The organism is Petroclostridium xylanilyticum (genome assembly GCF_002252565.1).
In the GTDB taxonomy this organism is placed as follows: Bacteria; Bacillota; Clostridia; order SK-Y3; family SK-Y3; genus Petroclostridium; species Petroclostridium xylanilyticum.
The window spans coordinates 57,672-115,342 of sequence record NZ_NPML01000029.1 but is presented as its reverse complement, the minus strand read 5'-3'; the positions used below and the strand labels follow the sequence as shown (position 1 = coordinate 115,342).

The 57,671-nt window shown below is 36.3% G+C and carries 51 protein-coding genes and 1 pseudogene (1 of these 52 only partly in view); 5 read left to right on the top strand and 47 right to left on the bottom strand.

All coding sequences use genetic code 11. The features are described from left to right. The first annotated feature begins 69 nt into the window (after window positions 1-69). Window positions 70-603 (top strand): hypothetical protein, encoded by a 534-nt coding sequence (locus tag CIB29_RS17100; RefSeq protein ID WP_094551745.1) that lies wholly within the window; start codon window positions 70-72, stop codon window positions 601-603. Window positions 604-765: 162 nt separating this feature from the next. Here CIB29_RS17100 and melA read toward each other — a convergent pair whose 3' ends face one another. From melA to CIB29_RS19340, 22 genes are all read right to left on the bottom strand, one after another. Further along, entirely contained in the window at window positions 766-2,073 is a 1,308-nt protein-coding gene (melA, locus tag CIB29_RS17095) for an alpha-glucosidase/alpha-galactosidase (protein WP_094551743.1), read from the bottom strand. A 145-nt stretch (window positions 2,074-2,218) separates the two neighbouring features. Then, complete coding sequence (locus CIB29_RS17090) at window positions 2,219-3,058, bottom strand: carbohydrate ABC transporter permease (RefSeq protein ID WP_094551741.1); 840 nt, start codon at window positions 3,056-3,058, stop codon at window positions 2,219-2,221. After that, on the bottom strand, window positions 3,059-3,949 hold the full coding sequence (locus CIB29_RS17085) for a carbohydrate ABC transporter permease (RefSeq protein WP_094551739.1): 891 nt from the start codon (window positions 3,947-3,949) through the stop codon (window positions 3,059-3,061). An 85-nt stretch (window positions 3,950-4,034) separates the two neighbouring features. Beyond that, window positions 4,035-5,339, bottom strand: coding sequence for an ABC transporter substrate-binding protein (locus CIB29_RS17080; protein WP_094551737.1), 1,305 nt, complete (start codon window positions 5,337-5,339; stop codon window positions 4,035-4,037). A gap of 105 nt (window positions 5,340-5,444) precedes the next feature. Continuing rightward, window positions 5,445-7,052 carry a response regulator transcription factor gene (locus CIB29_RS17075; protein ID WP_198543961.1) on the bottom strand — a complete coding sequence of 536 codons (1,608 nt, stop codon included), beginning with the start codon at window positions 7,050-7,052 and terminating at the stop codon, window positions 5,445-5,447. A 30-nt stretch (window positions 7,053-7,082) separates the two neighbouring features. Continuing rightward, window positions 7,083-8,915: a cache domain-containing sensor histidine kinase gene (locus CIB29_RS17070; protein ID WP_198543960.1), complete on the bottom strand. Its 1,833-nt coding sequence runs from the start codon at window positions 8,913-8,915 to the stop codon at window positions 7,083-7,085. A 322-nt stretch (window positions 8,916-9,237) separates the two neighbouring features. Further along, window positions 9,238-9,927, bottom strand: a complete 690-nt coding sequence (gene araD, locus CIB29_RS17065; RefSeq protein WP_094551731.1) for an L-ribulose-5-phosphate 4-epimerase — start codon at window positions 9,925-9,927, stop codon at window positions 9,238-9,240. 103 nt (window positions 9,928-10,030) lie between these two features. Further along, on the bottom strand, window positions 10,031-11,512 hold the full coding sequence (locus tag CIB29_RS17060; protein WP_094551729.1) for an L-fucose/L-arabinose isomerase family protein: 1,482 nt from the start codon (window positions 11,510-11,512) through the stop codon (window positions 10,031-10,033). Window positions 11,513-11,571: 59 nt separating this feature from the next. After that, entirely contained in the window at window positions 11,572-13,248 is a 1,677-nt protein-coding gene (araB, locus tag CIB29_RS17055; protein ID WP_094551727.1) for a ribulokinase, read from the bottom strand. Between the two features lie 179 nt (window positions 13,249-13,427). Beyond that, the gene (locus CIB29_RS17050; protein WP_094551725.1) at window positions 13,428-14,522 is read right to left on the bottom strand and encodes a GntR family transcriptional regulator; all 1,095 of its coding nucleotides are present in this window, start codon (window positions 14,520-14,522) and stop codon (window positions 13,428-13,430) included. Between the two features lie 244 nt (window positions 14,523-14,766). After that, window positions 14,767-15,285, bottom strand: a complete 519-nt coding sequence (locus CIB29_RS17045; RefSeq protein ID WP_094551723.1) for a hypothetical protein — start codon at window positions 15,283-15,285, stop codon at window positions 14,767-14,769. A gap of 69 nt (window positions 15,286-15,354) precedes the next feature. Next, a complete protein-coding gene (locus tag CIB29_RS17040; protein ID WP_094551721.1) occupies window positions 15,355-15,705 on the bottom strand; it encodes a type II toxin-antitoxin system PemK/MazF family toxin in 351 nt (116 codons plus the stop codon). Between the two features lies 1 nt (window position 15,706). Then, complete coding sequence (locus CIB29_RS17035; protein WP_094551719.1) at window positions 15,707-15,982, bottom strand: CopG family ribbon-helix-helix protein; 276 nt, start codon at window positions 15,980-15,982, stop codon at window positions 15,707-15,709. A 233-nt stretch (window positions 15,983-16,215) separates the two neighbouring features. After that, complete coding sequence (gene alr, locus CIB29_RS17030; RefSeq protein WP_094551717.1) at window positions 16,216-17,382, bottom strand: alanine racemase; 1,167 nt, start codon at window positions 17,380-17,382, stop codon at window positions 16,216-16,218. A gap of 13 nt (window positions 17,383-17,395) precedes the next feature. Next, a complete protein-coding gene (locus tag CIB29_RS17025) occupies window positions 17,396-18,022 on the bottom strand; it encodes a LolA family protein (protein ID WP_157910353.1) in 627 nt (208 codons plus the stop codon). Between the two features lie 250 nt (window positions 18,023-18,272). After that, complete coding sequence (locus tag CIB29_RS17020; RefSeq protein WP_094551713.1) at window positions 18,273-18,719, bottom strand: CBS domain-containing protein; 447 nt, start codon at window positions 18,717-18,719, stop codon at window positions 18,273-18,275. Between the two features lie 22 nt (window positions 18,720-18,741). Beyond that, window positions 18,742-20,298 carry an NAD(P)H-hydrate dehydratase gene (locus CIB29_RS17015; protein ID WP_094551711.1) on the bottom strand — a complete coding sequence of 519 codons (1,557 nt, stop codon included), beginning with the start codon at window positions 20,296-20,298 and terminating at the stop codon, window positions 18,742-18,744. Window positions 20,299-20,302: 4 nt separating this feature from the next. Further along, window positions 20,303-20,677 carry a holo-ACP synthase gene (acpS, locus tag CIB29_RS17010; protein ID WP_094551709.1) on the bottom strand — a complete coding sequence of 125 codons (375 nt, stop codon included), beginning with the start codon at window positions 20,675-20,677 and terminating at the stop codon, window positions 20,303-20,305. Window positions 20,678-20,697: 20 nt separating this feature from the next. After that, complete coding sequence (locus CIB29_RS17005) at window positions 20,698-21,324, bottom strand: coiled-coil domain-containing protein (RefSeq protein WP_242965320.1); 627 nt, start codon at window positions 21,322-21,324, stop codon at window positions 20,698-20,700. Window positions 21,325-21,765: 441 nt separating this feature from the next. Then, window positions 21,766-21,876 carry a putative holin-like toxin gene (locus CIB29_RS19700; RefSeq protein ID WP_278335879.1) on the bottom strand — a complete coding sequence of 37 codons (111 nt, stop codon included), beginning with the start codon at window positions 21,874-21,876 and terminating at the stop codon, window positions 21,766-21,768. A 488-nt stretch (window positions 21,877-22,364) separates the two neighbouring features. Further along, the gene (locus tag CIB29_RS19345; RefSeq protein WP_242965318.1) at window positions 22,365-22,886 is read right to left on the bottom strand and encodes an IS200/IS605 family accessory protein TnpB-related protein; all 522 of its coding nucleotides are present in this window, start codon (window positions 22,884-22,886) and stop codon (window positions 22,365-22,367) included. Window positions 22,887-22,946: 60 nt separating this feature from the next. After that, window positions 22,947-23,609 (bottom strand): hypothetical protein, encoded by a 663-nt coding sequence (locus CIB29_RS19340; protein WP_242965317.1) that lies wholly within the window; start codon window positions 23,607-23,609, stop codon window positions 22,947-22,949. A 108-nt stretch (window positions 23,610-23,717) separates the two neighbouring features. Here CIB29_RS19340 and CIB29_RS16995 point away from each other — a divergent pair, with 108 nt between their 5' ends. Continuing rightward, complete coding sequence (locus CIB29_RS16995) at window positions 23,718-23,870, top strand: ribbon-helix-helix domain-containing protein (RefSeq protein WP_094548563.1); 153 nt, start codon at window positions 23,718-23,720, stop codon at window positions 23,868-23,870. A gap of 80 nt (window positions 23,871-23,950) precedes the next feature. Here CIB29_RS16995 and CIB29_RS16990 read toward each other — a convergent pair whose 3' ends face one another. The 5 genes from CIB29_RS16990 to chvE all read right to left on the bottom strand — a co-directional run bounded on the left by CIB29_RS16990 (window position 23,951) and on the right by chvE (window position 32,001). Next, window positions 23,951-25,675 carry a glycosyl hydrolase family 18 protein gene (locus CIB29_RS16990; RefSeq protein WP_094551707.1) on the bottom strand — a complete coding sequence of 575 codons (1,725 nt, stop codon included), beginning with the start codon at window positions 25,673-25,675 and terminating at the stop codon, window positions 23,951-23,953. Between the two features lie 323 nt (window positions 25,676-25,998). Further along, the gene (locus tag CIB29_RS16985) at window positions 25,999-27,729 is read right to left on the bottom strand and encodes a methyl-accepting chemotaxis protein (RefSeq protein ID WP_094551705.1); all 1,731 of its coding nucleotides are present in this window, start codon (window positions 27,727-27,729) and stop codon (window positions 25,999-26,001) included. A gap of 353 nt (window positions 27,730-28,082) precedes the next feature. After that, the gene (gene mmsB, locus CIB29_RS16980; protein WP_094551703.1) at window positions 28,083-29,291 is read right to left on the bottom strand and encodes a multiple monosaccharide ABC transporter permease; all 1,209 of its coding nucleotides are present in this window, start codon (window positions 29,289-29,291) and stop codon (window positions 28,083-28,085) included. Further along, entirely contained in the window at window positions 29,292-30,830 is a 1,539-nt protein-coding gene (mmsA, locus tag CIB29_RS16975) for a multiple monosaccharide ABC transporter ATP-binding protein (protein ID WP_094551701.1), read from the bottom strand. 91 nt (window positions 30,831-30,921) lie between these two features. Next, window positions 30,922-32,001 (bottom strand): multiple monosaccharide ABC transporter substrate-binding protein, encoded by a 1,080-nt coding sequence (gene chvE, locus CIB29_RS16970; protein WP_094551699.1) that lies wholly within the window; start codon window positions 31,999-32,001, stop codon window positions 30,922-30,924. Window positions 32,002-32,420: 419 nt separating this feature from the next. On the opposite strand from chvE, the gene CIB29_RS16965 reads away from it, so the two are divergent. Both CIB29_RS16965 and CIB29_RS16960 read left to right on the top strand, forming a co-directional pair. Beyond that, entirely contained in the window at window positions 32,421-33,212 is a 792-nt protein-coding gene (locus tag CIB29_RS16965) for a DeoR/GlpR family DNA-binding transcription regulator (RefSeq protein ID WP_094551697.1), read from the top strand. Then, on the top strand, window positions 33,213-34,718 hold the full coding sequence (locus CIB29_RS16960; protein ID WP_094551695.1) for a sugar ABC transporter ATP-binding protein: 1,506 nt from the start codon (window positions 33,213-33,215) through the stop codon (window positions 34,716-34,718). It abuts the gene before it with no gap. 53 nt (window positions 34,719-34,771) lie between these two features. Here the strand turns inward: CIB29_RS16960 and CIB29_RS16955 are convergent, their stop codons facing one another. From CIB29_RS16955 to CIB29_RS16875, 20 genes and pseudogenes are all read right to left on the bottom strand, one after another. Further along, window positions 34,772-35,788: a substrate-binding domain-containing protein gene (locus CIB29_RS16955; RefSeq protein ID WP_198543959.1), complete on the bottom strand. Its 1,017-nt coding sequence runs from the start codon at window positions 35,786-35,788 to the stop codon at window positions 34,772-34,774. 36 nt (window positions 35,789-35,824) lie between these two features. Continuing rightward, a complete protein-coding gene (locus CIB29_RS16950; RefSeq protein WP_094551693.1) occupies window positions 35,825-36,844 on the bottom strand; it encodes an ABC transporter permease in 1,020 nt (339 codons plus the stop codon). A 130-nt stretch (window positions 36,845-36,974) separates the two neighbouring features. Then, a complete protein-coding gene (locus CIB29_RS16945) occupies window positions 36,975-37,475 on the bottom strand; it encodes a DUF6106 family protein (protein ID WP_094551691.1) in 501 nt (166 codons plus the stop codon). A gap of 226 nt (window positions 37,476-37,701) precedes the next feature. Continuing rightward, on the bottom strand, window positions 37,702-37,797 hold the full coding sequence (locus CIB29_RS18435) for a MetS family NSS transporter small subunit (RefSeq protein ID WP_117434617.1): 96 nt from the start codon (window positions 37,795-37,797) through the stop codon (window positions 37,702-37,704). A gap of 31 nt (window positions 37,798-37,828) precedes the next feature. Beyond that, window positions 37,829-39,276 (bottom strand): annotated as a pseudogene (locus CIB29_RS16940) (sodium-dependent transporter). A 124-nt stretch (window positions 39,277-39,400) separates the two neighbouring features. Next, window positions 39,401-40,912 (bottom strand): sodium-dependent transporter, encoded by a 1,512-nt coding sequence (locus CIB29_RS16935; protein WP_094551689.1) that lies wholly within the window; start codon window positions 40,910-40,912, stop codon window positions 39,401-39,403. 741 nt (window positions 40,913-41,653) lie between these two features. Beyond that, window positions 41,654-43,285, bottom strand: a complete 1,632-nt coding sequence (groL, locus tag CIB29_RS16930; RefSeq protein WP_094551688.1) for a chaperonin GroEL — start codon at window positions 43,283-43,285, stop codon at window positions 41,654-41,656. Between the two features lie 71 nt (window positions 43,286-43,356). After that, window positions 43,357-43,641: a co-chaperone GroES gene (locus tag CIB29_RS16925; protein ID WP_094551686.1), complete on the bottom strand. Its 285-nt coding sequence runs from the start codon at window positions 43,639-43,641 to the stop codon at window positions 43,357-43,359. Window positions 43,642-44,172: 531 nt separating this feature from the next. Further along, a complete protein-coding gene (gene gndA, locus CIB29_RS16920; RefSeq protein WP_094551684.1) occupies window positions 44,173-45,594 on the bottom strand; it encodes an NADP-dependent phosphogluconate dehydrogenase in 1,422 nt (473 codons plus the stop codon). A 468-nt stretch (window positions 45,595-46,062) separates the two neighbouring features. Beyond that, complete coding sequence (arfA, locus tag CIB29_RS16915) at window positions 46,063-47,565, bottom strand: arabinosylfuranosidase ArfA (RefSeq protein ID WP_094551682.1); 1,503 nt, start codon at window positions 47,563-47,565, stop codon at window positions 46,063-46,065. 61 nt (window positions 47,566-47,626) lie between these two features. Further along, window positions 47,627-48,481: a carbohydrate ABC transporter permease gene (locus tag CIB29_RS16910; RefSeq protein WP_278335878.1), complete on the bottom strand. Its 855-nt coding sequence runs from the start codon at window positions 48,479-48,481 to the stop codon at window positions 47,627-47,629. Between the two features lie 2 nt (window positions 48,482-48,483). Next, window positions 48,484-49,422, bottom strand: coding sequence for a carbohydrate ABC transporter permease (locus CIB29_RS16905; RefSeq protein ID WP_341444445.1), 939 nt, complete (start codon window positions 49,420-49,422; stop codon window positions 48,484-48,486). Window positions 49,423-49,508: 86 nt separating this feature from the next. Next, on the bottom strand, window positions 49,509-50,867 hold the full coding sequence (locus tag CIB29_RS16900) for an ABC transporter substrate-binding protein (protein WP_094551680.1): 1,359 nt from the start codon (window positions 50,865-50,867) through the stop codon (window positions 49,509-49,511). A 221-nt stretch (window positions 50,868-51,088) separates the two neighbouring features. Then, window positions 51,089-52,723: a response regulator transcription factor gene (locus CIB29_RS16895; RefSeq protein ID WP_094551678.1), complete on the bottom strand. Its 1,635-nt coding sequence runs from the start codon at window positions 52,721-52,723 to the stop codon at window positions 51,089-51,091. After that, window positions 52,701-54,638, bottom strand: a complete 1,938-nt coding sequence (locus CIB29_RS16890) for a cache domain-containing sensor histidine kinase (protein WP_242965315.1) — start codon at window positions 54,636-54,638, stop codon at window positions 52,701-52,703. Before CIB29_RS16890 ends, CIB29_RS16895 begins: the two co-directional genes overlap by 23 nt. 159 nt (window positions 54,639-54,797) lie before the next feature. After that, a complete protein-coding gene (locus tag CIB29_RS16885) occupies window positions 54,798-55,607 on the bottom strand; it encodes a TRAP transporter large permease subunit (RefSeq protein WP_278335877.1) in 810 nt (269 codons plus the stop codon). 46 nt (window positions 55,608-55,653) lie between these two features. Further along, window positions 55,654-55,821 carry a TRAP transporter large permease subunit gene (locus tag CIB29_RS19545; protein WP_278335876.1) on the bottom strand — a complete coding sequence of 56 codons (168 nt, stop codon included), beginning with the start codon at window positions 55,819-55,821 and terminating at the stop codon, window positions 55,654-55,656. After that, window positions 55,788-56,006, bottom strand: a complete 219-nt coding sequence (locus CIB29_RS18735) for a hypothetical protein (protein ID WP_157910352.1) — start codon at window positions 56,004-56,006, stop codon at window positions 55,788-55,790. Before CIB29_RS18735 ends, CIB29_RS19545 begins: the two co-directional genes overlap by 34 nt. Before the next feature lie 193 nt (window positions 56,007-56,199). Then, complete coding sequence (locus CIB29_RS16880) at window positions 56,200-56,463, bottom strand: metal-sensing transcriptional repressor (protein ID WP_094551676.1); 264 nt, start codon at window positions 56,461-56,463, stop codon at window positions 56,200-56,202. Between the two features lie 10 nt (window positions 56,464-56,473). Further along, window positions 56,474-56,683 (bottom strand): heavy-metal-associated domain-containing protein, encoded by a 210-nt coding sequence (locus tag CIB29_RS16875; RefSeq protein ID WP_094551674.1) that lies wholly within the window; start codon window positions 56,681-56,683, stop codon window positions 56,474-56,476. A 245-nt stretch (window positions 56,684-56,928) separates the two neighbouring features. Between CIB29_RS16875 and CIB29_RS16870 the strand changes: the two genes are divergently transcribed. Beyond that, window positions 56,929-57,671 carry the 5' portion of a DUF2935 domain-containing protein gene (locus CIB29_RS16870; RefSeq protein WP_198543958.1) on the top strand. The gene runs 22 nt beyond the window's last position, so only the first 743 of its 765 coding nucleotides appear in the window; the start codon lies at window positions 56,929-56,931; its stop codon lies beyond the right edge, outside the window.

Here is a 57,671-nt window from a genome sequence, read left to right as displayed (position 1 = left end):
TAAGATAATTAATGACAAAAAAACTTGTAGTTTTTCGAATTTATTAAAGAAACAAAGGGGGACTTTACCATGACAAACAGAAAAAATGTTTTACGGGCCCTACGGAGGGATAACCCGGAACGTGTACCTTTTGAATTTGTTTTATGCCCGTCATATATTGAAGAATTTAAAAGAAAGACAGGTTCACAGGATTACCTGGAGTATTTCGGATTTCCAATCCGTTATGTAGCGTTAAATAAAACCAAAAAGAAAACTGACTTTTCAAAATACTATGACAGCCTTCCACCTAATGCAGAACCGTTAAACTGGAACCCCGAATGGGGTGTAATGGGCATCCAGGGCTCTATCGCTCATTTTCAGGAAATGCTCCATCCTATGGCGAAATTTGAGACGGTTGAAGAAGTTCTTGAATATCCTTTCCCTGATTTTAATGAAGACTACCGCTGGGAAGGTGTACCGGAAAAAGTGCAGGAATTGATTAATAATGATTTAATTGCTGTAGCTTTCATGCAGATGACGCTCGTAGTGCTTTTCAGTGATTTCGCACCGTTCTTTCCACCATATTTAAGCTTGCACAATAGGCTAAAATACTCTTTTTTATAGGAATTTTCAACTTTTTAAATCAATGCTCTTGCTTCTTCGATAACACAAGATGTTTGGTAAAAACTTTTATCAAAATTTACAGTTTCGTTAAAAATACCGCATACATAAATAATTTTATTTATGTATACGGCCTATTTATATAGCTAAAAGCATTATCAAATTTTATTTAAACTGAGGCAGATAATCCTTTTCTGCTTCAAACATCTCATCAACCATAGCACGAATCTCGTCCATATCCAGGATGGTTGAAGTTAAGGGATCCGTCATAATGGCATTGTAAATAAGCTCTTTATCCCCGGCCAGGCATCCCTTTACTGCCAGTTCCTGTACATTGATGTTGGTGCGGTTCAAGGCAGCCAGTTGCGGTGGCAGTTCACCAATCACTGTAGGCTGTATACCGTTTTTATTCACCAGGCAGGGTACTTCTACCACACAACCCTGGGGCAGGTTGGTAATTAATCCTTTGTTTTCAACATTACCGTTGATTACGGTAGGTGTTCCTGTTTCTATTGCATGAATAATGTATGCACCGTATTCATGGGTCCTGTTAACTTCTACCTTATTTGCATCAACAATCTTGTTCATATCTTCATAAAAAGTACTAGCTAACCTCTGGCATCGATGGAGATAAGAACCTTCATCATCCTTTAGCCATGAATCTATTCCTTTAATCTTGTCAATCCATGCATCTTTTTTTCTAAAATACGGCACATATTCGGACATATGATAACTGGATTCGGTTACAAAATATCCAAAATGCTTTAAAAATTCGAACTTGGTGATATCCTGGTTATACACGGCAGGGTCATTATATTTTTCCTTAATTAAAGGATAGGCGTCCTTGCCATTCCACTTGTATTCCAGGAACCATGCCATGTGATTGATTCCGGCACATTTATAGGAAATCTCCTCGTAAGGCGCACCTATGTACCGGGCAATATCCTCCGATGTACCCTGTACACTGTGGCATAATCCTACATTTTTAATATTGGTAGCAGCATTTAATGCCCAACAATTCATTGCCATCGGATTGACATAGTTTAAAATCAAAGCATCAGGACACAATTCCTCGATATCCTTGCAAATATCCAGAAATACCGGAATGGTTCTCAGTGCCCTGAAAACGCCTCCGGGGCCCAGCGTATCTCCAACTGCTTGTTTGATGCCATATTTCATAGGAATGGCCACATCATATTCGTATACATTGACACCTCCTACCTGTATCATAAGGATAACGTAATTTGCATCTTCCAGCGCCTGTCTCCGGTCAGTAGTAGCTTCAATAGTAGCATTAAAGCCTTCTTGAGCAACTACTTTATGGGCCAGCTTGCTAATCATATCCAATCTTCCCTCGTCGATATCCATAAGAGAAATAGTACTTCCTGATAATTCAGGAAAAGAAAGAATATCCACTATTAAATTTTTTGCAAAAACAATACTTCCTGCACCGATCATAGCAATTTTTGCCATGCCTGTTCCCCCTCCTTATAATTTAATTCTAATACTATAAATATGAAAAGTGAAAGAACATTTTAAGAATCTTTACTTTTCTCAAAAATAAATGTCAGAAATTCTAACTTTTTTTAAACCTAAAATGGTATTTGCCTTTGTCTTATCACCCCTTTACTGCCCCCATTGAAATGCCTTTTATAAAATATTTTTGCATTGCGGTAAAGAAAATAATAATTGGCAGGGTTGAAATAATAATTGCCGCAAATGCAGTGCTAAGATCACTCCTATATTGTTCAAATAAGTGAAACTGCCTGAGAGTTAGTGTCTTTAAAGCCATCTTCTGTAAAAACAGGAAAGGCATTAAAAAATCATTCCAGATTTGAAAAGACTGGAGTATCGCAAGGGTTGCAGCTGCCGGCTTCAATAGTGGAAATATAATACGCCAAAAGCTCCCAAATACAGAACACCCGTCTATCAAAGCTGCTTCTTCCAATTGCATAGGCACAGTTTTCATAAAGCCGGTCATCATAAATACTCCAAAAGGTAATCCGGTCGCTGTATAGAGAAATATTACACCCGCAAGATTATTCACAAACCCCAGCCTTTTTCCTACGATATAAAGTGGAACTAAAATTGCCTGATATGGTACTAATATCCCTAATATAAAATATAAGTATGATGCTTTATATATTTTGCTGTTTCTTCTTGCAAGCGAAAAAGCTGCCATACCACTTAGTATTATAATTAAAATTACTGCAAAAGTAGTAATGATAAAAGTATTTCCCAGGCTTCTAAAATAATCTATCTTTTTAACAGCAGTAAGGAAATTCCCAAAAAACAATTTAGTGGGTAATTCAATGGGCGAAGTATTAAATTTATCCTGTGTGTCTTTAAACGCGTAATTAATGGTTATATACGTAGGTACAAAGTAAAAAAGTATAACAACAGTCATTATGACTTGTAGAATCAAAGTGTTGGCAGTATATTTCTGTTTTTCTTTCATCTATAACTGCACCTCTCTTTCTCTTAACACTTTTAATTGAATAACTGCAATTAAAAGCAAACCGATAAGTAATATGACAGAGAGGGCTGAAGCATATGCGGACCGCTGTGCACTAAATGCCGATTTATAGATATACATTACGATAGACTCCGATGTGTGCCCCGGTCCTCCTCCTGTGGCCGATAGAATGAGGTCATATACTTTTAAACTACCCGTTGTAATTCCGATAATGCATACTGTAATTGCAGGGGCTATTAGTGGCAGTGTTACATGCAAAAATTTATGATATCCTCTTGCACCATCTACAGTACTTGCTTCATACAGCTCCTTTGGGATAGACTGCAGTGCTGCAAGATAAATCAACATCCAGTATCCTATCCACTGCCAGTTATTAGTAATCACTAATCCCATTAAAACAGTATCAGGACTTCCAAAAAGGTTAAAATTTATATTGGTCTTTAAAATATCATTTAAAGCCGGTAATACCTCTGAATATAATCTGGACCATATAAATCCGCACAGTATCGGACTTAATAATGCAGGAGTAAATATAATAGTCCTAAAAAACTTTTTAGCTTTAATGCTGCTGTCAAGGGCTATTGCAAACAACAACGCAAAAATATTTTGAACAATAGTATTAAAAATTGTAAAAAGTACGGTAAATTTTAATGAAGCATAGAATCTTCCATCTTTAAATATATTGATATAATTAGAAAAACCAATAAATTTTTTCACCTGGGCCAATCCATCCCAATCGGTCATTGAATAATAAATTCCTATTAATGTTGGTATGATCATACCTACTGTAAAAACTACCATGGCAGGAATCAGCAGTATCATATACTGGAATTCGTTTACAATAGAGTATTTACGCAGGGAATTGTTTTTCATTCCTCATTTCACACTCCCTTATTTTAGTAATGAGGGAATATACCTTTAGAAATATATTCCCTCATTGAATAAATACACTTTTTTCTTAATTCAGTTTTACCTTATCTTTATATGCATCTGCAGCTTTTAAAGCTTCATCAAGGGTCTTCTTACCAAATAGCCACTCTGTAATATACCTTGAATACTCTTCCTGATATGGCCATAGAATCTGTGTATTGCCAATGCTGACATCTACAATCTGGTTATTATTCTTGTAATTATCTATATCTTTCAGGACTGGAGATTTTGTGCTTGGCATAACATCTTTTAACAGGCTGTGAGTTTTTAAGTTATCTATACAAAATTGGGCGAGTTTTTTATCAGTAGCTACTAGTTCAAGAACTTTTAAAACTTCTTCAGGGTGCTTTGTTTTAGCACTTGCCGCAAATGTATGATCAGGTTCGAATATTAATTTTGCACCTGGATCTTTACCCGGGAATGGGAAAATACCATAATCCAATTCCGGGTTTACTGCTTCTATATTGGTTATGCTCCATGTACCAGTTATGTTCATTGCAGCTTTGCCTTTTGCAAAGAGTTCATCACTTTTTGTTAATTCTATAGAATATGTGTCTTTAAAGGTATATTTATATACATCCTTAACATGCTCAAACACGGCTCTATACTCTGGTGATTCAGCAAATGAAACTTTTCCTTCGTATAAATCGTAGCCCCATCTTGGATTCTTATTAAATACTTCAGACATTGCAAACTGCATTGTGATGTTTCCAATATTCCAGTTATCTTTAAAATGAGTAGCAAACGGCGTGATACCTTTTGACTGTAATTTTTCTGCAATCTGCATTAATTCATCGTAAGTCTTGGGTATTTCAATACTGTTCTCAGCAAATATTTTTTTATTATATAGAACACCCTGATAGAGTGCAGTATATGGAATACCGTAATCTTTACCCTCTACCTTAATCGCTTCAGTAGCCGCTTTGGGCAGGTCCTGCATGAACGGCTTTCCCGTTAATTCCATAAGATGTCCGGCCTTTGCATATTTAGGTATATCCTGTCCTTTAAAATCAATTAGATCCGGAACCTCATTTGCTGCAATCCTTGTCTGTAAAGTCGGGTGCATAGTATCCCAGTTAACCATTTCAAGTTCAAGCGTTACGTTTGGCATTTTTTCTTTTACAAGTTCTACCAATTTATCTGCATAAGGTACACCTTCATTATTGTACCAATTAAAAAATTTAATGGTGACCGGTTCTGCCTGCTTTTTTGGCTCTTCCTTTTTCTCTTCTGTCGCTTTGGTAGTTTCACCAGATTGTTTTTGACCACCACATCCAGCTAGTAAACTTAAGACAAGCATGGACACTACTAAAATACATAGAAACTTTTTCATCTTTCATCCTCCTATTTCTAATTTTCTAGAGTACTCTAGTGATGTTTTTATTATAACAGCAAAATATCTCTTAAAAATAGGATTATTTTGTGAATAATACTTGTACTATTTTGAAATGTCTAGGAAAAATTCTCTTGGACTTTTTCCTGTATACTTTTTGAAAATCCTGTTAAAATAAGCATAATCCTCATAACCTACCAGAGCAGCAGCTTCACTTATCTTTATCTTTTGATTTTTTATTAACTCTACAGCCTTCTCCATTCTTATTTTTGAAATATAATTTGTAATATTCTCCCCTGTTTCCTGTTTGAATGCCCTGGATAAATAGGTACTCTCTATATGAAAAATATCCGCCAGCGACGATAAAGACAGATCAAAAAAGAAATTTTTATCAATATACTCCTTGATATCCATTACGACTGCTCTTATATTTTTACTGCTTTTCTCTAGCGCAGTAAAGTTCTTTATATTTTTTAGCAGGTTTTGCATTGCTGAATTCAAACCGTCATAATCGCAGTTCTCAATTGTATTTTGAACCTCGCTTAGCTCTTCAGCGCATGTTTCATCAAAATTGATACCAAACTCGCTTACTTTTTTATTTATAATAGACATCAACCTGGAAACCTTATGCCTAACTTCTCCCAAAGTTATCCTTTCAGGCGCTCTATTTTCAAAAACAATCATATTGAAAGTTTTTAGCATTTCTTTTTCATTACACGAATCCAGGGAATACACAAAAATTTTCTCTTTATCAAAATCAATTCCTTTTTTTATATTATCTTTAAATACATTATCATATCTCATTATAATGCCGGATTTCCGGAAAGGTTTGTTATCTAGGGATATTTTTGACCTTTCATAAGCTTTCTTAATATTTTTCAAATTATTCATTATACTGCTTATACCAATATCTATTTCTCCATCTATAAAACACCGCAAATTATTCAAAAGCTTGTGAAACAAATGAGACTGTTCACTGTCTGCTGCACTGTCCAGGACAATGATAATTTCATTCATGCTGTTAAGATTGTGAAACACTAGATGCCCCTTACCATTGAATATTTCATTAACAATATTTTTAATACCATACACCAGCAAGTGCATATCATCTTTAAAATATTGTGATACAATAAATCTATAATCATTTATTTTTACGGCAGCCAGGATATAATTGGCATAATTGAATGTCAATCCAAAACTTTTTAATTTAACAAATAACTCAGTGTTATCCATCACCCCATTATAGATTGCCTGACTCAGGGTACTATCAATGATGATGGAAGCTGCTTGAGTTAATTTTGACCTTGTATCAATTTCATTGATTTGTTCAACCAGGCTACGGTCAACTTTCTCTACCACCTTAATTAATACATTGATTAAGTCCATCTTTTTAATCGGTTTCAAGAGATAATCAGAGGCTCCTAAAATCATAGCACCCCTCACATAATCAAACTCATCATATCCACTAATCACAATCGTTTGGATTTTATAATTATTTTTATTTATCTCTTCAAGCAGCTTTATGCCGTCCATAAAAGGCATTCTGATATCAGTAATAAGTATGTGAGGTTTTGTTTCAGCAATTAGTTGAATTGCATGGCTGCCATCCTCCGCCTCACCTACTATTTGCAACCCCATCTCTTCCCAGTTGATAATATGTTTTATATCTTCTCTTGTCCAATATTCATCATCAGCAATCAACACCTTGTACATCTTTTTCATCTCCATCAGTTGAAATTATTCTCAAGATTTTGAATTTGAAATATTATCTTTAGACTGGATTGGTAATTTCATCTTTACCAGGGTACCTTTCCCTCTTTTGCTGTAAATATTAAGACCGAACTCATTTCCGAATAGTATACGCATCCTATTGTTAACATTCAGTATTCCTATCGAACCATTCATACCTAGTGTAGTAGAATCCTTGTTTGATAAAAGAAATTTTATATTTTTAAGTTTACCTTCTTCCAACCCAATTCCATTATCAATAACCAAAATGTATATTTTATCTTCCCTGGCATAGATCTGTATCTTTATTAATTTCTTTCCAGCTTTGCTCATTAAGCCGTGCTCAATGGAATTTTCTACAAGTGGCTGTAAAATTAGTCTGGGTACTGCATACTCATACAGGTCTATATTGCAGCATACTCTAACGTTGAATTCTTTATTAAATCTGATATTCTGGATGTATAGATAATTTTTAACATGTGTTATTTCCTCATAAATTGTAGCGAGATTTCCTTTCATGTTTATACTGTACCGAAACATATCCGATAAGGCAGCACACATATCACTGATCTTGTTTATCTTCTGGGACCTTGCTATACTTCCCATCACCTGCAGCGTATTATAGAGAAAATGAGGATTGATTTGTGCTTGAAGAGCCTTTAACTCTGCCTCATTTTTTAGAAATGTAGCTTTGTATTCCCTGATGATTAAATCATCAATTTTTGCAAGCATTGAATTAAAGCTATTTGCCAGTTTGCCAATTTCATCATTACTTTTTAAATTTGCCCTTACCGATATATTCCCTTTTTCTACTTTTTCCATTGTATCCATTAGTGTTTTAACAGGTGCGGTCACCGTAATTGACAGAAAATAAGATAACACCAATACTATTACACTAAGAAAAATAACTGTTAAAACAAGCGTATTAGTAGTATGTCCAAGATTCTCCTGAATAGATTGCATAGAAAAGTAGTTAACCAAGTCAAGCTCGTATTTAGGGACTTTCTTAACCACAGATATTTTATACCTTTTACCCATATCATTACTATTTGATATCTTTGCCAACGGATTGGCGGTATGATTTTTATAAAGAGAACTATCAGTACTGTAGATAATGGTATGATTAGAATGTTGTAGCCATATGGCCTGATTTCTGTATATATGATATCTGTTAAAAATCTTTGCTAAGTTTGAATCATCAATATCTACAAGCATAATACCCAAAGATTTGTTTTTGAATATTTGATTGATTTTAACACCCAGCCTTAAGATATTTTTATTTAATTTTTCGTTAAAGTATGAATCAATAAAAACTTGCGAGTCGGGAGCCGACATATATTGAAGAATAGAGTCTGATTTTATACCTTTAGCCTCACTAATAATGTCGGTAAAATAATAACGGTGAATTGGTTTATATGAACTTACCAGTTCTCTATTACTTAAATAGATATATATTCCAAGAATATTTTCATTATAATCAAACTTATCTAAAAATAATTTCTGGGCGAGATTCGCTAAAAATTCCTTCTCATTACTCCTTCCTTCCGATAATGATTCAAGAAAACTCATTTCATTTTCGTAATTATAAATAGAAACTAAGTTCATCTCTAAATTACGCAAATATTGATATATTTTTTCATTTAAATCATCCATCATTCTATCATTTGTTAGGAGTGTTTCATTATACATCAAATATGCGGATGATTTAAAAGAAACGATACTTTGTATAACCATAGAAATAATTGCAGGCAAAATAGCCACAATAATAATTTTATTTTGCAGGCTTTGATTTCTAATAAGGGCTAAAGTTTGTAGTACCCGGTCAATAATAGTTTCTTTTAACTTCATAAAGCATCCACCTTTATGTATCATCATAAAATTCTAACTTTATTTTTCAAACCCTACAAATCTGTCTGTTTTTCTCCGGTATTCCACGGATGTCACACCCGTATGCTTTTTAAAGAGATAAGTAAAATACTACCTGCTATTCATGCCAATATAATAAGACTTTTTAAAGCAGGGTAGACTTCATCAGAGTCCTTTAATAAAAACTTATATCTTTATTACTATATAGTATTAAAAAACCTGGTAATCAAATAAGTTAACAATAAATATAAGGCATCTACTATTGTCTTTACTAGTAAATGCCTTACAAGGCTATAATTATTATTTATTTTTGTCCATAATAAGCATTCGCGCCGTGCTTTCTTAAGAAATGCTTATCAAGCAAGACCTGGTCAATTGGTTTAATTCCTGGCGTCAAAGCAAAAGTATGGAATGCCATCTTTGCTGCTTCTTCCATCACTACAGCATTGTGAACCGCTTCATGGGCGTCCTTTCCCCATGCAAACGGCCCGTGGTTATTCACCAGGACTCCTGGAATATAGGAAGGATTTATATCTTTAAAGGTTTCTACGATCACATTGCCTGTTTGTTTTTCGTATTCTCCTTCGATTTCTTGTACTGTCATTTTACGGGTACATGGTATTTCTCCATAGAAATAATCGGCATGGGTAGTACCCAATGCGGGAATTCCCCTTCCGGCCTGTGCCCAACTTGTGGCCCACGGTGAATGGGTATGTACAATACCGCCTATGTCAGAAAATGCCCTGTAAAGTACTACGTGGGTAGGTGTATCAGACGAAGGCCTTAGTTTTCCCTCTACCTGGTTTCCTTCCATGTCAAGGACAACAAGATGTTCCACTTTCAATTCATCATAGGGTACACCGCTTGGTTTGATCACAATTAAACCCTTTTCTCTATCTATTCCGCTTACATTTCCCCATGTAAAAGTTACCAGGCTATATTTGGGTAAATCCAGGTTTGCCAGCCACACTTGCTCTTTTAACTCTTTTAACATTTTTCCACCTCGATTACAAAATAGTGGGGAGTGAGGAGTGGATAGTGGGGAGCATGTTTTTCAGTCTGATTACTGATTTACTCCCCACTCCTCACTATCCACTTTACTTAAATGGGTTTTCATCCTTGTAGAGCATTGACGCAGGCTGATTGAAAGCAACATCTTCTACGCCCAGCATTTTCATTGCTGCAAACAACACTTTGCCCGCGTGCTTAAATGCAATCCCGGCATGATGAGGATAATTTTTGGCGATTAAAACATGCCTGTAGAATCTGGCCATTTCACTGACAGCAAAAACTCCTATGCCGCCAAAAGATCTTGGATCTATGTCAAGAACCTCACCCTGGGCTATATAGCTTCTGAGCTTGCAGTCAGCAGTACTTTGCAGCCTGAAGAGAGTAATATCGCCAGGTCTTATCATACCTTCCAGGGTACCCCTTGTGATATCGGGCTCCTTGTCAGGCTCCAGCAATCTATGCATAATTAACTGGTATTTCATTGAACAATTCTTCATACAGCAGCTTGGAGTATTCCCGCAGTGGAATCCCATAAACAGGTCATTGGCCTTATAAGCACCTGCTATTTCTTTGTTGTTTTCATACATATCCTTCGGCACGGTATTATTGATGTCAAGAAGCGTTGCCGGGAGGTTTGTAGCACAAGTGATGATGTATTCGCTTAATGCTCCATAGATATCGGTTTCACAGGCAATAGGTATGCCCTGTGAAGCAAATCTTGAATTTACATAGCACGGTACAAAACCAAACTGTGTCTGGAAAGCCGGCCAGCATTTATTTGCAAATACTGCATACTCGGAAGCGCCAAGATTTTTTTCCATCCAATCTTTAAGCGTTATCTCATACTGGGCAAGCTTTGGCAATATTCCAGGATACCCGTTTCCGTCGGCAAGCTCTTCCTGCATTTCTTTAACAACTTCAGCAATTCTGGGGTCATCCTTGTGATTGTTAAAGCTTTCAAATAAATCCAGTTCGGAATTTTCCATAATCTCAATTCCGAGATCATACAGCGGCTTTATTGGCGCATTACATGCAAGAAAATCCTGTGGTCTTGGTCCGAAACTGATGATTTTAAGCTTTTTAAGACCAAGAATCACCCTGGCAATATCTTCAAAATCAGAAATCATATCTGCGATTTCATCTGCTGTTCCTACAGGATATTCAGGAATATAAGGTTTTAGTCCTCTCAATGCCAGATTATATGAAGCATTGAGCATACCGCAGTATGCATCACCACGCCCGTTAACAAGATTGCTCTCGGTTTCTTCTGCAGCAGCAGCAAACATTGCAGGACCGTCGAATTTTTGTGCAATCATGGTTTCAGGACCTTCCGGACCGAAATTCCCAAGATATACAACCAGTGCATTGACACCAGCTTCTTTCAATTCATCCAGCGCTTTCAACACATCCTTCTCATTTTCAACGGTTGTCTTGACCTCCTGAATTGAAATGTTTTTTTCGCTGCAAGCTTTTACAACTGCTGCCCTCCTTTGTTCACTCAGTGTAACAGGAAAGCAGTCTCTGCTAACGGCTACAATGCCAAGTTTTACTTCAGGTACATTTATCATCTTAGACCCTCCTATAATCGTTTTATATAAATTATTGAATTGCCCAGCAAAACTGTTAATTATTTTACAACTTCCTTCTTTATTTCCTTTAATCTCTTCATCACGTCATTTTCTCCACGTCCGAAGTAGTCATGGAGCTTCTTATATTCAGCATATAACTTGTCATAGACTGCTACATTTTCAGGAATTGGCTTGTAATATTTTTCTTTTACTTTTGCCATTATCTTTGCCGCATCGACAATGCTGTCATATCCGCCTCTTTCTTTTCCTGCGGCTACTGCTCCAAACATTGCAGATCCTAATGCAGGGGTTTGAGGTGATGCCGATATCCTTATTTCCATATTGGTTACATCAGAGTAAATCTGCATCATGAGTTCATCTTTTTCTGCAATACCTCCTGCAGCATAAAGTTCGGTAATAGGTACCCCATTTTGCTGGAAGGTTTCTATAATCATCCTGGTCCCATAAGCTGTAGCTTCTATGAGTGCCCGATAGATTTCTTCCGGCTTTGTAAGCAATGTGCATCCTACGATAACACCGGTAAGGTCCGCATCTACCAGTACCGAACGGTTACCGTTCCACCAGTCCAGTGCTACCAGGCCGCTTTCTCCTACTTTTAGAGCTGCTGCCTTTTCTCTTAGGAGTTTATGAATATTGATGCCTCTTTCCTCAGCTTCTTTGGTATAGGAGGCAGGTACACAGTTTTCCACAAACCATTCAAAATGGTCTCCTACGCAGGATTGTCCGGCTTCATAACCCTTATAACCCGGGATGATTCCATCTTCTACTACCCCACACATACCCGGTACCATCTTTTCTTCTGTTCCAAGTAACATATGACAGGTAGATGTACCCATAATCATAAGCATCTTACCCGGTTCCGTAATACCTACGGCAGGAACTGCTACATGGGCATCTACATTTGCTATGGCTACTGCTGTTCCTGGTTTTAACCCGGTAAGTTTTGCAGCCTTTTCTGTGATTTCTCCTGCTTTCCCTCCCAGAGGATAAATATCGGTGCTGAGCTTTTCTTCTACCAGGTTCTCTAATCTTGGATCCAGAGCCTTAAAGAATTCTTTTGAAGGATATCCTTCCTGTTTATGCCAGATGGCCTTATACCCTGCGGTGCAGCTGTTTCTCTTTTCTTCACCGGTAAGCTGCAGGATAACCCAGTCAGTAGCTTCCATAAACCTATCCGCTGCATCATAGATTTCAGGAGCCTCGTTTAATACCTGCCATACTTTTGGTACGAGCCATTCAGATGAGATCTTTCCTCCATATCTTTTTAAGAAATTTTCCCCTCTTTTTTCTGCAATCTCATTAAGCTTGTTGGCTTCATCCTGTGCCGCATGGTGCTTCCACAGCTTTACGTAGCTGTGAGGATTGGATTTGTATTCATCTTTAAAACATAGAGGAGTACCTTCGCTGTCTGTAGGAAGAATTGTGCATGCTGTAAAGTCTATGCCTACTCCTATTACATCCTCTGCATTTACTCCTGCCTCTTTTAATACCGCAGGAATAGTTACCTCAAGCACCTCCAGGTAATCAGCAGGATGCTGCAATGCCCAGTCCGGCTCCAGCTTTGTCACTCCATCCGGCAAGTACTCGTCCATTACCCCATGGGTATATTGTTTTACAGCTGTTGCTACTTCTTTTCCGGTGTCTACCTCCACCAGTACCGCCCTTCCTGATTGGGTACCATAGTCTACACCAATACTATACTTCTTTTCTCCCATTTGCTTACCTCCTTTAAATTTTTAAATGAGTTTTATCATTATCTGTTTGAAATTTAAAAAATAACTATTAAAGTGAATTTTCGTTAATAAATTTAAACTTTTATCACATACTTGTACGTACAACTTATAATATATTTATTCTACATGCACATGTAAAATTCCTGCTTTAAATTAAATTTTTATTTCATCCACCGTCTGGTAGATTCTCTTACAATTAATTTTGGTTCCATTATTTCTTCTACATGAATTTCCTTACCTTCAATCATGGCTACCAAAAGCTCTGCTGCCCTTTCCCCGAGTTTCTCTTTAGGGTGGGCTACCGTTGTCAGTTTGACTTCTGTCGCCGTAGAAATGTCCGAATCGTCAAAACTCACAATTGAAATATCTTGAGGAACTTTTATCCCCCTTTTTCTAAGCATATCAATTATTTTTATAGCAATCTGGTCATTATAGCATACCAAGGCAGTACAATTCTCCAGCCTATTCATCAATAGTTCATCATACCTGCTGCTGTCAAACATTGTATCCTTGTCTTCAGTTGAAAACCAGATCACAGAATGGTTTTGTATAGGTAAGCCCTTCTCTTTATAGGCTTTTGTAAAACCTTTAAAACGGCCATGCCCTTGAATATCATCAACCTTAAAAATACCAACCACGTGATCATGTCCAAGATCTATAAGATGTTTAGTTGCCAGATACCCTGCCAGTATATCATCTTCAATAACATATGAATAGTGCAAATCACTGTAATATCCGTGAATAAATATGATGGGTATTCCTTTCGCGCTTAGTTCCCTGTAAATATCCAGATTGGGGTTAGGAAGAGCACTCTTGGTTGGCTCAACAATCAATCCATCAATATTTTTATCCAGCAAGTTGTTTAAACATGCTCTTTCCTTTTCTATCTCACTATTGGTGTGCCCAAGCACTATACTGTAACCTTTAGAACTAAGGGCGACATCAATGCCTTTAATAATACTGGGAAAAATATAATCATTCAGATATGTTGTCACTACACCAATAATCTTGCTTCTTTCTTTTTGAATATTAGGCTGCCTTGCCACAAAAGTGCCTTTACCCTGCGAGCGATATAACCAGCCTTCATTCACCAGTTCACCAACTGCCTGACGGACAGTATGCCGGCTGATGCTAAACTTCTCTGCCAGTTCATTCTCAGAATAAATTTTTTCTCCCGGCTTTAACTGATTATGTTGAATAAGGCCTTTAATAAATTCTTTGAGTTGTAAATATTTAGGTGTATCCGATAATTGCATATAATACTCCTTGTTAAAAACAAGATAATGTTGTACGTACAAGTTTATTATAGCATATGTTTTTTGTTTTGCAAATAGATTGTCAAAAAAATTGACTGTTAATTGACCCGATTGGTACTATTCCTTTATTTAAAATTATTCTCATGTTCAAAAACACAAAAAAAGAGTCTACATAGACTCTTTTTATCATTAAGCAATATTCTATTACTAAAACTTTTAAAGTATGTACTACTATTTCTATGTATCACTGAATCGTATATGTACCTTTCACCATTACTAAAACATCTTCATTTGCAGTAAATCCTCTTCCATCATCTACAGGAACAATTAGCAGGTGGTTTGCCGGCATTGGTGCTCCGTTTTGAAGGTCAACACCCGTAGTAGTATCTGCCAATCCGCCTTTCTGCGTAGCAATTATTGTAGCTTTACCCATACGCAGAATTAGTTCTGTACCAGCCCCTCCGATCAACTTTTGCCCTGGTTTAACACTAACAACCATAAACTTATCTGGTTGCCCCGACTGGCCTGGTTTTTGTACTGCCAGTTCATCTATTCTCTTTGTTAAAGCAGCTATTTTTCCATCTATATCTTCTCTAATGAGTGGTACGACAATTTCTTCAAGATAACTTTGAGTAATAACAGGATCATCTTGAGAACCAGGCTCTGCACCTACTCCGTATACTACCTGGAAGCCTATCATAACTAATACAATAATTGATATAAATAAAACCATCTTCCTTGTACCTTTCAAATACATTTTCATCTGTTATCCCCCTCTTACTCCCTAAAAGATTAAGATTGAGGTTAGTTTTTCTTAATCTTAATCTAAATTTTATATGTCCACCAAACCAAAACTAATACTTAGTGCCTCATTGACTTTTTCCATAAGTTCATCATCCAGGTGGCCTATTTTTTCTTTTAATCTTTTTTTATCTATGGTCCTGATTTGTTCTAAAAGAATAACGGAATCTTTGGATAGACCATATTCTTGCGCGTCTATTTCTATGTGTGTGGGTAATTTAGCTTTATTGATTTGAGAAGTTATGGCCGCTGCTATAACCGTCGGACTGTATTTGTTGCCAACATCATTCTGTACAATGAGTACAGGTCGTATACCACCCTGTTCCGAACCAATGACAGGACTTAAATCGGCATAATAAATATCTCCTCTTTTAACAATCACTTTATTCACACTCCGCTAGTTTTTCCTCATAATTCAACTGCAACTCACTATCCGCATCAAAACACATCTCCGCTAACTTTAGGTTAATCTCTGCCATCTCCTGATAGCCTTTTTTCATTTTATCTCTCATTTCAATTCTTCTTCTTTCCCTAATATAAAGTTTCATAGCTTCTCTAACCAGTTCACTGCGATTAATTTTTTCCACCGTTACAATCGAATCGACTTCCTGCAAAAGACTGTCAGGAAGACTTACTAATATTTTTTTCAGATGTGCCAAAACAACCAAGCCCCCATTCTCGAAATTACTTAAGGGAAATCAGTAAAGCAGTTAATAATTAAGAATTATTAATTGCTTTCACTAACTATTTTCCATCAGATATAAAACTATATACACACGGATATATAATATTATATACTCTCTTTATAGTACAAGTCAATTTAAAATTTTTAGTGAGGAGTACGGGAAAAATTCTAATAAACTCCCCACTGTCCACTCCCCACTCTTTCATTCTATATAATATAATTAAGTACTTTTACAATTTCCCCATTTTTTATATATACTCTTGGCACCCGTTTTCCTACGGCACACACTACTTCATAGTTTATTGTATTCAATACCTTTGCAATGTCTTCTACAGGTATATTCAAACCATTCCTGCTGCCAAATATTACAACTTCATCACCAATATTAATATTTTTTACATCTGTGACGTCTATCATACACTGATCCATACATATTCTTCCTATAACAGGAACAATATTTTCACCTGCTATCATTTTTACTTTACCTGTCAATGCCCTGGAAAAGCCATCTGCATATCCTACAGGCACGGTTGCAATGCAAGTTCTTTTCCTTGTTGTATATACCCTTCCATAACTTACAGGAATTCCTTCCTTCACCTCTTTCAGGTGAGTAACAGCTGCTTTTAATGCCATTGCAGGCTTAAGAAGTATTTTTTGTTTATCCACTTCATCAGATGGATATAGCCCATATAGGATAATTCCCGGCCTTACCATATCCAGATGCATCTCCGGAAATTGCATGATGCCTGCACTATTACATACATGTTTAATAGGTATATAAAGGCCGTTATTTTCCAGCTTGCTGCATATAAACATAAATTTTTGGAATTGATATCGGGTAAAACCCGGGTCCTTCTCATCGGCGGAAGCAAAATGAGTAAATATTCCTTCAATTTCTATTCCCGGCAGCCGGGCAATATCCAAAATGGTTTTTATTGTATTATCTTCACACGCAAATCCCAATCTCGTCATGCCTGTATCAATTTTTAGATGAATCTTCGCCTTTTTATTTCTTGATACTGCGGCTTGTGAGATTGTCTCTGCCAAAGAAAAATTGTAAACTGTTTGGGTTATATCCAGTTCAACCAGATCTTTCACCCATTGCTCCGGTGTATACCCCAATATCAGTATAGGCACGTCAATTCCATGATTACGTAATTGTTTAGCCTCATCGAGGAAAGCAACAGCCAGCCTGTCAGCACCATTTGCTAATAGGGTTCTGGAAACCTCTAAAAAACCATGTCCATATGCATCTGCTTTTACCACTGCTAATATTTTTGTACTTTCTGTAGTTATTCTTTTAATTTCCTTCATATTATGGGCAATATGATCCAAATTGACTTCAGCCCATACTCGTTTTAAAAAATCTGACATCGATTAACCCCCGTTAGTCTATTTGAAAAACTTCATCCTCAAGTTTTGCATTAAATTCAAATTCATCAAACCGTATTGAAATTACCGGTTTGTTTTTTATATCATATACCTCCATTTTTACAGGCAGAAGGGATTGATTATCAATCCACATGCTCTGGCTGAACCTATAAGGGTTATTACCCGGGATATCCGCCTTTAACACCGTATACCTGCTTTCTTGCTCCCGCATTGTCATCACCGAAGTCTGCTCTGATTTATAATATGATTCCAAAAAGTCCGGTAAAAAAATGTAGGATTCACCAACCGGGTTAAAATTCAATAACGTAAATTTACCCTCAATTTCAGGCTGGATAGTAGTAACACAGCTATTTGAATATACGGTAACCAGCCCTTTGATTTCTTCCGGCTCCAACACCTCAACTTTATAATTATCGGGAGATTTGTAATATTGTTTAATCTTATACTGTTTTACTGTTTTGTTGCTTGATATGTTTATTGTCATAATACATTGGTAGCTTTTGATGTCTTTATATTTTTCATATATTCTTGTGTATGCATCTGCGTTCTTTTCTTTTTGACTGCATGAACACAGGATTGTCATTAGTGTAAGTAATAGTAGAAGATACTTACACTTCTCCAATAGTTTACCTCCTTCAATTTTACTTAAATAATATACCTCTATATAAGTTGCATCAAAGACATTACATAAGAGCACGAAAGAAGGAATGTGACTTGGGGACTGGACCTCCTGTCTTGTGCGGTTTTTACAAGACAGAGGACCTGTCCCCGTGTGTTGCTGATAGTACTATTTTATTAGTGGGGAGTGAGGAGTTAATTGAATGTTCTCAATAACGCTATTATTTTTACTGCCCACTGTCCACTGCCCACTATTACTGAATCAATGTCCTGACAATATCAGTGCTGCTCACTATTCCAACCAATTTGTCCCCCCGCACAACAGGTACACTGCTAATATGTTCATGTGCAAGGATTCGTGCTGCTTCGTTGACACTATCTTCCTCATTTACAGTTATTACATCCATACTCATCATTTGCTCCACTTTGGTAGCTGTTAATTTTTTTAGCTCTTGTTGATATTCATCCACCCCATCCAGGAATATAATTCCTCCTAAGTACTCTACATTTGCCGGCATGGAAGGGTTTATATCCTTATATATCAAATCCTTCTCTGAAATAATTCCAATAACACGGTTGTCTTCATCTACAACCGGTATACTTGTTATCCCGTTATCAACCAATGTATGGACTACTTCTTCTATAGTGGCATCCTTTCTTATCGTTATAACATCTCTCTTCATAATTTCTCTAACTTTCAAATACTTTCTCCTCCTAAGAGGCTTAATTTCCGGCAACCAACTGTCGAATAACGCTGGGTAATGCTTCTATCAAATCCGTTGCTATGAGTCCATGTTCTCCTCTAGTTTCAGCACTGATGTCTCCTGCAAGTCCATGAATATATACACCGGCAATTGCAGCTTTACTAACACCCAGACCTTGCCCTGCCAACGATGCGATAATACCGGCAAGGACATCCCCTGTTCCGCCTGTAGCCATACCTGCATTTCCTGTACAATTGATAAATACCTCTTCATCCGGTAAGGCAACCACAGTCCTCGCTCCTTTTAATACTACAGTGATATTCCAATCTTTTGCAAAGTTTCTGGCGGTTTCAATTCTATTTGCCTGTATATGCTGAATGCCCAGCCCCGTTAGACGGGACATTTCCCCTGGATGTGGCGTTATCACTACAGGACATTTACACTCCTTTAATACATTTATATTCTTCGCCAGTGCATTTATACCATCTGCATCAATAATTATAGGTATATCCGACTGCTTTAGTACATCCTTTAATATATCCGGTATGCTTGCATCGGTTGAGAGGCCAGGACCAAATACCATTACATCCGCCTTATTCATTTTTTCAATAATTTGATGGATACAGGAATGAGAAAGGGTTCCTCGCCCTTCATCCTCCAATGGAAAGGTCATCACTTCCGTCAGTTTTACTTCCATTATTGCATTAAGAGCTTTAGGTATCCCTACGGTAACCAATCCAGAACCGCTTCTTATAGCAGCCAACCCTGCCAGCGTTGCTGCTCCCGTCATTCCCGTTGACCCGGCAACAATAAAGATTTTTCCATAATCCCCTTTATTCGAATTGCTATATCTTGCCGGAATAAGCCCTTTAATATATTCTTTCTCTATGATATTAATATTTATATTCTGCCTCTCAATTATACTACCAGGAATAGATATATCTGCAATTACAAGCTTACCTACATAATCTGCTGCCGGATAGTTCAATAAACCGACTTTAGGCAACGCAAAAGTAACCGTTGTATCTGCATTCACACATACACCACAAATCTGTCCCGTATCACCATTAATGCCGCTGGGTATATCCACTGAAACAACATATCTTCCTGAATAATTAATGAGCTGGATAATATCTGCTACCGTTCCGGAAATATTCCCTTTTATTCCCGTCCCAAAAATAGCGTCTACAATCAAATCACATAGATATAAGCTGGCAGCAATTTCTTCCAGATGAACTTCGTCCACTACCTGTACAATTTTTATACCTAAATTCTCGATAATCTGCAGATTGGTCAATGCATCACCTTTTACTTCATTTCTGTCTGCAATTAGTACAACCAAAACATTAGCACCTGCATTGAATAAATGTCTGGCAATCGCAAATCCATCACCGCCATTGTTGCCCTTTCCACAGAATACGATTATACTTTTATAATTAACTTCCCCTAAAATATTTTTTATTTCTTCTACCACTCTTAAAGCCGCATTCTCCATTAAAATAATACCGGGTATTCCAATTTCATGAATAGCCGCCTGATCAATCTCTCTCATTTGGTCACAGTCTGCCACCTTCATATTATCACCCCTTTTCGGCTATTACACTTGCAATAGCATAATTTTTACAATGAGATATTGAAATATGAAATTTACCTATCTCCATTTGTTGGACTGCTTTAAGGGCACTACCGTATAAATTGATGTACGGTTTCCCCAAAGCATCTCTTAATATTTCTAAATCCCTTAGTGCAAAGTTTCTTATTCCTGTCCCTAATGCTTTTGAAAAGGCTTCCTTGGCAGCAAAGTTACCCGCTATAACCTCGTAGCGGTTTCTTCTGCTTTCAAAATACTGCTGTTCTTTTATTGTGAAAAATCTTCTGATAAATCCATTATTTCTCTGTATTGCCCGGGAAATTCTCTCTATTTCGACAATATCTATACCAGTACCAACTATCAATGTTCAATCAACTCCTTATGCTATGGTAAGAACTCCTTATCCAGCCGCTCCAGTTCTTCTCCTCCTAGTAGGTCGTGGAAGTAGGAGTAAGCATTTGTAACTAACTCAGATAACTCTTCTTTTTCGCTGATGCATTGTTTTAACCTGTTTCTCAGCGTTTCTATTTCTAATTCCAACTCATCTATTCTTTTCTGACCCGTCCTGATTTTTACATAGACTGCTTTTACCGTTTCTTCCAAAAGCTCAAGGTTTGCTTCCTTAATTCTGTCCGGGATAATTTCTTCTTCCCGCTCTATAGCAATCAGCCGCTCATTAATCCGGGTTATTTCTTTTTGGCAGTCCTGCATTTCTTTTAAAGCTGAGGGATTATTTTTTTCGTATGCTTCATCGGTAAGCTTTATAATTCTATCCATACACATTTTTTTTGCATGGGTGATTTCTTTTTTCTCATTGAACAGACGTGACTGCTCCTTTAATAGATCCTTTAACTTTTCTTCACGCTCTATAATTGTTTTGGTTTTCTCCTCAATTTTAAAAAGAGCATTCCATCTTTCATCAACAATTAAAAGAGAAATATCATTCTTTCTCAAAACTTTCTTATCAAATTCAATCTTTTTCTTCTTGGCAAACATATTCAATAAATTCAAACTACGCAACCCCTCATAAAACATTATCTATACGATATTATTATCGACAAAATTGAACAGTACTGTTATAGTTCTTTACAGTGATTTAATATACTTTTATTATATCAATGTAACAAACTAACTGAAAGAACTATATAAAAAACATAGGTTTGCAACAGATAAAGACAAGATAGTATTAATATAATCTTCTTTTCTTATTGCAAGTGGAAAACACGATATTGGTTGCTTATTTGCTTTATTTACGCACAAAAGAAAAGAAAAATAAGAAGGATAAACTTAAATGCTCTTTTTAAAGCAAAAATAGGTTTTTAGGCCTGATAACAGATGTTTACTTTTATAGCTTTTATGCTATAATATAAGTAAGGCAATCGGAATACCGCAAAGTGCGGTTGCCACAAGACGGATTATTTAAAAATAATCATCCTGTTAGCGGCAGGGTGATTATTTTTTTGTCCTTATAATCGTTTTAACCAAAACAATTATTAAGGAGATCAGCGATATAACTAAAACCGAAAACTGTATCATTAAAGATATTGCCTCATATGTAGTCATACCGCACCACCTCCTTTCTTTAGTGAAATGAGGTGGCAACCACACCCTGCTTAAATCCGATTACCTTGTAATTATAATACCATAATCTTGTACCAGTCTGCAATAAGTTACTATTCCCCTTTCTCCTCCCTCCATCGCCTTACTGTGCCATAAAAAATAGAAGAACAAATCCGCCCAGGAAGAACTTTCCTACCGACAGACCTCCGGCTGCCACAGCATATATGATCATATTATGGATAGTTGGAAAATGCCAGCCCAAATGCAAGACATAACAAAAATATGGCAAGAATGCTGACAAAAGTTATGATTTTCATAATCCTTGCTTGATTCACCAAACGGTTATAAGACCAGCTGCCCTCGCTTTAACTGATATAAAAGAGCTCATTGATATACCCTTCAATGTAATTGCTTATACGGACTGCTTTGTGAACTGCCACCGAGACAAGCAACGGTGACTTCGTGAGAGGTTTGGTATTTAAGTTTCCACCTTAACAGGCAACCCTTACTCTCAACGGGGAGGACACTCTCCCTTTATCCCTCATAGTTTTTACTATTTCGGGAATACATTTCTCTTCTTTTCTTAGTATATTTAAACTTCCATTAACATCTGCATTTACTAATCCAAAGTTTGATTTAAAAAGTCCTCTAACTACTCTACGAGTTTTTTTATAGTATTTTTTATTTATAGGTTCTAAATCGAAAGCACTGCATCCACTTGTATAACTCTCTTCCTTAAATTTAACCTCAATCCCTTGTAATTTAGCCTTATACTTAATTAGTTCTACTAATTTTTGTATAGGTATTTGAACAAACGATTTATTATAATTCATATTTAGTTTAAGTCCTTCAATTTTGCCTATAACAATTTTGTAAACATTATGCTCTATTGCTTTATCTATAATATTTTTACTTACTTTATGAAGATAATCATTGATATAATTTTCTCTGTATCTTCTTAATGAATTAATCATTTTAGTATTTTTGAATTTATCAGAACCTATTTTTTTCATTTCAATACTTTGATAATAAGAAATTTTCTTATTTACAAAAGCATTTATACTTTTAAGTTTTTAACCACAAAACAAGTAACTTTGATTACCTTCTTTAAATGTTACCGTTGCAAGATTATCTAAACCTAAATCTATAGCCATAACATTAGTTTCTTTTGCTTTTTCTAATTCTTGCTTATTGTAAATTATAATTAAATACCATTGTTTTAAAGAATTATCCCACTTAATTCTTACTTGTTGTATCTCTTCCCAATTTATAAGGCTTTGAAGTTTATCTGAAACCTCAAAATTTAAACTCTCTACCTCAAATTTTTTCTGAACTGTTTTGGAAAGAGATAGCATTAGCCTATTTTCTTTAAATCTTATAGCAAGATTGGTAAATATAATCTCATTCTTTCTTTTATCTGTATTTTTAAATTTTGGAGGTTTTGGAACTCCATTATATTTACTTTTATTCTCCTTATAATCTTTAATACTTGCAAAATAAGATTTCCAATTTTGCTCTACCACTTTAAAACAATGTTGTCTTGTATGGCTATGCAAATAATCACAGTGCCAATTATTTTTATATATCTTTTCAATTTCAACATAAGGCTTAAATCCATTTTCTCTTAAATCATAATTAACTATGTTATAGAGTTTTGTTGTATGAAATGATAATTCTTCTATAATCTTTAATTGTTCTTCGTTTAATTTAGGTTTAAATTTGAATGCTAATTTCACTTTTTGCACCTCCTTTACATTTTTATCTATGTATTTATCTTAACATGTCATTGATACATGGTCAACTATGTGGTAAAATTAATTTATACTATTTAGGAGGTGCTTAAAATGGCAAGAAAAAATATTAATACAACAATAGATGAAGATTTATATACTGAAATTAAAATATTGGCTATTAAATTAAAAGTCAATGCTAACGACTTAATCGAAGAAGGTATGAAATATGTCATTGAAAAATACACAAGAATGTTTAATTTTTAGGCATTTAGCCTAAAAATTAAAGGCACAATTCATCCTCCGAGATAAACAACGGAGGTTTTCTTGTGCCAATATTATAAATACTAATCAAATACTTTATCATCAAACCCATTTGCCCTTGCCCATTGTGTATAATTTTGCTTTTCTTTCAGGTTGTCCAACAATACCGCCCAAATGTCTTCACTTTCAAATCCCCTCCTCCAGGAAGCTACACCGGCAAGATCGTACTTGTGCACCAGGGAAGATTTTAAATTAATGGACTTTGCATCCTCCAGCCAGATTTTATAGACAGCTTGTCCTTCCTGATACTGGGCGTAGTACTGCCCGCTTTCTTCATCCCAGGTAACATCAGCTTTCTTTTCCTTTATAATTTTCTGTGCTGCTTCCATAGATAGAGCTTTAGAAGTAACTTTTTTCTTCCCATCTATTATTTCTTCTTTCCATTCCCTTGTATAGAAGGGCAACCCAAGCAGCAGCTTATGAGCCGGAACCTCCTTTAATATTCCCTTTATGCTGTTCTCCACCCATTTTAACTGTGCAACCGATCCTGCAATAGGGCTGGAAGACCAATGCTGGTCATAGGTCATAACAGCAATATAATCTACAACCTCAGCCAGGGCTTTCCTATCATAGAACATAGACCAGTTTTCACTTCCAGACTTTACAGTGACATCCATGGAGACAACCAGGCCCTGCTCTCTTAATATAGGAACGAATTCCCGCACAAATTGTGTAAGCATATCCCTATCTTTCAAATAAACATTTTCAAAATCTATATTTATTCCATCCAAATTATAGATTTGTGCATACAACAGTACCTGCTGGATAATCTTTTCTCTTAGCTCAGTGTTGTTAAGTACTTCACTAGTAAGATCAGGATCAAAGTTGTTGCTGAGCAGTCCCCATACCTTGTAGCCGTTATTATGCGCCCATTCTACGTATTTAACATCTGCCCTGTTTGCTACAGTCCCCTTTTTATCTACTATAGTAAACCAGGTGGGTGATACTATATCCAATCCATTGATTTTTTTCACCTTTGACATATCCGGTGTTTTTTTGTGCACATACTCCCAAACTAGATTAATTTTACCTTTTTCAGGTTTCCAGGATTGCCTTGGTATATTTTCCGTCATACTGTCCTTTACATTTACCGGTGTCACCTTTATGAAACGCTTCTCAATATACCCTACGATTCCATCCTCGGTCCTAACTTTATACCACTTTTCATATTCATCAAAAGCACGCATTGTCTGGTTTATTTTTAAATTCTTTACAAGTATAGGTGATTTGATGGACGGGTTCTTACGGATCTTTGCTCCTTCAGCCACTACTTCCGCCACCAGCTTAAAGCTTCCTGCATAGTCCATCATTACTACATTGGTGGATTCTATCCATTTCACTTCAACGCCAAATATATCACTTAGAAATTTTATCGGTATATAGGGTACACCATCAATTAGTCTTGCAGGAATATTTAAATCTACGGGACGTGCATTTATCATTGCAGTAAGATGATCAGTTTTCATTTTAACAACTTTATCAGCTGTTGTAAAAATGATCTTATTATTCTCTTTATCCCAGTAAACTTTTGGATCAATATACTCTTTAATAACAGGTAACGATAACAGGATATCTCCATTTTCTATAACGGGTGCCCCTTTTCCCTTAGCGATTTCTCCTTCTACAATCAAACGTGGCTGGTCTGAATCATTAGGAGGGACACTCATATTGTTCGGCCACATAAAGTAAGCTACACTTATGGTAACTAATACAGTAATCGATAAAAGAATAAATAATAGCCTCTTCATACATATCAACCCTTATTTCCTTAATACAAACTTCGCGAATTTCGTCGATAACTACATTAATTTATATTGGTTATCGATATAAGTATAACATGTTTTATTGCAAATTTTCATTGGAAGATTAAACCTCGGGTGAATAAATAAAAATATTTATTTATATATTTACTGATAATGATTTTACATGGCAGATAAAGTCAATAAGTTCACAGTTCACGGTTTACAGTAAAGACTATTAAATCGTTTGCTGCTGTGAACTGAGAACTGTTAACTGTGAACTATATAGTGTAAAAAATAACGGAGCTTGATCATATAAGCCCCGTGATTAGTTATATTTTAAACTTTTTAACCACTATATCCAATTCTCCTGCCAATTCGGATAAAACTGTGGCAGATGCTGACACTTCTTCAAGGCTTGCTGCTTGCTGTTCTACTGTTGCAGAAATACTTTCACTTACACCTACATTTGCGTTAAGGATTTTTTCTATTTGTATCATACTATTGTTTACATTTTCAATTCCTGCAACCAGATGCTTCAATTCACTGGATATTGCTTGTACATCCTTGTTCACTACTTTGTTTTCATGTTCAATAGACTCAAAATATTTTCTTGCCTGTTCGGCAATTTGGTTACCAGCTAGCATTTGCGTCAGGCTTTCCTGCATTTTGCTGTTCATTAAATCCGATTCTGTCTGGACACTTTTGATGATATCTCCTATCCTTTTGGCCGATGATGCAGATTCTTCTGCCAGTTTTCTTATTTCTTGGGCAACAACCGCAAATCCTTTACCTGCTTCGCCTGCCCTGGCTGCCTCAATAGATGCATTGAGCGAGAGCAAATTAGTCTGTGAAGAAATAGAGGATATTGTATTAAGTATCTTATTCATTTCCTTAGAACTCAGATTCAACTTTTCAGTAACTTCTGATGTTTCATGAATCACCTGGTTTATGGCCTTTAGCTGCGATATAAAACGATTAATACATTGAGTTCCTTCACTGGCCAGCTCAACCGATTGATTTGCATTGTTTAATATCCTTTCGGAACTGGTTGCTATATCCTGAGAAATATTATACATATTTTCTACAGCCTTCATGGTATTTTGTGATTCGCTATTTTGAGTATGTATTCCTGCAACCATCTCCTGAACAGCAGCAGATATCTCTTCCCCTCCCCTGCTGTTCTGCTCAGCACTTTCGCTTAATTGCGTTGATGCTGTATGTACCTTCTCACTTACATCATAAACTTTTCGAATAATTTCTTTGAGATTATCTACCATTCCGTTAAAAGCATCGGCAAGTTCCCTTAATTCATCCCGGGTTTTAACCTGCAATCTATCTATTGTTAAATTCCCTGAAGCAATTAAAGTCGCTTTGGTACACAAATCTTTGATTGGATCAGCAATGTTTCTGGATATCATTAATGCACTGACCACTGAAAATGCTACAACAATACACATCACAACAATATTCATTGTAATACTTGTTTTAAATTTATTTTCGATCCTTTGCTTGACCATATCACTATGTCTGAGTTCCATTAATATGAATTCCTGGATATTGTTTCGAATAAAGCCTGAAATTTTGGCCACATTTTGTACATGCTCAAGCGCCGCAACGGTCTTCTTCTGCCTTATAAGCTCTTCAGCCTTGCTGTTCTCCTCACTCAGCGACTCCATCAGTCTTTCAACGGAATTCAGCTTGCTGATGCTGTCTGCCTCTGTTAATTCTTTCCCAATGGCTTGTATAGAGTTATTCACTTCTTTAATCATATCCCTGTGCCCGGATTCTTCTAATTTGACATTCTTAAAAATAATATCTGAGAGGACCTTAGGGATCTGTTCCGCTTTTTCATTTATATGATTGGCATAGATGATATTTGTAAGAATGGTATTGTACTGCCTGTTATAGCTTGATAAGCTGATCATCAGATAGGCATTAAGACATCCCATGAACAGGATGACCACTATGAAGGCTGCAATTATTTTAACCTTGATGGGCATTTTAGATATTTTCCTGCTCATATTAATTTTGTTGAAATATTTCATGGATAATCTGGCCATCGTATCTCCTCCTTGTTATGTTGCTATTATATATTCGACGTATTTTACAAAATTCCTCCCTAAATTTTATATTTATTATACAAAATAATAGGGACACACCGCTAATACCTCACGGAATGTCCCCAAGTCTCATACTAGTTGTCACGACCTGCCTTTACAGAACACAAATACCGATGAAAATAGCACCAAACCTAGAACTAATGCATCTCTCCGAACTCCAAGCTCCGAGCTATTTTCATATTCTTTTATAATTAACCAACTTTAATACTAAAGATTTAGATATTAAAGTTGGTTAATTTCATCGATAACTACATTAATTTATTTTTAACTTTAATATTGGTTATCGATATAAATCAGCTTTTAGACTTTGTAAAAACATCAAAAGCTACAGCAAGTAGCAGCACAAAACCTTTTATTGCCTGCTGCCAGTCAATCCCCAGTCCAATGATTGACATACCGTTGTTCATAACGCCCATTACAAGTCCTCCGATAATGGCGCCAATAACAGTCCCAATTCCTCCCGAAGCAGATGCTCCACCAATAAAACAGGCAGCGATGGCATCCAATTCAAATCCATTGCCGGCCTTTGGGGTTGCTGCATTTAACCGGGCAGCAAAAACCAGTCCCGAAAGTGCAGAAAGCACTCCCATGTTTACATAAACCCAGAATAATGCACGCTCGGTTTTTACTCCGGATAATTTTGCTGCTTTCTCATTTCCACCCAGCGCATAAATATGTCTGCCCGCAACTGTTTTACTGGTTATAAATGAATAAATAAGAATCAAAACGGATAATAATATCAAAACATTTGGAATTCCTTTGTAACCCGCAAGAACAATGCAGAACACATTTATTACAGCTGCAACTGCAATGATTTTAGCAATGAAAAATCCTTTTGGTATGACATCAAAATTATATTTTATCTGCGTTTTCCTCTGCCTTAACTCAAACAGTATATAAACTGCAGATAGGAGAATTCCGACAATAATAGTTGTAATGTGGTACTGCGTTCCAGCAAAAAAGTCAGTAATAAAACCTGAACTTATTTTTGTAAATGCTTCAGGATACGGTGATATGGACATTCCTTTTAACGTTACCATCGTTAATCCTCTGAATATCAGCATACCCCCCAGCGTAACAATAAAAGCAGGTATTTTCACATATGCAATCCAATATCCCTGCCAAGCACCTATAATCCCGCCAATTAACAAGGAGACAAACATTGCAGTAAGAAATGAAACCTTCATGTTAATCATTAATATGGCCGAAACAGCTCCTACAAAGGCCGCCACCGAACCTACGGACAAGTCAATGTTTCCTGTAATAATGACCAGCAACATGCCAATGGCCAATACTAATATATAACTGTTTTGCAGTATAAGATTTGTGATGTTTAATGGCTTTAACAGAATACCTCCGGTAACAACCTGAAAAAACAGCATGATTGAAACCAGTGCGATTAACATGCCATATTGCCGGATGTTGTGTTTAAACATATCTTTTAGTGTTTCCGTACCGGTTTGTCTATTTATATTTTTAGATATATTTTTTAAAGTTTCCATTTACTGTACCTCCTGCGATTGGTTAATGACATATTTCATTATTTTTTCCTGAGATGCATCCCTGCCATTTAATTCTCCGGTAATTTTCCCTTCGCTCATCACATAGATCCGGTCGCACATTCCCAATATTTCAGGTAATTCCGAAGAAATAAGCAGGATTCCCTTGCCTTCCCTTACCAGTTGGTTGATTATTGTATAAATCTCATATTTTGCACCAACATCTATTCCCCGGGTAGGTTCATCTAAAATCAATATATCGGGTTCAGCAAAAATCCATTTGCTCAAAACGACTTTTTGTTGGTTTCCACCGCTTAAATTTACAGTTTTTTGCAGTATGCTTGAAGCTTTAATATTTAATTTTTTACGAAACTCTTCTGCTTTCAGTACTTCCTGATGTTCATCAATAATGAAATTTTTTGATATTTTATTCAAACTCGCTAACGTCGTATTTCGCTTAATATTGTCTATTAAAATCAACCCGTAATTTTTTCTATCTTCTGTTACATAAGCCAATCCATTTTTAATGGCGTTGCTTACATTGGTAATGTGCAGTTGTTTTCCGTTTTTAAAAATCCGGCCGCTTATTTTTTTCCCATATGACTTTCCAAAAATACTCATGGCCAATTCTGTCCTGCCAGCCCCCATTAAGCCTGCAATACCTACTACTTCTCCCTTCCGGATGTGAAAGCTGACATTATCAATAATTTTGCGGTCTTCATGCAGCGGATGGTATACATTCCAGTCCTTTACCTCGAAAATAATTTCTCCGATATTTGGTTCCCGTTTTGGGAAACGGTCTACCAATTCTCTTCCTACCATCCCTTTGATGATCCTGTCTTCTGTAATCTCGTCTTTGCCTTTATACAAAGTTTCAATTGTCTGCCCATCCCGTATAATTGTAATGGAATCTGCAACTTTGGAAATCTCATTTAGTTTATGTGAAATAAGAATTGATGTAATGCCCTGCTTTTTAAACTCCAGCAACAGGTTTAGAAGATTTTCACTATCATCCTCGTTCAACGCTGCGGTAGGTTCATCCAAAATCAGCAGTTGAACTTTTTTAGACAATGCTTTTGCAATTTCAACCAATTGCTGTTTACCTACGCCAATATTTGTAATCAACGTATTCGGCGATTCATTCAATCCAACTTTTTTAAGCAGTTCTTTGGTTTTAGTAATGGTATCATTCCAATTAATAATCCCGTTTTTTGCTTGTTCATTTCCCAAAAAAATATTTTCAGCAATTGACAAATACGGAATCAGTGCTAATTCTTGGTGAATGATTACGATACCCAATTCTTCGCTTTGTTTGATATCTTTAAATTCGCACACTTTTCCCCTAAAAAGAATGTCTCCGGAATATGTTCCATATGGATACACACCACTCAAAACTTTCATCAGTGTGGATTTTCCCGCACCGTTTTCACCCACCAGTGCATGAATTTCCCCTTGTTTGACCTTTAAATTTACATTATTGAGCGCAATAACACCCGGAAATGTTTTGGTTATATTTCTCATTTCTAAAATGGTATCCGACATTTTATCCAACCCCTTACAATGTAGTAAATAATTTAGTGATGGCTGATGGCCATCACTAAATTATTTTAACGCATAACCATAATGGTTTGAATTATTTTTCAAGCTGTTCTTTGGTATAATAACCACTGCCAACCAATACTTCCTCATAGTTTGACTTATCAACCGAAACAGGTTCCAGCAGGTATGACGGGACTACTTTCACACCATTGTTATACGTTTTTGTATCATTAACCTCGGGTTCTTTTCCATTTAAAACGGCATCCACCATTTCAACGGCTTTTTTAGCCAATTGTCTTGTATCTTTGAATACTGTCTGTGTTTGTTCACCGGCAATGATGGATTTAACTGACGGCAGCTCTGCATCCTGTCCTGTAACTACCGGCATAGGCTGACCTTGCGTGCCATATCCCACGCCTTTTAATGAAGACAGGATACCGATACTGATGCCATCATAAGGCGATAGTACTGCGTGTATCTTATCAGTCGTATAATATGCGCTTAGTAAGTTATCCATTCTAGCTTGTGCAGTTGCACCATCCCATCTTAATGTACTGACTTTGTCCATACCCATTTGTCCGCTTTTTACAACCAGCTTTCCGGAATCAATATACGGTTTTAGAACCGACATGGCGCCATCATAGAAAAAGTATGCATTATTATCGTCGGGAGACCCTCCAAACAATTCAATGTTGAAAGGACCTTTTCCTTCTTTTAACCCCAGTGCTTTTTCAATATAGGAACCTTGCTGGACTCCTACTTTAAAATTATCAAAGGTTGCATAGTAGTTTACATTGGGTGTCTTTCTAATCAGACGGTCATACGCAATAACCGGAATTTTTGCATCTGCGGCTTTTTTCAAGACATCCGACAACGATTCTCCATCAATAGATGCAATCACCAAAGCGTCAACACCTTTTGTAATCATGTTTTCTATCTGAGAGATCTGATTTTCCACTACGTCTTCAGCGTATTGCAAATCTGTTTTGTAGCCCAGTTTTTCAAATTCTTTTACCATATTGTTTCCATCATCAATCCACCTCTGCGATGACTTGGTAGGCATTGCAATCCCTACCAGCTTTTCACCTTTTTTACCTCCTGTTGTTTTCGACCCACATGCTGCCATCGTAAAAACCATGGCAATTAAAACAATGAGTGACAATATCCTTTTCATTTAAACTACCCCTTTCCTTATATATCACTATATATCACTATTTTCCCGCCAGGCGATAAAATAGAATGGTTTTATCTTAGCCGCCCGCTGGAAAAAAGCTTCAAAATTATTACTAAAGATATCATATATGTTCGTATGATTTCGTTTATGAACATATAATATCATATTCAAAACAACAATTCAAGAGTTTCAATAAAAATTTATTATTTATATTTTGAATAGTTAGGTAAAATATACAAATCAATTAATAAGTTTTTTTATTTCCTCGAATATATGAACGTTTATTTACGATATTTATCACAAACAAACTTTTTGACTTTTTTAAGCAATGAATTGTAATATGAAACTTATTTATATATAATAAATATATAATAAAATTAACAGAAAAATTATTCTACACACACTTTTTGGAGGATTGCATGTTTGCGCCTGAACGAATAAGAATTATCAAAGGAATACTTTTAGATAAAAAACATATAAATGTTTCAGATTTAAGCACAATGCTAAATGTATCGGAGGTTACCATAAGACGCGACTTGGAAAAACTGGAAAGAGAAAAATTTCTTATCCGGACTCATGGGGGTGCCATCATTAATGATGAAAGCTTTTTGGAACAAGATAAATATATAGATATAGATGATGACCCCTACTATGAACAAAGACTAGAAATTGCTGAAATTGCCATGCATATGGTTGATGATAATGATGTTATCCTACTTAGCCCAGGGTTGACAAATCTTTATATTGCAAAAAAGATTTTAAATAAAAGGAATGTAACCGTATTAACCAATGACTTAAATATTGCCTCTGAACTTGCCGCCAATGCAAGCATGAAAGTAATCATTCCCGGGGGCGACCTTGATGCTGCATCCATGACACTGGCAGGCAAATTAACAGAAGAGAATCTGAGAAACTTTTTTGTTTCTAAAGTTTTCATTGAAGTAGAAGGCGTCAGCATGCAAAGGGGTTATACGGTTCAAAGCATGGCACGGGCCTCAGCCATAAAAGAAATGATGAATATTGCCCGTGAGCGTATTATCGTATGCATTTATAAATGTTTTGATAATATCGGTTTTTCACAAATCGGCCCTCTTACGATAGCAAACAAGGTTATTACCAATCCTTCCATCCCTGATCAGTATAAAAATTACTTTTTTGAAAACAATATACAACTTTTCACTGCTTTTAATTCTTATGAAGGTGGTATATAAATGTTAAAACCTATCTTACAACTTAAAAACATAAATAAAAAAATTTCGGATTTTTTTTCATTAAAAGATATCTCTTTTGAATTAAATAAGGGTGAAGTTCATGTCCTTATGGGGGAAAACGGTTCCGGCAAATCATCTCTCATCAATATTATATGGGGAGCCTATTCCAAAGACAGCGGAACAATCTTTCTGGATGGAACCTCCGTAGAAATTCATTCTCCCGTGGATGCTAAAAAATTGGGTATCTCCATCATTCATCAGGAGCCTTGTCTCTTTGAACACTTTTCTGTTGCAGAAAATATCTACCTGGATAACAAACCTTATAGCAACAAGACATTGAAAATCATTAATTGGGGAAAGATGTATGCCGATTGCCAACAGCTTTTTAAGAAACTGGGCTTTCCCCTTAACAGTAAAACCATGGTAAAAAACCTGGGCATTGCACAGAAACGGCTGGTTGAAATCGCTAAAGCCTGTATGTCAAATGCTCGAATCATTATTATGGATGAGCCTACTTCCTCACTCACCGATTCGGAATCTGCGTTGCTTTTCAATATCATCAGGGAACTAAAAAAATCAGGCGTCTCCATTATTTATATTTCCCACCGCCTGGAAGATATTCAACAAATCGGAGACAGGATTACTGTTATTAGGGAAGGGAGGATTGTTGGCACACAAAGCATTAATAACATAAATACTGACAGCATTATTCACATGATGACAGGTATTGAATTAAAAGAACGTTATCCCAAGCTGAATATCAAACTTGGCAAAGAAGTCTTCAGTATTGCCAATCTGCAATCAGACAACATCCTGAAAGGAATCAGTTTATCATTAAGAAGAAGGGAAATCATTGGCATCACCGGTCTTGTAGGTTCAGGCAGGACTAAAATTGCCAATTGCATCTTCGGATTGGATAAAATTGACACAGGTGAAATACGGATTGAAAATGTCCCTTTGGATATAAAATCTCCTGCCGACGCCATCCGGGCAGGAATTGGGTATGTAACCGAAGACAGAAATGCCGGAGGTCTTTTTATGTATCTTAATATTCCCGAAAACATGACCGCAACAAACCTGTCTAAAATATCAAATAAATTTTTTATTGACCGCACCAAAGAAAACAGTATCGCCGAAACCCTGGTCGCCAAACTCGGCATAAAAACCGGAATACTTAACAATAAAGCTGCTTATTTAAGCAGCGGTAATCAACAAAAGCTGGTCCTTGCAAAATGGATTGTATCGGGAGCTAAAATATTTCTTTTCGATGAACCTACAAGAGGGATTGATATCGCTTCCAAAGTTGACGTGTATAATCTGATGAATGAAATGGTGATCAAAGGTGCTTCCATCATTCTTATATCTTCTGACGTAGATGAAGTGATTGGCATGTGCGACCGTATTTTAATACTCTATGACGGAAAAGTCTCCGCAGTTATCCCCAGGAATGAAGCTACCCGTGAAAAAATTCTTTTTTATGCCACCGGAGGAAAACAAAACGCCTAATCCAAAGCCGGTCAATGATTTGAATAAAATACCAATATATTTATTGTAGAAACTTATTTAATGTAAAATGCATCTACATTCTCTTTTTTAACAATACTTACACCCGTATCCACAAAAGGAGGCAGCGGATTAATTCCTTTTTGCTTCCAATCCTCTACAGGATTAATCAAATTATGCTTGAGATGATAAAGAAAATTCATTGACTGATATCCCATTATATAAGTACCTTGCGCAATGGAAGCAGATATGATACCCGCTTTAATTGCATCCAATGTCCCCTTGTCGGTATCAAAACTTACAATTTTCACTTGTCCGACCTTATTGGCTTCCTTTACAGCCGTTGCCGCACCAACACCACTGGTAGCATCTGTACAAAAAACTCCTTTTATATTCGGGTTTGCTTGGAGCATTCCTGCAAGTACCTTTGCCGCTTCGGTCTGGTCCCCTTTGCCGTTACCTATCTGGACAAGCTTCAGTTTTTTATAATCTGATTCCAGTGCTTTTTTGAAACCTGCCACTCTTTGGTCATGGTTTAACTGTGCCGGAAGCGTTATGATTACAACCTCACCTCCACCGGGTCCTATCAGTTCATCCAAAACCTTTGCAGCTACATGTCCCGCATACTCATTACCGGTGGCAAGAAAAGAATATCTGCCGCTGTCAGGCGAATCCGCATCAAATGTTACAACCGGAATTCCTGCGTCCATTGCCTTTTTAATGGGCGCAACAAAAGCATCAGGATTGATGCATGTTATAGCAATGCCTGCAGGTTTTTTTGCAATAACCTGTTCCAGTACTGTTACCTGCTGGTTGACATCGTATTGAGGACTCCCGGTATAAACCGTTTTTACACCATACAACTTCCCTGCATCCTGAAAACCTTTGTAGCAGCCTTTCCAATATTCCAAACCCGTTTGAAAGGTTATCATATAATATTCTTCACTAGCATCGCCTTCCAACAGGCTTTTTGCAGCATCTCCGGTAGCATTGTTGTTACCTGTACTGCATCCTGCAAGTATTAATACGAATAACATCATTAACGCCACAGTCATTTTGTTTGATGCTCGCACACCTATTCCTCCTTGCATTCATTTCACACGCTGTGCTTATTTTTTATTCTTAAGATTTTTCAACTTATTGCGATGACTCAAATAATCAAAGGTAACAGCTGCAATCAGGAAAACACCGTTGGCAAGTTCCTGCCAATATACGGGTACATTTAGGATTATCAAACCATTATTAATAAAATTTAACAGAATCACACCCAACACCGCTCCAAATATTGTTCCTTCTCCGCCACTGATACTTGCACCGCCGATAATGGCCGCTGAAATACTTCTCATTTCCGCTCCAATTCCTGCTGTTGGTGCTGCAACTGTAAACCTTGCCATACTTAATATTCCCGCAATACTTGCCAATGTAGCCGTTAATAAATAGACACCCACTTTCACCCTGGAGGTATTGATGCCGGACAAAACCGCAGCTTTTTCATTACTGCCCGTATAGAATACCTTTCTTAAAGGTTCGGACCTTCGCATCATAAAATCCCCAATCACCGCAATCACAATAAACACAAAAACAATAAACGGTATGCCCAGGATTTTTCCCTGTCCAATAAGTGCAAATGTGTGTGGAACACCGAAAAGAGATATGGGTGAACCTTGCGTCAATACATAAGCCGTCCCCCTGGCGACTCCTGAAATTCCTAAAGTAGTTATAAACGGATTCAGACCAATCTTACCAATAAAGAAACCATTTATCAATCCGCAAAACATACCGGCCATAAGTGCAACGGTACATGCAACCCAAATATTTATCCCCGCAAGGTATAAAGTCCCCGCCACAACTCCGCTGAGTCCCATGACGGAACCTACAGAAAGGTCAAGTCCTCCTGAAACCAAAGCTACCGTCATCCCTACAGCAATGATACCATCGGAGGTAAGCCCTATAGCGGTGGATATTAAATTATCTCTTGTTAAAAAATGAGACGATAACATCGTCAAAATAAACCCTACTATGATAATACCTATCATTAGATTGGCTTCCCTGAAAGAAGTGATAGTCTTCCATATTTTTGCCGACGCCGAATTCTGATATCCTCTGTTTTCCGCCTCTACACACTCCATTGTAAAGTTCCTCCCTCTTTCTTATCTTCAGGCAATTTTATAGCATATATACATCTTGGCTATATCTTTTTTTACAAAGCTGATTTCTGAAAACCTTATCAATATTTGAGGCGTACTCAATCTCCACCGTTTACCGCGTAAATACCTTTCTGGGTATATATGTCTTGAAGGCTTCCAACATCTTTCCGGTCGGTTCAAATATTAATCTCGCTTTTTGCCCATCCAATGTAAAAACAGCAAAATACAGATTTTCTGCATTCATGGAACTCATGGCATCAATAGATTTTTTTATGTTTACATTTGTAAATTCCCTCTTATATTTTTCATCATGCACCGGAGCAACAATATCAAATTCCTTGCAATGTATGCTGAGAATTCTCTTTCTTCTTCGCTGCGCAATAATTTTATCCACATCCAATTCACCATTGGTAACCGAATATTCAAATTCAATATTTCTGGATGTTATGAGCCAGTATGCACCATAACCCACAGCTACCACGATGATAGGCCCAAAAGGAAGTGCTAAAGCAAACATGGCGATAAGCAATACCGCAATCATTATCCCTACTGTAACTAGTGTGTCTTGAGGTGTCTTCTTCCTCTGTACAATGTGTTCAATGAAAATATCCATAGTTTTCCCCCTTACTCATTCCTTTTGTTTATTACCATTTTAACACAAAACTGTTACGAGTACAAATAAAACCCGGAAAAATTTTTCCGGGTTTTATAATTGACCAACTTTAAAACTAAATATTGTGATTTAAAGTTGGTTAATTTCATCGATAACTACATCAATTTATTTTTAGTTTTGATATGGTTATCGATATTTTTGATATGGTTATCGATATATTAAAAAATTATTGATTCTTTAGTTCAATTGAGAGAGCTAAGGCACAGCCTCCCCATAAAACTACTGCACCAAATAATAAGAAAAATATTGCTGTAGCTGACATCTTCTTTCACCTCCAAAGGTTAATTTGCAGCCTATTCATTCTCATGGTTTACAAGCTTTTTATTTCTCCACGGTCTGGACGCCAAAACAAATGATAATATTAACGTCGTTCCTACAACTGTCCAACCTAACAAAATCAAGGCATCCAACGGATATCCGCCGTAAGGCTTGGTAATATTGCCGATAATATTATTAATAATCATGTAAGCCAATACTGCAGGCGTAATAAACTTAATTGCTATGTCCCACCATGAACCCAACGGGTAATGGGAAATAGGATTAACATGTTCCCGAATTTTATGTGTGCCAAACCACCACCCTATAATAATAGCTTCTAAAATACCTACTATTACTATTCCAAAAGAGTTAATAAAATTATCTACTATATCAAGAATATACAGTCCTGCCCCCGTTGCAAACACAAGACCAACAATATATCCTACAATTGCAGTAAATGTTACAATCTTCTTTCTGCTGATATTAAATTTATCTATAAGTGCACCGGAAAAAGCTTCTACCAGCGATACAGTCGAGGTGAGGCCGGCAAACACAAGCCCCAGGAAGAACAGGACGCCCAGCAATGCCTTGAATATTCCCGGCATTACATTTATAGCCTGCGGAAAAGCAACAAATGCTAGCCCTATACCCTGGGTTGCAACCTTCTCAACAGGTAGGCCCTGGGTATTAGCCATGTATCCTAAAATACCAAATACGCCTAAGGCTGAAAGAAATTCAAATCCTGAATTTGCCAATCCTGTAATAAAAGCACTGTTTACTATATCTGTCTTTTTAGGCAAATAACTTGAATAAGTCATCATGATTCCCATCGCAAGGCTTAGAGAATAGAAGATTTGCCCATATGCAGCAATCCATACTTTATAATCAAGCACTTTACTCCAGTCGGGATTTAAAAGTTTTTCCAATCCCTGAACCGCTCCAGGAAGGGTTACACCCCGGATTACTATAATCACCATGATGATAAACAACGTAGGTAAAAGGACTCTATTGAGCTTTTCAATTCCACCTGAAATTCCTCTATAGCATATAAACCAGTTTATTCCCCAGATCAGCGTCATAGCTGCAACAATATGCCATTGAATTCCCCCGAATTCCCATAATCCTTCGCTAAGGCCTAAAAACTGCCCAAAGAAAAATTTGTTGGGATCATCTCCCCAGCCTCTAGAAAAAGCAAGGAAGAAATAGTTGACTGCCCACGCCAGAATGGCAGAATAATATACCAATATTACCATAGAATTAATGCTGGGCCACCAGCCAAGCCATTCCCATTTTTTATTTGCCCTTGCAAGCGCTAAAGGCGTTGAGCCCCTGAATTTGTGTCCTATACTATACTCGAGTATGAGGATAGGAATACCTGCTGTAAATAATGCAAAAAAGTAAGGAATCAGAAATGCGCCCCCCCATTCTCGTATGCAACATAGGGGTATCGCCAGATATTCCCTAAACCAACCGCAGAACCCATGGCTGCCATGATAAATCCGATTTTAGATGACCATTGCTCTCGTTCTTTTGACATATATCCATCACCTTTCTATAAAAATTCTTATAAATACAATATAAGTAGGTATATAAACGTTAATCTTGCCCTACTCAGCTTCATAATCTTCATAATTATTAAGCGTATTTTCTGCCCATGGCCTTGAAGCCAAAATCAATCCTGCTGCAACCGTACCTGCTGCAACCAACCAGCCCAGTATCACTACCGCACTCATCGGATATCCGCCGTAAGGTTTGCTAATATTTTCAATGATATTATTGATAAGCATGTAGATTAATACGGCAGGCGTAACAAATTTAACCGTAACATCCCACCACTTGCCCACAGGATAATGGGAGATAGGATTTACATGTTCTCTTACCTTTTGCGTGCCGAACAGCCAACCTATAACAATTGCTTCTGAAAGCCCTATGATAACTGCACCAAATGAGTTGATAAAGTTATCGATAATATCAAGGAAGAACAATCCTGCTCCGGTTGCAAATAAAGTACTAATAGCAAAACCACCTATGCATATAATGGTAACTATCTTCTTGCGGCGAATACCGAATTTGTCTATAAATGGAGCCGAGAAAGCTTCTACCATGGATACACTGGAAGTCATACCTGCAAATACGAGACCTGCAAAAAACAATACTCCCAGTAATACTTTAAATATTCCTGGCATCATGTTCATACCCTGAGGGAAAACAACAAAAGCCAGTCCGATACTGCTGGTAACAACTTTATCTACAGGCAGATTCTGCACATGCGCCATATATCCCAAGATACTGAATACGCCTAAAGCAGCAAGAAATTCAAAACCGGAATTTGCCAGCGCAGTGAAGAAAGCACTGTTAACGATATCCGTCTTTTTAGGTAAATAGCTTGCATAGGTCATCATGACCCCCATTGCAAGGCTGAGAGAGAAGAAAATCTGTCCATAGGCTGCAATCCACACTTTAAAATCCAGTACCTTGCTCCAGTCAGGATGCAGAAGTGTTTCCAAGCCTTGAACAGCACCAGGCAGCGTAACACCTCTAATGACAATAATAATCATGATGACAAAAAGCATTGGTAAAAGAACCTTGTTCGCCTTTTCTATACCATCGGAAACACCTTTAAAGCATATATACCAGTTCGCAAACCAGATCACCGCCATAGCAATTAAAATGTGCCATTGCATTGTCCCAAGATTCCATGGACTGTCGGTAAGGCCCAGGAATTGTCCAAAAAAATATTTGTTAGGATCATCTCCCCATGCTCTTGTAAAAGCAAGGAAAACATAATTAAGCGCCCATCCCAAAATCATTGAATAATAGATGAGTATAACAATTGAATTAACACTTGGCCACCATCCCAGCCACTCCCACTTTTTATTTGCCCTTGCAAGCGCTGCAGGGGTGGCCCCTCTAAACTTATGCCCTATACTGTACTCAAGTATCATCAGCGGGATACCTGCAGTAAATAGAGCAAAAAAGTAAGGAATAAGGAACGCACCGCCCCCATTTGAATAGGCGATATATGGATATCTCCAGATATTGCCCAATCCGATTGCTGACCCTATCGCTGCTAGGATAAAACCAATTTTGGTCCCCCATTGGTCCCTTTTGCCTGCCATGTATACATCCTCCTTTGAAAATTGTATCTTTCGTTTACATACAAATAATTTCCAGTATTTGTTTCTGCACTATTGCATTTATTATAATACATAGGATATATGTTTTGCAATAACTTTTTATATGACTTGCAAATGAATGCAGGTATTGGATGAGAAAGGTCATATTTAAACTATCGCAACGAGTTAATATAGAGTTATAGTATATTTATGACTGTTAAACGCGGGTCTTTGACAGTTGCAACTTTTCAAACAGTGCTCGAAGCCTTGAAAATAGCACATTTTTGTGTCAAATTTGATTTTCTAAAAATGCGTACTTTCTAGTGATTTTATTATTTTAATCTTAATTTTCAAATCATATCTGCCGATTTATTAAATGACAGCAAATGCAGCATTAGCAAGGATTTTAAAAAAGTACGCAAATTTTTTATTTAATCAAAAGCCTGAAACCCTTTAATATCAAGCCTTATCAGGCTTTTTGTATTCGCCAAGTGTCAAACTCGGGATTATAATACATAGGATATATGTTTTGCAATAACTTTTTATATGACTTGCAAATGAATGCAGGTATTGGATGAGAAAGGTCATATTTAAACTATCGCAACGAGTTAATATAGAGTTATAGTATATTTATGACTGTTAAACGCAAAAAAGAACTCCCAGTTCCCCAGGAGTTCCTTTTTATATAAACGGTAGGGCCTATGAACGGCACTACTCGCCACCCACTCATCACTACCCACTTTATTAATACATTCCGCCCATTCCGCCTGGCATTCCACCGCCTGCTGGCGCAGCTTCTTTTTCCGGTTTGTCAGCAACCAGACTTTCAGTAGTGAGCACCATAGCAGCTACGCTTGCAGCATTCTGTAATGCAGAGCGAGTAACTTTGGTTGGGTCTACGATACCTGCGTCAACCATATTCACATATTGCTCAGTAAGTGCATTGAAGCCGACTCCAACCGGGCTGTTCTTAATCTTTTCTACGATTACAGAACCTTCCAAACCTGCATTGGCAGCGATCTGTCTTACCGGCTCTTCAAGAGCTTTAAGAACGATCCTAACACCAGTCTTTTCATCGCCTTCTGCTGTATCAAGAAGTTTTTCAACCGTGGCTAATGCATTAATATACGCAGTACCGCCACCAGCTACAATACCTTCTTCAACAGCAGCTCTTGTAGCAGCGAGAGCATCTTCAATTCTCAACTTCTTTTCTTTCATTTCTGTTTCAGTAGCAGCACCAACCTTGATGACAGCTACGCCACCAGATAATTTAGCAAGTCTTTCTTGTAATTTTTCTCTATCGAAATCAGAAGTAGTTTCTTCGATTTGAGCTTTGATTTGCGCAATTCTGCTTTTGATTTCTTCTTGAGAACCGGCACCATCAACAATGATAGTATTTTCTTTTTGTACTCTAACCTGTCTAGCTCTGCCAAGTTGAGCAATAGTAGTTTCTTTGAGGTCCAATCCTAATTCGTCAGAAATAACTTCTCCACCCGTCAGGATAGCAATATCCTGTAACATAGCCTTTCTTCTATCACCGAATCCAGGAGCTTTAACAGCTACACAAGTAAAGGTTCCTCTCAATTTGTTTACTACTAATGTAGCAAGAGCTTCACCCTCAACATCTTCAGCAATGATAACAAGTTTTTTGCCTTGTTGAACAATTTGTTCGAGAATTGGTAAGATATCCTGGATATTGCTGATTTTTTTATCAGTGATCAGGATATAAGGATCTTCAAGAACAGCTTCCATTTTTTCAGTGTCGGTAATCATGTATGGAGAAATGTATCCCCTGTCGAACTGCATACCTTCTACAACTTCAGAGTAAGTTTCTGCAGTCTTGGATTCTTCTACAGTAATAACACCATCATTTGTAACTTTTTCCATTGCATCGGCGATTAAGTTGCCAATGGTTTCATCTGCAGCAGAAATAGCTGCAACTCTTGCAATATCTTCTTTTCCTTTGATTTTTGCGCTGTTGGCTTTGATGCTTTCAACAGCTGCATCTACAGCTTTTGCAATACCTTTTTTAACAATCATTGGATTAGCACCGGCAGCAACATTCTTTAAACCCTCTCTGATAAGAGCCTGCGCTAAAAGGGTAGCTGTAGTAGTACCGTCTCCGGCTACATCATTCGTCTTGGTTGCAACTTCTTTTACAAGCTGCGCACCCATATTTTCAAAAGCATCTTCTAACTCAATTTCCTTCGCAATGGTAACACCATCGTTTGTAATTAACGGAGAACCAAATTTCTTATCAAGAACAACGTTTCTTCCTTTTGGTCCTAAAGTAATTTTTACTGTATCTGCTAACTGGTTAACGCCTCTTTCAAGAGCTCGTCTAGCTTCTTCACCAAATAAAATCTGTTTTGCCATATGTATTACCCTCCCTTAATTATTTGAGATCATTTTCAATAGTCTTTTCAATAGTCTAGTTTAAATATTAATTATTCAACCTTAGCAAGTACATCGCTCTGTCTTAAGATAGTGTATTCTTGTCCATCAATTTTTACTTCGGTACCAGCGTATTTGCTAATGATTACCTTATCTCCCACGGCTAATTCCATCTTTACTTCTTTACCATCTACTATACCGCCAGGACCTACCGATACAACTTCAGCCATCTGTGGTTTTTCCTTTGCTGTACCCGGTAATACAATACCGCTCTTTGTTGTTTCTTCACTCTCCAGCATTTTGATAACTACTCTGTCTGCTAAAGGCTTAATAGTCATGTATATACCTCCTTAGATTAAATTATGTAATAATTAATTAACTTCTTTTTTATTAGCACTCACCGCTCGTGAGTGCTAATCACATTAATAATAATATATAATCTATTTTTCTATAGCAAACATTATAATTCACTATTTTTCTATATTATTGCCTTAATTTTTTTATTTTATAGCATTAAATCCATATCTCTTTTATTTTCTTTCAATAATTAACTTAGGGATGTCATTTTAAATAAAAAGCGTTAGCACGCATCTATTGTTCTGAAATGATACATTGAGGACAAGCAGCATCATGTATTCCATGTTTTGCCGTCGGCTTATACCGGCATCCGTGCCGGGATAAACCTAAAATCACCGTCCATGGCGATTTTCCGGCTGCAACATTCCATACATGATGCTACTTGCCCGTGACAATGAATGTAATATATTTAGTGTTATTTATATAGGCAACAAAAAAACACCCTTTCGGGTGGAATTTTTGTAGTTAATCTGTATTAAATATGCGCCGGTTGGAGTTTTATAATAGTAATTTTATATTAAATCTACCCATTCAGTATGAAATACGCCTTCCCTATCAATTCTCTGATATGTATGCGCACCAAAATAATCCCGCTGGGCCTGAAGTAAATTAGCAGGCAGGAATTCACTTCTATAAGAATCAAAATAGTTCAGGGCAGAACTAAAAGCGGGCACAGCTATACCATTCATTACTGCAGCACTTACCACCCTTCGCCAGCTGTCCTGTGACTCATGTACAACCTCTTTAAAAAATGGATCAAGAAGAAGGTTTTCCAGTTTAGGATTCCTATCAAAAGCCTCATTAATTTTATTTAAGAATCTGGCCCGGATAATACAGCCACCTCTCCACAGCAACGCTATTTTTCCCAGTTTTAAATCCCATGAATATTCTTCCGATGCTTTTTTTAATAATGCAAACCCCTGGGCATAGGAACAAATTTTAGATGCATATAAAGCCTTTTTAATGTCATCTATAAATTGTTGCTTATTTCCTTTAAATTCTATTTCAGGCCCGGATAAAATTTTAGAAGCATTCACCCGTTCAGATTTTATTGCAGATATATTACGGGCAAATACCGCTTCTGCTATCGTAGGAGTACTTACCCCTAAATCCAAGGCTTCCTGGGAAGTCCATTTACCTGTCCCTTTTTGTTGTGCCGTATCCAGAATAACATCTACCAAAGGTTTTCCTGTCAGCTCATCCACCTTACCCAGGATATCAGCAGTAATTGCTATGAGGTAAGAATTCAATTCCTCGCTGTTCCATTTTGCAAAAACATCTTTTATTTCCTGTGCCGGCATATTAAGAAGGTTTTTTATCAAGTAATATGCCTCGGCAATAAGCTGCATATCTCCATATTCAATACCATTGTGGACCATTTTTACATAATGACCTGCCCCATTAGGTCCAATATAACTGCAGCAGGGTATACCATCATCTACCTTAGCTGAAATATCTGTCAAAATCTTTTCTACTTTGTCCCATGCCGATCGATTGCCCCCAGGCATTATACTAGGGCCATTCAATGCACCTTCCTCGCCGCCGGAAACACCCACTCCAAGATAGAATATCCCCAGCTTGCTTAACTCCTCTTCTCTTCGCATGGTATCCTTAAAAAAAGAATTTCCTCCATCAATAATGATATCACCCTTCTCTAAATGAGGAATAAGGACCTGTATCATCGCATCCACTGCTGCCCCGGACTTAACCATCAAGAAAACCTTTCTGGGTCTTTCCAAGGATTCCACAAAATCTTCTAATGAATAGGCTGGTACGATATTCTCTTTTCCCCGAGCCGTCTCATTCATAAATTCATCTATTTTTGACAGAGTCCTGTTGTATACTGATACCCTGTAACCATTGCGGGCCATATTCAATACAAGGTTTTGACCCATAACTGCTAATCCGACTAATCCAATATCCGATTTTTTCATGATAAAATATCCTCCATAGATACAGATTAAGATTAAGATTGAGATTAATTTAAAACCAAATCCTTTTTACTATCATACATAATACTTCATCATACTTCATCTCAATCTCAATAGTTATTTTCTACATTACCATATTATCTATATACCCCAAATGTTAAATATTAAACATTGTGTTATATCTTTATTATTTCATATAGCATATCACCTTTTGAGATACGATATCAGCCAATATTTATACTCCTCTATCCGCTACATCATAAACCTTCACCCCTAAACTGTATTTGCTATAAAGAAATGTATTAAACACTTATCAGCTTCAAATACATTTTGTTACTAAAAATGACTCATACAATAGCCTTAATCTTGAAACAAAAGAATTAAACAGAAGGATATTTTATTCTAAAAATTCCCTCTGTTTATTTTTATTAAGAACATACATGTGTAATTTTTAGTTATTAAAAACAAGCATCACCGTGTTGAAAATCTTATCATGTTCCATGAAGTCTTAGGCAAACAAATATCATATGTATTGTTATCATCTTTTGGTAATTCCATGTTTCTAGGCTTTATATTTTCAGGATTATCAAAGGTATTTGTTGCATAAAGGTCCTCTCCATCTAAAACAACATGTTCAACAATTTTTATATTTCCGAATGAGCGCAGGTCCAGTGACAACTGCATATCTTCGTTTCTATCACAGTTAAGTGCAAATACGCAAACACTGTCATTTTCTTCATCAAAAGTGACAGACATTTGAACAGTTGGAGCATCACCGTAAAGAGCCGTTTCAAATTTTGGAGTTGTGATAATCGGTTTTAATGCAACACCTCTTGCATAATTTGAAACTTGCTTAAATGGATAGAAAATTGTTTGCCTGATGGACCTACCGCCCTTCTCTGTAAAAATAGGTGCAATGACATTGACAAGCTGTGCAAGGCAAGCCATTTTTACCTTATCTGCACTATTCACCAGTGTACACATCAAACCACCTACAACAAGGGCATCTAATAATGAATAGTTATCTTCAAGAATTGGAGGAGCAATCTCCCAGGGGTATCGTGTCCTTTTATTCTGATACCATACATTCCACTCATCAAAGGAGATTTTTAATGTTTTGCTGCTGCGATTCTTCGCTTTTACATAATCAATAACAGAAGCAATGGTATGTATGAATCTGTCCATATCAACAAATGAAGCAAGAAAATCTTCGGTAGTTCCGCCATTTTCCCCTTCATAGTAATACCTATGCATTGAGATATAATCCACCTTATCATATAAATGCTCCAATACCACTCTATCCCACTCAGGATATGTAGGCATTTTTGAGTTTGAACTGCCGCAAGCAACCAACTCAATTGTCGGGTCAACCCATTTCATGATTTTAGCTGCTTCTAATGCTTTTTTGCCATAGTCATCAGCAGACAAGTGGCAAATTTGCCATGGTCCATCCATCTCATTCCCTAGGCACCACACTTTTATATTGTACGGATCATTATGTCCATACTTTCTTCTTAAATCACTCCAGTATGTTCCCGAAGGATGGTTACAGTATTCAACCATATTGCCTGCTTCTTGCGGTGTTCCTGTACCCAAATTAACAGCAGCCATTATTTCTGTATTTGCTTTTTTACTCCAATCGGCAAATTCATCAATCCCCATCTCATTTGTTTCTATTGAGTACCAGGCAAGTTCCAGTCTTCTCGGCCTTTCTGCCTTTGGACCTATTCCATCCGTCCAATTATAACCCGAAACAAAATTGCCGCCGGGATATCTTACAATTGGCACATTTAGCTCCTTAACAAGTTCAATTACATCTTTTCTGAAGCCATATTCATCGGCAGCTGGATGCCCCGGTTCATATATTCCTGTGTATACAGCTCTTCCCAGATGTTCTATAAACGAGCCATAAATACGGTTATCTATTTTATCAATCACATAGTTTTTATCAACGATACACTTTGTATTTTTCATAATCAATCCCCCAAGTTTTTATAGTATTAGAATTCATCATTTTTAAGAGAGTACTTGCTTTTCATCCTTTTACTCCACCGACAGTTAATCCGGAGATAAATGCTTTCTGATTGAGAAGGAATATTATTAAAATAGGAACAATGGACATTACCGCCCCGGGCATCAGCATATCATAATTGTTACCATATGGTGTAATCAACGAGGCAAGTCCTATAGGGATAGTAAGCATCTCATTTGTTCTTAAAACAATTAGCGGCCATATAAAACTATTCCAGCTAGACATTGCCTGAAGAATTACCATTGCCCCGAAAGCTGGCAGCATAAGTGGCATCATAATTCTAAAATATATTCCAAATTCACTGCACCCATCAATTCTTCCTGCATCCAAATAATCTTTTGGCAGCCCTACCGCATATTGTCTAAAAAAGAAGACTGCAAACGGAGAGACTACAAAGGGCAGTACAACGCCAAAGTAGGTATTAATGAGCTTTAAAGAAACCATTAGCTTGTAAAGTGGTAATATCAAGATCTCTATAGGAATCATCATTACAACTAGAACAACCGTAAAAATAAGGTTTCTACCTTTAAAATTATATACGGCAAGACCATAACCCACCATTGACGTTAAAAATAATGCAAGTACCGTATGAAGAAGCGTTATAATGATACTATTTTTATACCAATGTAAATACAAACTGCTTTCATCGGTAAACAACAAAACATAATTTTTGATGCTCATTATTTGAGGCTGAATGTTTACATTAATTCCATTTCTTAATAGCTCTTCACCGGGCTTAAAAGAGGACACAAACATAAAATAAAAAGGAGCAAGGGCTATAACGCTAAATAGTGAAAGAATGATCAAGTTAGTAATAGTAATAATTCTATTCTTTTTGCGCGTTGATTTCATTTTCATCCTTAATCACTCTCCTTTTTAAAAAATCCGAATAGTGTCAATTGGATAAGGTTCAGTACAAAAACAATGGCAAGCAGCGTTATACCTATCGCTGAAGCAAATCCCAAGTCATTATTGTTAAAACCCTCCTGATAAATATATCCTACTAAAGTAAGTCCAATATCTCCCGGAGGTGTTGACCGCCAATAAGCAAATGATTCGGCAAACATTGCGAATCCAGCGTAGACACTTATAGTTACCACATAAATGATAACTGGCTTTAGACAAGGAATGGTAATTTTAAAAAACTTATCAATGGTGTTAGCACCATCAATTTCAGCAGATTCGTAGAGTTCTGATGAAATTCCCTGTAATCCTGATAAAAAATAAACAATATTTACACCAAGCCATCTCCATGTTGCCAAAACAACGAGAATAAATATAGCTGTACTCTTTGATTGCAGCCAAACGATTGGTCCAATCCCAAATGACTTAATAATTGCATTTGCCAAAGTCGTTTCCTGCTCACCAAACGAATATCTGAAAAAGATACCTGCTACAATGACTGAAGTCAATGCAGGTATGAAAAGTGTTGACCTGAAGAAATTTCGTCCTATCGTCATTTTGCTATTTAGGACAACCGCTAACAACATAGGTAATGGAATTAAAACCAAAAGCGTAAAAAAAGTATATTTTGCGCTAACCGTTAAAGCATTAAAAAAGTGCGGGTTATTAAGATTCATATAATTTTTAAGCCCTACAAATTCCACATCATTCAGACCTGAAATGGTCTGAAAACTCATCATAATGGTTGATATAATAGAATAAAGATAAAAAGTCAAAAATGAGATTATAAAAGGCAAAACGAAAATATATGGTACTACTTTATCTGAATAGAATATGTTTTTCTTTCTATTATATTTAATTGTTATAGTGTCTGTTTGCGGTACACTACTCAACACTGATACTCCCCCTTTGGAGTAAAAGATTCAACTGGCACTCCAGTTGAATCTTTTACTCCTAATTAATCAACAACACTAGTGAAATCTTATTTTTTACGCAGTTCTTCCGCTGTGGCTTTTAAAGATTGCTCAGGAGTTAAGCTTTGTTCCTTCAAAGCTTTGAACATTACATCCTTTTTCACTGCCGCAGCAGCAGCCGGGAACTTCTCACCAACATTTATAGAATTGATCTCATCTTTAATTTGCATAAGCATATCAAAAATACCTTTCCCGAAATAATCAGTATATTTGTTATCTGCCTTCATTTCAGGATCTTCCCAAACATCCCACCGGATAGGATCAAATCCTAAAACTGTCCATGTCTTTTTGGCGCCTTCCTTTGAAAGCTTAGCAAAGTTTAAAAATTCCATCGCAAGATCAACATTTTTACATTGAACAGTGATAGATGTACCTGTTCCTCCCATCCCTGCGGATCTGAATCCGTCATCCTTCCATTTAGGTAATGGTCTAACGATAATCTTTCCTTTCAAATCCGGCATATACTGGACAAATCTACCCATATACCAAATGGGCATTAATACCGACGCGGCGCCGCCTTTATTCATAAACGCATAGTATTCTTCTGTGTGGTGATGCCCACCCGGAGTGGGAATTGCAATCTTATCGGTATAGATCATATCTTTTAGAAATTGAAGCGTCTTAATATTTATTTCATTATCCAGGATTGGATTTCCATCTTTATCTAAATAATCAGAACCTTGCTGGCTGATCATCGGATGGAATGTCCACTGATCTGTTACTTCAATGGTGGTCATTGGTACCCCTGCTGCTGCTGCAACTTTTTTGCCGGCAGCAACATAATCGCTCCAGGTCTTAATATCATCAGCATTTACGCCGGCTTTATCTAGGATTTCCTTGTTATAATACATGACAGCTGCACCAACGTGATAGTCAATCCCGTAATACTTACCGTCTTTTGCATAGTTATCAAATCTTGCTTTGATCATCTTATCTAATTCAGGTTCAACAATTTTATTTAATGGTACGAGGGCAGGATTTTTTCCCTTTAAATAATTCGAGTACTTGCTAATTTCTATGTCTACAATATCCGGTGCACCTGTTCCCGATTGTAAAGCAATCAACAATTTATTGTGCATCTCGTCATAAGGGTATACATCCGTTTTGATTGCTATAGGCTTGTTTTCATTTGTCTTGTTCCAGCTTGCTACCGCATCATCAATAAACTGCTGATGTAGTGCCTGGAATGTCCAAAAAGAAAATTGTGTTGTCTTTTTGAGTTCTTCCTTCTTTTGTTGTGTTTCCTGCTGTGCAGAATTAGAGGATTGAGCCTGATTAGCAGGCTGTTTTGGTGCTGAGCCACATCCTGTCAAAGCAATACTAAAGAAAAGTACTGCAGCCATAATAACACATAAAGTTCTTTTCATCTAAATGCCCCCTATTTTTTATTTTGCTTAAAACTATACCTTTGACGTCAAAAAGTACAATTTTATTATGGACAATGTATAAATTACTGTTTTCAATTCATACATTATCTTTTGTTAAAATTATACAATATAAGACCATCGTAGCGTACTCAACTTTTTTTACATTCATTATAATATTTTTATAATATTACTCATAAATCATTATATTTTTTTTACATTTACTACATTTTTTTTAATGAAGATTCATATTCCTGTGGAGTCATACCTAAGATTTCCTTAAAGACCTTAAAGAAATAATTATAATTGCTAAAGCCCACTTCTTTTACAATTTCCTTTAGTTTGAAATTTCCCATTTCAATTAATAACCTGGCCTTTTCGACTCTACGCATATTTAAATATTCCACAAAACCTTTCCCACAATCTTCCTTAAATACTCTACTTAAGTATGAACTGTTAATACCAATATACTCGGCAACCTCATTAAGAGAAATGTTTCTCTGATAATTAGCATGAATGTATTCTATCGCTTTTTTTGTAATATCAGTATATATTTCATCGATCTGTTGCGACTTCAATTCATTGATAAGTTTTTCAAAAATATCCTCAATCCAGTTTTTTATATCGTATATCGTATCATACTTTTGAAATTTTAAATAAGGTATGTCATTTTGTGAATAAATAAGATTGATATCAATTGCCGATTCTCTCGCTATCCTGTTTACAATGTTAATAAGTTCAATTACAATCATCTGCGTGGACTTATTATTCATTTTGCTGTTTATAATTCTCTTAAAAATCAAATCTATATATTCTTTGACTTTCAAGAAATCAAAAGATTTAACACTAAGAATAATATTTTGCTCATCATTTAAATCAAGGTTGGTAAAATTGTCGTCAACATGCCCTGTACTCTTTTCTCTAAGTATTTTGTCTTTTCCCTGATAAAATTTTATTTTTAACTTTTCTTCAGCGTCTTTATAATAGATACGTATCTTTTCTATATCATTACAGATTTCACTAATGCCAAAACAAGCAGTAATATTTAGATATCTTTTTATGCTACTCCTTATCTGTTCTATTACGGCATTGATACTATTGTAGACATATAATAAACTGTATACTCTCCCCAAAGAAAGAATTATAACAAATTTTCCTTTTTCCACATGGGATATTACAGCCTTTCCCCAGTCATTTAAAACCCCCTGGCATATGTCTAAAAATGCTTTGGTAAACTTATTTATTTCAGAAATAGCAGCATACTTTTCCTCTAAAAATGAGTAGTCGTCAATTTCTACCGCAATGATGGTTAGATTTGTTGTTTCCATATTTATATCAAGTGTTTTAACTTCTCTCTCTATTCTGTTTTTATCAACTATTTCCCCATAGATTAACTGCTTTATGAAGTTATTCTTGAGTATGGGCTTGGCAGAAGCAAGCTCAATTTCCAATTGTTGTTTCCTATGTAATTCACTCCTCCCGCTTAGAATATTGTAACGGGCCATTTCCAAAGCGTTAATTAAAATTTTAGAATCAAGTTCATGTTTAAGTATATAATCAACGGCACCTTTTTTCATACTTTGTCTTACATAGTCAAAATCATTATAACCACTTAATGCAATAACTTTTATTTCTACATATTTACGCTCAATATATTCAATGAGCTCTATACCATCCATAACAGGCATGCTTATATCTGTAATTACAATATCGGGTATCATTTTATCAATCATGTTTACTGCAATTTGCCCATTACTTGCTTCTCCGCAGATTTCAAATCCATGTTTACCCCAATCCAACAGACTTTTAAGATTGGCACGTGAAAGAATATCATCATCAACTATTAATACCTTGAGCATTTTCTAAGCCACCTTCCTTCTTAATGATTGGCAGTATTATTTCTACAGTTGTATAGAAATCCGGTATGCTTTGGATAAAAATACCATATTGCGGCCCGAAAAACAATTTAATTCTTTCTTCAACATTTGCTAAGCCCATACCATTAAATCTTGATCTTCTTGTATAAGGATCATGAGATAAAGTGCCCTCCAATTTTTCTTTGGGAATTCCCACACCATTATCTGTGACTGTTATTTTCAAATGATCGGCATCTGTAAATGCTTTTATGACAATTAAACCTTGTCCATTCATAGGCTCTATTCCATGAATAATAGAATTTTCCAATATTGGCTGCAGTACAAATCTTAATATTTTATAGTTAAGCACTTCTTCTTCTATCTTAAATGACACTTTAAACTTATCATAATATCTATATTCTTGTATAGTAATATAATTTTTTAAATAATTGATTTCTTCCATAACGGTTATTAGTTCGTCACCTTTCCCCATACTTCCATGAAGAAGATAAATTAACGAAGTAATAAGTTTTTCTATGTTATCAGCATTTTGTATACGAGCCAGCCACCGGACATTATTTAACGTATTAGATAGAAAATGTGGATTAATTTGCGCTTGCAAAGCTTTCAATTCAGCAATTCTTTTCTGTCTTTCTTTCATTTCCACATTTCTTAAAAGTGTTTTTATCTCTTCAACCATCATGTTGAAGTTATTTGTAACTTTTGAAATTTCATCCTTACTTTTGTCTTCAATACTAATTGAAAGATTTCCTTCCTTCATCTCGTTCATTGAGTGAATAAGCCTTTTTAAAGGAACCGATATACTTTTTGATATTAGAAAGGAAAGTGATATAGCCAAAATTAAGCATGCCATACTGACAATTACAGTATACAACCCAACCCTTCTCGCTTCAGCAGTGAGATAAGCATATGGAATTAAGCTAACAACATACCAGTCTGTATTTTCTACGTGTGAAAAAGCAACCAGATAGTTGTTATTATCAATACTTTTGTTAAAGATTCCTTCTCCTTTCTGCTGATGATATTTTAATTCACTTAACAATTCCTGATGTTTATATTCTTTCGCCACCTCCATATCAGGATAAGGACTTGATATTACCCACCCATTAGAATTCAAAACAAAAATTAACGAATCTTTACCAATATCAATATCCCTGTAGATATTTGAAAAATATTTTTCATGTACTCTCATAAGGATATATCCTATCTGTTCGCCATCTGCAATATCCCTTATACTTCTGCACAACAATATACCATTTCTCTCGTTGCTATCATAAATATTATTCAGGTAATGCATCTCATGGTCTAAATTAGCCGCAGTCCAAACAGGTACTCCTTTTTTTTCTAATGCATCGTTTAAAATCATATTTAAATATTCGGGCTTGAGTTTTAAAATATATAAATCATTTCCATATGCAATAATCTTGTCCACATTGTTTGTATAAATCAGTACATCCGAAACGTCATAAAGAGATGAAAACTTCTTAATAATTATATCCTTCAACGAACTTTCCAAATCTTTTTTTTCCCATTGGCCCATCTTGTCATATCTTTTTAATGCATCTTGAACAATATCTGAGAACTGGATTTCTATACTGTCATTCTCAAATTTGTTTATTTCTCTTTGGATATTTTTGCTTATTTGTTTCATTATCTGAAGTGAATATGTACTTATTTTAGCTTTTATAGCGCTGCTTGACATGTAATAAGAGAAGGTACCTGTAATTAAAAGTGGAATTAATGAAAAAACAAAAAATGAACTCAAGAGCCTTGTCTGAATACTTATATTTCTTATGCAACTTCCAGGGCTAAAAATACTTGCAAGTATTGCATTAGAGGTTTTTACTAGTTTCTTAATCATTCCTATAATATCATGAATAATCTTACCCAAACCCACCTGTAACACCTCTTTTGGTATTTTTTGTATATTATATCATACTGTTTTTGAGCTTTCAACATAACATATAAAATAAGAAAATAAGGCAAACCCAAAAATACCATCTATTTAAATAGATGGTATTTTTGGGTTTATCTAATATTTAATATTTAATATTTATTATTCACTTATCACTGTCATCTGTCTGCTGCTTCTTACTTTTTTCATCTGATATAAGAATACAGCAACGATGGAACCAATTCCTGCAATATCTGTAATCAAGCCAGGATCGATTAGCAAGAGTCCGCCTACCAGGAGGATAACACGCTCAATTTTGCCGGTATGTGTTAATAAATATCCTTCCATAGCTGCCCCTATTCCAACCATACCAATGAGCGATGTAATAACAATCTGCACCACCTGAAGAGGTGTGGTATTGATTAACAATAGAGCCGGATTATACGCAAATATATATGGTATCAAGAAAGCAGCAATAGCTAATTTTGTGGCTTGTATACCTGTCTTCAGAGGATCACTCTTTGCAATGGCTGAACCAGCATAAACAGCTAAAGCTACCGGCGGGGTAATATCTGCTGCAATTCCAAAATAGAAAGCAAACATATGGGCTGCTAATGCAGGTACTCCCAACTGCATGACCGCAGGAGCAGTGATGGTGGAGGTAATAATATAGTTTGCTGTAGTTGGGGCACCCATTCCCAACACAAGAGAGGCCACCATGGTGAAGAACAGAGTGAGGATCTTTATACTTCCGGAAAGCCCTAGAAGCCCGGAAGCCATCTTTAATCCCAATCCGGTTAAAGTTACCACTCCAATAATAATTCCTGCTGCAGCACAGGCAATAGCAACCCCTATGATATTTCTTGCTCCCATCTCAAGAGCATCCATAAAATCCCTAAAGCTCATTCTAGTACTGTTCTTAAGCATGCTTGCTATAATAGAAAACAAAATACCATACAGAGCAGCTCTCATTGGCGTAGAACCCTCTACCAAAAAGTAAATAATGGCAATAAGCGGTCTAAATAGGTGCCCTCTCTCTTAAAACATCCCAGATCTTAGGAAGTTCGTCTTTGCTAAGTCCTCTCATTCCCAGCTTTTTAGCTTCAAAATGAATCATAATCCATATTCCTGTAAAATACAGTAAAGCTGGAATTACAGCAGCTTTTGCAACTTCAATATATGGCATCCCCAGTGCTTCAGCCAACTGTCAATAAGCGCCCTGTAATTCCATACAATATAGCTGGCAACCCCTGCACCTAATACGCCTAATACAACATCCATCCAGTGCATTTCTCTTCTTGACATGGATTTTATAGCAGGGTAGAGCAAAAATGCCAGTAATAATACAAATCCCAGATGTATAGCACGCAAGAGCCGTTCTGGAATCATACCGGACAAGGAAGCATAAAGTTGGAATAATGAAAATATAATTGCAATTCCCGCTATAATATTATGTGATTAATTGTTACCTACAATTACTAATATAGACCAAAAAAACAGTTCACAGTTGATTGCCATTGTCCATTCTATAGTTACTACGGACTGATAACTGTGAACCGTGAACTTATTTTACATATTTATCTATTATTTCAATTATCTCATCTACCTTTTCATCACCTTGTCCTTCAGCAAATGCTTGTTTTACACAGCTTTTAATATGGTTGTCTAATATTTTCAAATTTGCTTTTTTTAATAGAGCTTGCACTGCCAGTATTTGCTTTGATATATCTACACAGTACCGGCCGTCTTCTACCATTTTTATTATACCTTCCAGCTGGCCTCTGGATGTCTTTAACAGGTTAAGTATTTGTTTATCCTGACTTACCATATATTTTCTCCTATTCTATTTTTGTAACCTCATATCCAGCCTCTTCTATAGCTGCCTTTAAAGCATTATCACTTACTTCATCGGTTAATTCTACTGTTGCAAATTTACCTTCTAAGCTTACCGACACTGAACCTACACCATTTATTTCTTTCAAAGCTTCCTTAACATGACTGACACAATGCCCGCAGCTCATTCCTTCAATATAGATTTTCTTTGACATATAAATCATTCCTTTCGTTATATACTTTTAATTTTTTATAGTTAACCAATTTTAAAACCGATAACCCACCCTACTCCGGGTAGGGTATATATTCATTGTATCACATTATTCCGGTATGTCAACTTATTTCCTTTTAAAAATCTTACTATTGGGGTAATGGATTTTTTAATCCTGCATAGTAACAAATTATGGCATTTTATACATATCATGTATTATATAACAAAAATTTTGTGGAGGGATGTTTTATGTCTAATGCTGCTCAGGAGATATTTTTTTGGTCAGGTATTATGAGAGATCACGGCGAATTTCAACTCATTACTTTATCTTCAAGGGAACCTCAATATATAATAACATCGCAATATTTTAAAAATGCCTTCATCTCATTAAGAAATGAAGCGGAAAAGCTATTAGAAAAGCCCACCTGTCCGGCTGTAAAAGAACTCATCAGCCGTGTTATTCCTGTTTTGGTAAATTTTATAAACTATAAACGCTTGCTTGTGAGAAAGCTGCTTGAGTGTGATATAGAGCTCGGCTTACCACCTACTTTCATTAACCATATGATCAATGAAGCCATGGAATTTTATCGGACACTGTGTATGATTCAGACAAATATACCTAGAAACACAACTGCCGGAAACATACTTTTGCATAAAATATGGCTTCCAGATGCTGCCGGTCATGCTGCAGCAATAGCATCCGACCTGGATGCAACCGAAACTATACTTATAAAGGAAGCTGAAAATTTTAAAAATACTTTTGAACATTTATTTATTAAGGCTACAGAGTTAGGTCAAATGCTTGAAAGGACCAATCTCAATAATGGTTCTCTGGAATGGCTAAATGAGCAAGTTGAAAAAAATATTGAAGATTTTATACATTTTTTAAGTAAAATACGGGATTTAAGAAAAAAATGTAAAGCTATGAGCACGCTCAAACCTCTTTTTCCAGATCATATGATTAGAGAGGAACAATATTACTTATCAAACAT

Bases quoted from the DNA above. Each gene is read 5' to 3' on its own strand.
- CIB29_RS17100 (WP_094551745.1), top strand. From the start codon at position 70: ATGACAAACAGAAAAAATGTTTTACGGGCCCTACGGAGGGATAACCCG.
- melA (WP_094551743.1), bottom strand. From the start codon at position 2,073: ATGGCAAAAATTGCTATGATCGGTGCAGGAAGTATTGTTTTTGCAAAA.
- CIB29_RS17090 (WP_094551741.1), bottom strand. From the start codon at position 3,058: ATGAAAGAAAAACAGAAATATACTGCCAACACTTTGATTCTACAAGTC.
- CIB29_RS17085 (WP_094551739.1), bottom strand. From the start codon at position 3,949: ATGAAAAACAATTCCCTGCGTAAATACTCTATTGTAAACGAATTCCAG.
- CIB29_RS17080 (WP_094551737.1), bottom strand. From the start codon at position 5,339: ATGAAAAAGTTTCTATGTATTTTAGTAGTGTCCATGCTTGTCTTAAGT.
- CIB29_RS17075 (WP_198543961.1), bottom strand. From the start codon at position 7,052: ATGTACAAGGTGTTGATTGCTGATGATGAATATTGGACAAGAGAAGAT.
- CIB29_RS17070 (WP_198543960.1), bottom strand. From the start codon at position 8,915: ATGAAGTTAAAAGAAACTATTATTGACCGGGTACTACAAACTTTAGCC.
- araD (WP_094551731.1), bottom strand. From the start codon at position 9,927: ATGTTAAAAGAGTTAAAAGAGCAAGTGTGGCTGGCAAACCTGGATTTA.
- CIB29_RS17060 (WP_094551729.1), bottom strand. From the start codon at position 11,512: ATGATAAATGTACCTGAAGTAAAACTTGGCATTGTAGCCGTTAGCAGA.
- araB (WP_094551727.1), bottom strand. From the start codon at position 13,248: ATGGGAGAAAAGAAGTATAGTATTGGTGTAGACTATGGTACCCAATCA.
- CIB29_RS17050 (WP_094551725.1), bottom strand. From the start codon at position 14,522: ATGCAATTATCGGATACACCTAAATATTTACAACTCAAAGAATTTATT.
- CIB29_RS17045 (WP_094551723.1), bottom strand. From the start codon at position 15,285: ATGAAAATGTATTTGAAAGGTACAAGGAAGATGGTTTTATTTATATCA.
- alr (WP_094551717.1), bottom strand. From the start codon at position 17,382: ATGTCAGATTTTTTAAAACGAGTATGGGCTGAAGTCAATTTGGATCAT.
- CIB29_RS17015 (WP_094551711.1), bottom strand. From the start codon at position 20,298: ATGAAGGTGGCAGACTGTGACCAAATGAGAGAGATTGATCAGGCGGCT.
- CIB29_RS19700 (WP_278335879.1), bottom strand. From the start codon at position 21,876: ATGACTACATATGAGGCAATATCTTTAATGATACAGTTTTCGGTTTTA.
- CIB29_RS19345 (WP_242965318.1), bottom strand. From the start codon at position 22,886: ATGAAAAAAATAGGTTCTGATAAATTCAAAAATACTAAAATGATTAAT.
- CIB29_RS16995 (WP_094548563.1), top strand. From the start codon at position 23,718: ATGGCAAGAAAAAATATTAATACAACAATAGATGAAGATTTATATACT.
- CIB29_RS16990 (WP_094551707.1), bottom strand. From the start codon at position 25,675: ATGAAGAGGCTATTATTTATTCTTTTATCGATTACTGTATTAGTTACC.
- CIB29_RS16985 (WP_094551705.1), bottom strand. From the start codon at position 27,729: ATGGCCAGATTATCCATGAAATATTTCAACAAAATTAATATGAGCAGG.
- mmsB (WP_094551703.1), bottom strand. From the start codon at position 29,291: ATGGAAACTTTAAAAAATATATCTAAAAATATAAATAGACAAACCGGT.
- mmsA (WP_094551701.1), bottom strand. From the start codon at position 30,830: ATGTCGGATACCATTTTAGAAATGAGAAATATAACCAAAACATTTCCG.
- chvE (WP_094551699.1), bottom strand. From the start codon at position 32,001: ATGAAAAGGATATTGTCACTCATTGTTTTAATTGCCATGGTTTTTACG.
- CIB29_RS16965 (WP_094551697.1), top strand. From the start codon at position 32,421: ATGTTTGCGCCTGAACGAATAAGAATTATCAAAGGAATACTTTTAGAT.
- CIB29_RS16960 (WP_094551695.1), top strand. From the start codon at position 33,213: ATGTTAAAACCTATCTTACAACTTAAAAACATAAATAAAAAAATTTCG.
- CIB29_RS16950 (WP_094551693.1), bottom strand. From the start codon at position 36,844: ATGGAGTGTGTAGAGGCGGAAAACAGAGGATATCAGAATTCGGCGTCG.
- CIB29_RS16945 (WP_094551691.1), bottom strand. From the start codon at position 37,475: ATGGATATTTTCATTGAACACATTGTACAGAGGAAGAAGACACCTCAA.
- CIB29_RS18435 (WP_117434617.1), bottom strand. From the start codon at position 37,797: ATGTCAGCTACAGCAATATTTTTCTTATTATTTGGTGCAGTAGTTTTA.
- CIB29_RS16935 (WP_094551689.1), bottom strand. From the start codon at position 40,912: ATGGCAGGCAAAAGGGACCAATGGGGGACCAAAATTGGTTTTATCCTA.
- groL (WP_094551688.1), bottom strand. From the start codon at position 43,285: ATGGCAAAACAGATTTTATTTGGTGAAGAAGCTAGACGAGCTCTTGAA.
- CIB29_RS16925 (WP_094551686.1), bottom strand. From the start codon at position 43,641: ATGACTATTAAGCCTTTAGCAGACAGAGTAGTTATCAAAATGCTGGAG.
- gndA (WP_094551684.1), bottom strand. From the start codon at position 45,594: ATGAAAAAATCGGATATTGGATTAGTCGGATTAGCAGTTATGGGTCAA.
- arfA (WP_094551682.1), bottom strand. From the start codon at position 47,565: ATGAAAAATACAAAGTGTATCGTTGATAAAAACTATGTGATTGATAAA.
- CIB29_RS16910 (WP_278335878.1), bottom strand. From the start codon at position 48,481: ATGAAAATGAAATCAACGCGCAAAAAGAATAGAATTATTACTATTACT.
- CIB29_RS16900 (WP_094551680.1), bottom strand. From the start codon at position 50,867: ATGAAAAGAACTTTATGTGTTATTATGGCTGCAGTACTTTTCTTTAGT.
- CIB29_RS16895 (WP_094551678.1), bottom strand. From the start codon at position 52,723: ATGCTCAAGGTATTAATAGTTGATGATGATATTCTTTCACGTGCCAAT.
- CIB29_RS16885 (WP_278335877.1), bottom strand. From the start codon at position 55,607: ATGAGAGCTGCTCTGTATGGTATTTTGTTTTCTATTATAGCAAGCATG.
- CIB29_RS19545 (WP_278335876.1), bottom strand. From the start codon at position 55,821: ATGCCATATATTGAAGTTGCAAAAGCTGCTGTAATTCCAGCTTTACTG.
- CIB29_RS16880 (WP_094551676.1), bottom strand. From the start codon at position 56,463: ATGGTAAGTCAGGATAAACAAATACTTAACCTGTTAAAGACATCCAGA.
- CIB29_RS16875 (WP_094551674.1), bottom strand. From the start codon at position 56,683: ATGTCAAAGAAAATCTATATTGAAGGAATGAGCTGCGGGCATTGTGTC.